52 protein-coding genes, 1 tRNA gene and 1 pseudogene (1 of these 54 cut by a window edge) are annotated in these 56,145 nt (G+C 65.5%); 34 read left to right on the forward strand and 20 right to left on the reverse strand.

Going from position 1 to position 56,145, the window contains the following annotated elements:
* Positions 1-109: 109 nt before the first annotated feature.
* Positions 110-787, reverse strand: coding sequence for a (d)CMP kinase (gene cmk, locus ACIPRS_RS15715; RefSeq protein ID WP_142124762.1), 678 nt, complete (start codon positions 785-787; stop codon positions 110-112).
* A 173-nt stretch (positions 788-960) separates the two neighbouring features.
* Here cmk and ykgO point away from each other — a divergent pair, with 173 nt between their 5' ends.
* From ykgO to ACIPRS_RS15755, 8 genes are all read left to right on the forward strand, one after another.
* Positions 961-1,086, forward strand: a complete 126-nt coding sequence (gene ykgO / locus ACIPRS_RS15720) for a type B 50S ribosomal protein L36 (protein ID WP_010342887.1) — start codon at positions 961-963, stop codon at positions 1,084-1,086.
* Positions 1,087-1,195: 109 nt separating this feature from the next.
* Positions 1,196-1,525, forward strand: a complete 330-nt coding sequence (locus tag ACIPRS_RS15725; RefSeq protein WP_192202582.1) for a hypothetical protein — start codon at positions 1,196-1,198, stop codon at positions 1,523-1,525.
* Between the two features lie 27 nt (positions 1,526-1,552).
* A complete protein-coding gene (locus ACIPRS_RS15730; protein WP_446539226.1) occupies positions 1,553-2,584 on the forward strand; it encodes an agmatine deiminase family protein in 1,032 nt (343 codons plus the stop codon).
* 126 nt (positions 2,585-2,710) lie between these two features.
* Positions 2,711-3,673 carry an aldo/keto reductase gene (locus ACIPRS_RS15735; protein WP_446539227.1) on the forward strand — a complete coding sequence of 321 codons (963 nt, stop codon included), beginning with the start codon at positions 2,711-2,713 and terminating at the stop codon, positions 3,671-3,673.
* 4 nt (positions 3,674-3,677) lie between these two features.
* A complete protein-coding gene (locus ACIPRS_RS15740; RefSeq protein ID WP_446539228.1) occupies positions 3,678-4,991 on the forward strand; it encodes an NTP/NDP exchange transporter in 1,314 nt (437 codons plus the stop codon).
* A gap of 84 nt (positions 4,992-5,075) precedes the next feature.
* Positions 5,076-5,960, forward strand: coding sequence for a carbon-nitrogen hydrolase (locus ACIPRS_RS15745; protein ID WP_446539229.1), 885 nt, complete (start codon positions 5,076-5,078; stop codon positions 5,958-5,960).
* Positions 5,961-5,969: 9 nt separating this feature from the next.
* On the forward strand, positions 5,970-6,500 hold the full coding sequence (locus ACIPRS_RS15750) for an N-acetyltransferase family protein (protein WP_446539230.1): 531 nt from the start codon (positions 5,970-5,972) through the stop codon (positions 6,498-6,500).
* Between the two features lie 4 nt (positions 6,501-6,504).
* Positions 6,505-7,740 carry a TraB/GumN family protein gene (locus ACIPRS_RS15755; RefSeq protein ID WP_337732051.1) on the forward strand — a complete coding sequence of 412 codons (1,236 nt, stop codon included), beginning with the start codon at positions 6,505-6,507 and terminating at the stop codon, positions 7,738-7,740.
* Between the two features lie 59 nt (positions 7,741-7,799).
* On the opposite strand, the gene ACIPRS_RS15760 is transcribed toward ACIPRS_RS15755, so the two are convergent.
* Genes ACIPRS_RS15760 through ACIPRS_RS15770 form a run of 3 tightly spaced genes read right to left on the reverse strand, consistent with a single transcriptional unit; the run spans position 7,800 to position 15,555 of the window.
* Positions 7,800-10,910 (reverse strand): efflux RND transporter permease subunit, encoded by a 3,111-nt coding sequence (locus tag ACIPRS_RS15760; protein ID WP_446539231.1) that lies wholly within the window; start codon positions 10,908-10,910, stop codon positions 7,800-7,802.
* Positions 10,907-14,416 carry an efflux RND transporter permease subunit gene (locus ACIPRS_RS15765; protein WP_446539232.1) on the reverse strand — a complete coding sequence of 1,170 codons (3,510 nt, stop codon included), beginning with the start codon at positions 14,414-14,416 and terminating at the stop codon, positions 10,907-10,909. Before ACIPRS_RS15765 ends, ACIPRS_RS15760 begins: the two co-directional genes overlap by 4 nt.
* Positions 14,413-15,555, reverse strand: a complete 1,143-nt coding sequence (locus ACIPRS_RS15770; protein ID WP_446539233.1) for an efflux RND transporter periplasmic adaptor subunit — start codon at positions 15,553-15,555, stop codon at positions 14,413-14,415. Before ACIPRS_RS15770 ends, ACIPRS_RS15765 begins: the two co-directional genes overlap by 4 nt.
* Positions 15,556-15,925: 370 nt before the next feature.
* Here ACIPRS_RS15770 and ACIPRS_RS15775 point away from each other — a divergent pair, with 370 nt between their 5' ends.
* Positions 15,926-16,324 (forward strand): c-type cytochrome, encoded by a 399-nt coding sequence (locus ACIPRS_RS15775; protein WP_277729986.1) that lies wholly within the window; start codon positions 15,926-15,928, stop codon positions 16,322-16,324.
* A gap of 6 nt (positions 16,325-16,330) precedes the next feature.
* Positions 16,331-16,789, forward strand: a complete 459-nt coding sequence (locus ACIPRS_RS15780) for a c-type cytochrome (protein WP_446539234.1) — start codon at positions 16,331-16,333, stop codon at positions 16,787-16,789.
* Between the two features lie 166 nt (positions 16,790-16,955).
* Here ACIPRS_RS15780 and ACIPRS_RS15785 read toward each other — a convergent pair whose 3' ends face one another.
* Both ACIPRS_RS15785 and ACIPRS_RS15790 read right to left on the reverse strand, forming a co-directional pair.
* Complete coding sequence (locus tag ACIPRS_RS15785; RefSeq protein WP_446539235.1) at positions 16,956-18,611, reverse strand: hypothetical protein; 1,656 nt, start codon at positions 18,609-18,611, stop codon at positions 16,956-16,958.
* A gap of 15 nt (positions 18,612-18,626) precedes the next feature.
* Entirely contained in the window at positions 18,627-19,223 is a 597-nt protein-coding gene (locus tag ACIPRS_RS15790; protein WP_192202594.1) for an NfuA family Fe-S biogenesis protein, read from the reverse strand.
* Positions 19,224-19,316: 93 nt separating this feature from the next.
* On the opposite strand from ACIPRS_RS15790, the gene ACIPRS_RS15795 reads away from it, so the two are divergent.
* The 3 genes from ACIPRS_RS15795 to ACIPRS_RS15805 are packed head-to-tail and all read left to right on the forward strand — an operon-like array spanning position 19,317 to position 20,487.
* The gene (locus ACIPRS_RS15795; protein ID WP_446539236.1) at positions 19,317-19,664 is read left to right on the forward strand and encodes a 4a-hydroxytetrahydrobiopterin dehydratase; all 348 of its coding nucleotides are present in this window, start codon (positions 19,317-19,319) and stop codon (positions 19,662-19,664) included.
* Positions 19,664-20,077 carry an energy transducer TonB gene (locus tag ACIPRS_RS15800; protein ID WP_446539237.1) on the forward strand — a complete coding sequence of 138 codons (414 nt, stop codon included), beginning with the start codon at positions 19,664-19,666 and terminating at the stop codon, positions 20,075-20,077. Before ACIPRS_RS15795 ends, ACIPRS_RS15800 begins: the two co-directional genes overlap by 1 nt.
* 14 nt (positions 20,078-20,091) lie before the next feature.
* Entirely contained in the window at positions 20,092-20,487 is a 396-nt protein-coding gene (locus ACIPRS_RS15805) for a DUF1761 domain-containing protein (protein WP_446539238.1), read from the forward strand.
* A 9-nt stretch (positions 20,488-20,496) separates the two neighbouring features.
* Here the strand turns inward: ACIPRS_RS15805 and ACIPRS_RS15810 are convergent, their stop codons facing one another.
* Complete coding sequence (locus ACIPRS_RS15810) at positions 20,497-21,495, reverse strand: RluA family pseudouridine synthase (protein ID WP_337732059.1); 999 nt, start codon at positions 21,493-21,495, stop codon at positions 20,497-20,499.
* A gap of 382 nt (positions 21,496-21,877) precedes the next feature.
* Between ACIPRS_RS15810 and ACIPRS_RS15815 the strand changes: the two genes are divergently transcribed.
* On the forward strand, positions 21,878-25,048 hold the full coding sequence (locus tag ACIPRS_RS15815) for an Rne/Rng family ribonuclease (RefSeq protein WP_446539239.1): 3,171 nt from the start codon (positions 21,878-21,880) through the stop codon (positions 25,046-25,048).
* Positions 25,049-25,367: 319 nt separating this feature from the next.
* On the opposite strand, the gene ACIPRS_RS15820 is transcribed toward ACIPRS_RS15815, so the two are convergent.
* Positions 25,368-26,015 (reverse strand): response regulator, encoded by a 648-nt coding sequence (locus ACIPRS_RS15820; protein WP_192202600.1) that lies wholly within the window; start codon positions 26,013-26,015, stop codon positions 25,368-25,370.
* A gap of 156 nt (positions 26,016-26,171) precedes the next feature.
* Here ACIPRS_RS15820 and ACIPRS_RS15825 point away from each other — a divergent pair, with 156 nt between their 5' ends.
* From ACIPRS_RS15825 to ACIPRS_RS15835, 3 genes are all read left to right on the forward strand, one after another.
* On the forward strand, positions 26,172-27,044 hold the full coding sequence (locus tag ACIPRS_RS15825) for a M28 family metallopeptidase (protein ID WP_446539240.1): 873 nt from the start codon (positions 26,172-26,174) through the stop codon (positions 27,042-27,044).
* A gap of 429 nt (positions 27,045-27,473) precedes the next feature.
* Positions 27,474-27,695 (forward strand): hypothetical protein, encoded by a 222-nt coding sequence (locus ACIPRS_RS15830; protein WP_446539241.1) that lies wholly within the window; start codon positions 27,474-27,476, stop codon positions 27,693-27,695.
* A gap of 99 nt (positions 27,696-27,794) precedes the next feature.
* Positions 27,795-28,601: an isocitrate lyase/PEP mutase family protein gene (locus ACIPRS_RS15835; protein ID WP_446539242.1), complete on the forward strand. Its 807-nt coding sequence runs from the start codon at positions 27,795-27,797 to the stop codon at positions 28,599-28,601.
* Between the two features lie 427 nt (positions 28,602-29,028).
* Here ACIPRS_RS15835 and ggpS read toward each other — a convergent pair whose 3' ends face one another.
* Both ggpS and ACIPRS_RS15845 read right to left on the reverse strand, forming a co-directional pair.
* Positions 29,029-31,326 carry a glucosylglycerol-phosphate synthase gene (ggpS, locus tag ACIPRS_RS15840; RefSeq protein ID WP_446539243.1) on the reverse strand — a complete coding sequence of 766 codons (2,298 nt, stop codon included), beginning with the start codon at positions 31,324-31,326 and terminating at the stop codon, positions 29,029-29,031.
* 325 nt (positions 31,327-31,651) lie between these two features.
* On the reverse strand, positions 31,652-32,566 hold the full coding sequence (locus ACIPRS_RS15845) for a LysR family transcriptional regulator (protein ID WP_446539244.1): 915 nt from the start codon (positions 32,564-32,566) through the stop codon (positions 31,652-31,654).
* 108 nt (positions 32,567-32,674) lie between these two features.
* Between ACIPRS_RS15845 and ACIPRS_RS15850 the strand changes: the two genes are divergently transcribed.
* On the forward strand, positions 32,675-33,517 hold the full coding sequence (locus ACIPRS_RS15850; protein ID WP_446539245.1) for a type 1 glutamine amidotransferase domain-containing protein: 843 nt from the start codon (positions 32,675-32,677) through the stop codon (positions 33,515-33,517).
* A gap of 339 nt (positions 33,518-33,856) precedes the next feature.
* On the opposite strand, the gene ACIPRS_RS15855 is transcribed toward ACIPRS_RS15850, so the two are convergent.
* Positions 33,857-35,023: a serine hydrolase domain-containing protein gene (locus tag ACIPRS_RS15855; RefSeq protein ID WP_446539246.1), complete on the reverse strand. Its 1,167-nt coding sequence runs from the start codon at positions 35,021-35,023 to the stop codon at positions 33,857-33,859.
* A 97-nt stretch (positions 35,024-35,120) separates the two neighbouring features.
* A complete protein-coding gene (locus ACIPRS_RS15860) occupies positions 35,121-35,402 on the reverse strand; it encodes a hypothetical protein (protein WP_446539247.1) in 282 nt (93 codons plus the stop codon).
* A 137-nt stretch (positions 35,403-35,539) separates the two neighbouring features.
* Between ACIPRS_RS15860 and ACIPRS_RS15865 the strand changes: the two genes are divergently transcribed.
* Both ACIPRS_RS15865 and ACIPRS_RS15870 read left to right on the forward strand, forming a co-directional pair.
* Positions 35,540-36,070 (forward strand): REP-associated tyrosine transposase, encoded by a 531-nt coding sequence (locus ACIPRS_RS15865; protein ID WP_446539248.1) that lies wholly within the window; start codon positions 35,540-35,542, stop codon positions 36,068-36,070.
* Positions 36,071-36,182: 112 nt separating this feature from the next.
* On the forward strand, positions 36,183-36,851 hold the full coding sequence (locus ACIPRS_RS15870) for a hypothetical protein (RefSeq protein ID WP_446539249.1): 669 nt from the start codon (positions 36,183-36,185) through the stop codon (positions 36,849-36,851).
* A gap of 103 nt (positions 36,852-36,954) precedes the next feature.
* On the opposite strand, the gene ACIPRS_RS15875 is transcribed toward ACIPRS_RS15870, so the two are convergent.
* A complete protein-coding gene (locus tag ACIPRS_RS15875) occupies positions 36,955-37,791 on the reverse strand; it encodes a DUF5694 domain-containing protein (protein ID WP_446539250.1) in 837 nt (278 codons plus the stop codon).
* 268 nt (positions 37,792-38,059) lie between these two features.
* Between ACIPRS_RS15875 and ACIPRS_RS15880 the strand changes: the two are divergent.
* The 6 genes and pseudogenes from ACIPRS_RS15880 to ACIPRS_RS15905 form a co-directional block, all read left to right on the forward strand.
* Positions 38,060-38,314: pseudogene (locus ACIPRS_RS15880) on the forward strand (Arm DNA-binding domain-containing protein); the annotation flags it as partial.
* A gap of 36 nt (positions 38,315-38,350) precedes the next feature.
* A complete protein-coding gene (locus ACIPRS_RS15885) occupies positions 38,351-39,241 on the forward strand; it encodes a tyrosine-type recombinase/integrase (RefSeq protein WP_446539289.1) in 891 nt (296 codons plus the stop codon).
* A 121-nt stretch (positions 39,242-39,362) separates the two neighbouring features.
* Positions 39,363-39,563 carry a helix-turn-helix domain-containing protein gene (locus tag ACIPRS_RS15890; RefSeq protein ID WP_446539251.1) on the forward strand — a complete coding sequence of 67 codons (201 nt, stop codon included), beginning with the start codon at positions 39,363-39,365 and terminating at the stop codon, positions 39,561-39,563.
* Entirely contained in the window at positions 39,560-39,901 is a 342-nt protein-coding gene (locus tag ACIPRS_RS15895) for a hypothetical protein (RefSeq protein ID WP_446539252.1), read from the forward strand. The genes ACIPRS_RS15890 and ACIPRS_RS15895 overlap by 4 nt, the downstream gene beginning before the upstream one ends.
* A 450-nt stretch (positions 39,902-40,351) precedes the next feature.
* Positions 40,352-40,606, forward strand: coding sequence for a hypothetical protein (locus tag ACIPRS_RS15900; protein WP_446539253.1), 255 nt, complete (start codon positions 40,352-40,354; stop codon positions 40,604-40,606).
* Positions 40,607-40,823: 217 nt separating this feature from the next.
* The gene (locus ACIPRS_RS15905; RefSeq protein WP_446539254.1) at positions 40,824-43,148 is read left to right on the forward strand and encodes a phage tail tape measure protein; all 2,325 of its coding nucleotides are present in this window, start codon (positions 40,824-40,826) and stop codon (positions 43,146-43,148) included.
* Here ACIPRS_RS15905 and ACIPRS_RS15910 read toward each other — a convergent pair whose 3' ends face one another.
* Positions 43,149-44,201: a DUF3644 domain-containing protein gene (locus ACIPRS_RS15910; protein WP_446539255.1), complete on the reverse strand. Its 1,053-nt coding sequence runs from the start codon at positions 44,199-44,201 to the stop codon at positions 43,149-43,151.
* Positions 44,202-44,454: 253 nt separating this feature from the next.
* Between ACIPRS_RS15910 and ACIPRS_RS15915 the strand changes: the two genes are divergently transcribed.
* The 4 genes from ACIPRS_RS15915 (at position 44,455) to ACIPRS_RS15930 (ending at position 46,800) form a co-directional block, all read left to right on the forward strand.
* The gene (locus tag ACIPRS_RS15915) at positions 44,455-45,573 is read left to right on the forward strand and encodes a hypothetical protein (protein WP_446539256.1); all 1,119 of its coding nucleotides are present in this window, start codon (positions 44,455-44,457) and stop codon (positions 45,571-45,573) included.
* Positions 45,570-45,956, forward strand: coding sequence for a hypothetical protein (locus ACIPRS_RS15920; protein WP_446539257.1), 387 nt, complete (start codon positions 45,570-45,572; stop codon positions 45,954-45,956). Before ACIPRS_RS15915 ends, ACIPRS_RS15920 begins: the two co-directional genes overlap by 4 nt.
* Positions 45,957-46,153: 197 nt before the next feature.
* Positions 46,154-46,435, forward strand: a complete 282-nt coding sequence (locus tag ACIPRS_RS15925; protein WP_446539258.1) for a Mor transcription activator family protein — start codon at positions 46,154-46,156, stop codon at positions 46,433-46,435.
* 146 nt (positions 46,436-46,581) lie between these two features.
* Positions 46,582-46,800, forward strand: coding sequence for a hypothetical protein (locus ACIPRS_RS15930; RefSeq protein ID WP_446539259.1), 219 nt, complete (start codon positions 46,582-46,584; stop codon positions 46,798-46,800).
* Here the strand turns inward: ACIPRS_RS15930 and ACIPRS_RS15935 are convergent.
* The 3 genes from ACIPRS_RS15935 to ACIPRS_RS15945 form a co-directional block, all read right to left on the reverse strand.
* On the reverse strand, positions 46,797-47,780 hold the full coding sequence (locus ACIPRS_RS15935; RefSeq protein ID WP_446539260.1) for a hypothetical protein: 984 nt from the start codon (positions 47,778-47,780) through the stop codon (positions 46,797-46,799). The genes ACIPRS_RS15930 and ACIPRS_RS15935 overlap by 4 nt on opposite strands.
* Positions 47,781-47,928: 148 nt before the next feature.
* Positions 47,929-48,018 (reverse strand) — tRNA-Ser (locus tag ACIPRS_RS15940).
* Positions 48,019-48,131: 113 nt separating this feature from the next.
* Positions 48,132-49,139 carry a LysR family transcriptional regulator gene (locus ACIPRS_RS15945; RefSeq protein WP_225591123.1) on the reverse strand — a complete coding sequence of 336 codons (1,008 nt, stop codon included), beginning with the start codon at positions 49,137-49,139 and terminating at the stop codon, positions 48,132-48,134.
* A gap of 116 nt (positions 49,140-49,255) precedes the next feature.
* Here ACIPRS_RS15945 and ACIPRS_RS15950 point away from each other — a divergent pair, with 116 nt between their 5' ends.
* Both ACIPRS_RS15950 and ACIPRS_RS15955 read left to right on the forward strand, forming a co-directional pair.
* Positions 49,256-49,834, forward strand: coding sequence for an FMN-dependent NADH-azoreductase (locus ACIPRS_RS15950; RefSeq protein ID WP_446539261.1), 579 nt, complete (start codon positions 49,256-49,258; stop codon positions 49,832-49,834).
* Positions 49,835-49,893: 59 nt separating this feature from the next.
* A complete protein-coding gene (locus tag ACIPRS_RS15955; protein ID WP_446539262.1) occupies positions 49,894-50,631 on the forward strand; it encodes a DNA alkylation repair protein in 738 nt (245 codons plus the stop codon).
* Positions 50,632-50,824: 193 nt separating this feature from the next.
* Here ACIPRS_RS15955 and serS read toward each other — a convergent pair whose 3' ends face one another.
* Complete coding sequence (serS, locus tag ACIPRS_RS15960; RefSeq protein ID WP_446539263.1) at positions 50,825-52,105, reverse strand: serine--tRNA ligase; 1,281 nt, start codon at positions 52,103-52,105, stop codon at positions 50,825-50,827.
* Between the two features lie 111 nt (positions 52,106-52,216).
* On the opposite strand from serS, the gene ACIPRS_RS15965 reads away from it, so the two are divergent.
* Both ACIPRS_RS15965 and ACIPRS_RS15970 read left to right on the forward strand, forming a co-directional pair.
* Positions 52,217-52,864: an energy transducer TonB gene (locus ACIPRS_RS15965; RefSeq protein ID WP_192202614.1), complete on the forward strand. Its 648-nt coding sequence runs from the start codon at positions 52,217-52,219 to the stop codon at positions 52,862-52,864.
* A 395-nt stretch (positions 52,865-53,259) separates the two neighbouring features.
* Entirely contained in the window at positions 53,260-53,826 is a 567-nt protein-coding gene (locus tag ACIPRS_RS15970; protein WP_446539264.1) for an energy transducer TonB, read from the forward strand.
* A gap of 230 nt (positions 53,827-54,056) precedes the next feature.
* Here ACIPRS_RS15970 and aroA read toward each other — a convergent pair whose 3' ends face one another.
* Positions 54,057-55,361 (reverse strand): 3-phosphoshikimate 1-carboxyvinyltransferase, encoded by a 1,305-nt coding sequence (aroA, locus tag ACIPRS_RS15975; protein WP_446539265.1) that lies wholly within the window; start codon positions 55,359-55,361, stop codon positions 54,057-54,059.
* A 135-nt stretch (positions 55,362-55,496) separates the two neighbouring features.
* Positions 55,497-56,145: the 3' portion of a prephenate dehydratase gene (gene pheA, locus ACIPRS_RS15980; RefSeq protein WP_446539266.1), read on the reverse strand. 509 nt of this gene lie beyond the right edge of the window; the window shows 649 of its 1,158 coding nt (coding positions 510-1,158); its start codon lies off the right edge, out of view — the gene reads right to left on this strand; its stop codon occupies positions 55,497-55,499.

Here is a 56,145-nt window from a genome sequence, read left to right on the forward strand (position 1 = left end):
CACCGCGATCCACCCGTTGTCGGCCGGCGCGGGATTGCGTGTGGCCGTGAGTGTTGTGGTTGTTGAACCGCACGGAGGATTCCGGGCGGACCTTCTGCTGGGCGGGAGCCTAGTCCGCGCGCGCCGGCACCAAAGCCAGCACGCGTTCGACGACGGCATCGATGCCTAGGCCGGTGGTGTCGATGAGGACGGCGTCTTCGGCCGGCCGCAGGGGCGCCACCGCACGCTGGGCATCACGGGCGTCACGGGCGAGGATCTCGCGCAGCAGACCGTCGATTGTGACGGAAACCCCTTTGTCTTTCAACTGCTTATAGCGCCTTTCCGCCCGTTCGTCGGCACTGGCGGTCAGGAACACCTTGTAAGGAGCATCCGGGAAGATGACGGTCCCCATGTCCCGCCCATCGGCCACCAGGCCGGGCGGGCGGCGAAAAGCCCGCTGGCGCTCCTTCAGAGCGGACCGCACCTCGGGAATGGCCGCAATGGCGGACGCGAGGGCACCCGTGGTTTCCAGGCGCAGTTCGTCCGTGGCGTCCAGGTCATCCACGATGACCCGGAGGCCCTGCTCCGTTTCGCGGAAGCTGACGCTGGTATCGAAGGCACACCGGACCAGGGCGGCAGGATCGGAGATATCCAGATCGGCCCAGCTTGCCGCCACGCCAACCGCGCGGTACAGCGCCCCGGAGTCGAGGTAATGCCAACCGAGTCGGCCGGCCGCGAGCCGGCTCACCGTACCCTTGCCCGCCCCGGAGGGGCCATCGATGGTCAGGACGGGTGAGGTATCGGACATGGGGTCTCCTGAGAGGTTTTGGGCGGCATTATGATGTCGACCATCGCGCGCGGGACACCTTCGGCGCCGTGTTGACGGAAGGCTCAGTGCAACCGCTTGATATGCCAACGGAATTGCCGTTAGAATAGCCGGCTTCGTTCCACCCCATACTCTTTTACGCCGAGGTTCATCTCATGAAGGTCCTGTCCTCCCTGAAGTCGGCGAAGGCCCGTCACCGCGACTGCAAGGTGGTCCGCCGCCGCGGCAAGGTCTTCGTGATCTGCAAATCCAACCCGCGTTTCAAGGCGCGCCAGCGCTGAGGAACGGCACTGCCGGCCACGGCCGGCAATGCATCAAAAGCCGCCTCCGGGCGGTTTTTTGTTGTCCTGCTTTTGTTATAAAAGGCAGATCACCCAGGGGAATCCCACCATGAGCCGTCGCGCCCTCGCACTTCCGTTGATCGCCCTGCTCGGCCTTGCCGGCCCGGCCTTCGCAGATACCCTGCTGATAGAGCGCGCCCAGGAAACGCCCGCGGCGGCGGCCCCGGTGCGTGGACAGACGGCAGCCGACGTCGAAGCCCGCTTCGGCGCTCCGCAACAGAAGCTTGAGCCACGCGGTGGCCAGAAGCGGCAATGGCCGGTGATCCATCGCTGGGTCTATCCCGGTTTCACGGTCTACTTCGAGAAGAGCCGCGTCATCGACGTGGTGCTGAACAAGGCTACCGCCGAAGAAATCGGCCCCAAGCCCCCCATCCGCTGACCGGCGACTTTCGCGCCCCGCAATCCCATGACCGATGCCTATCGCTTCCCCGCGGAGTGGGAGCCCCAGTCCGCGATCCTGATCGCTTGGCCGCACGCCGAGACGGACTGGGCAGACCGCCTTGCCGATGTCGAGGAAACCTACGTCGCCCTGGTGGCCGCCATCACCCGCTTCCAGCCAGTGGTGATCTGCGTCGCCGACGACGACCTGCAGACCTATGCCGAAGCGCGACTGCGCTCGGCGCGGGTGGACATGGAGCGCGTACGCTTCGTTCCCGCCGAGTACGACGACACCTGGCTGCGCGACTCCGGGCCTATCACCCTGCGTGATGGCCACCGGTTCAAATTGCTGGACTTCCGCTTCACAGGGTGGGGCGGCAAGTACGAAGCCACGCGCGACGACCGTCTGGTCGGCGAGCTCTCCGGCATGCAGCTGTTTCACAACTATTTCGTCCAAAGCATTGATTTTGCTTTGGAAGGTGGCGCCATTGAAACCGATGGCGCGGGCACGCTGCTCACCACATGGCAATGCCTGCATGAGCGTCACCCCGACGCCTCGCGTGCGGAACTGACCGAAAAGCTCGCGCGCTGGCTGAAGCAGGACCGCGTGCTGTGGCTGGACCACGGCTACCTGGAGGGCGACGACACCGACGCCCACATCGACACCCTTGCCCGCTTCGCGCCCGGCAACGCCATCGTTTACCAGGCCTGCGACGATGCCACGGACAGCCACTTTGCCGAACTGCAGGCGATGGCCGCCGATATCGCCGCCCTGCGCACCGCCGATGGCCAGCCTTACCGCCCCTTTCCGCTGCCCTGGGCGCAGCCTGTGATGGACAACGGCCGTCGCTTGGCAGCGTCTTACGCGAACTACCTGATCATCAACGGCGCCGTGTTGATGCCGGCCTATGGCGATGCCGCCGACAACCAGGCCGCCGCCGTGCTGGCACAGGCCTACCCGGACCGCGAGATCGTGCAGGTGCCCTGCCGGGCGCTGATCTGGCAGAACGGCAGTCTGCATTGCATCACCATGCAACTGCCGGCAGGGCTGCTCGGCTGAGTCCCGCCAGGGCGTCACGGTTCATGGCACCGTGACGTCAGTTGGGCGCAGATTGAACGCTTCGTTTACATCTCGCCCAACACGATGCCGGATAACCACCGTTTCCCATTGATCGAGGAGACGGCCGTGTATTCACGACGCAAGTTCCTGACGACCACTGCGCTGGCCACGGCCGGCCTTGGCCTGGCCGCCTGCCGGGACGCGGCGCAGGCAGGCGGGGTCGGCGCGGCGCCCGCTGCTCCCTCGTCCGAAGCCGTTTCCGGCGCGTTGAACACCCGCCTCGTCCCGTCGACCGGCGAGCGGGTTCCCGTCATCGGCATGGGCACGTCCGGCAGTTTCGAAGTCGGCCAGAGCGCTGCCGAACTCGATCCACTGCGTGAAGTGCTGAAGCGGTTCTTTGCCGCAGGCGCCACGCTCATCGACACCGCCCCCACCTACAGCGTCGCCGAAGACGTCATGGGTGCGCTGCTGGCCGAACAGGGACTCACCAGCAAGGCCTGGCTGGCCACCAAACTGTCCGGCGTGACCGGACGCGAAGCCGGCATGGCCCAGTTCGAAGACACGCTGCGCCGGCTGAAGACCGACAAGGTGGCGCTGCTGCAGGTCCACAACCTGGGCGACCTGAAGACCCAGATGGCCGTGGCACGCGAACTGAAGGCGCAGGGCAAGGTGAAGTACGTGGGCGTCACGCACTACGTGGAGCGTGCGCAGGACGAACTCGCGGATGTCGTGCAGGCCGAGAAGCCCGACTTCCTGCAGATCAACTATTCGGTCGCCAGCCGCGGTGCGGAGAAGCGCGTATTGCCACTCGCGCAGGATCTCGGCGTGGCGGTGCTGATCAACCGCGCGTTCGAAGACGGCAAGCTGTTCGCGCAGGTGAAGGACAAGCCCGTGCCCGAGGCGCTGGCAGACGCCGGTGTGACCTCGTGGGCGCAGGCGTTCCTCAAGTTCGCATTGAGTCATCCGGCGGTCACGGCGGTGATCCCCGCCACCGGCAAGCCCGACCGCCAGAGCGACAATCTCAAGGCCGGTACAGGTCCGGACCTGACGCCTGCGCAGCGTGACGTCCTGATCGCCGCACTGGCCTGAATCGATGACGCCATCCTCCCCGCCTGCGCCGGGCGCCGCGTCACGGTTCGCCGCCCTGTTCAACGTGCGCCCGCACGAAACGCCGGTCGTGATGGCCGGACTGGTGATGTTCTTCCTGTTGTTCGCAGGCTACTTCATGCTGCGGCCGATCCGCGAAACGATGGGCGTCGCAGGAGGCGTGGACAACCTGCAATGGCTGTTCACCGGTACGTTCGTCGCCACGCTGGCGGTGCTCCCGGCCTATGGCTGGATCGCCTCGAAAGTGTCACGGCGGCGCATCGTGCCCTGGGTGTTCGGCGTGGTCGTGGCCAGCCTGCTCGGCTACGGGGGCGCCATGCTCGCGCGGCCCGACGATGTGTGGCTGGCGCGCACGTTCTACATCTGGGTATCGGTCATCAACCTGCTGATGATCTCGCTGGCATGGAGCGTGCTGGCCGACGTGATGGACAGCCACGAAGCCAAGCGCCTGTTCGCGCTGATCGCCGGTGGCGCCAGCCTGGGCGGCCTGGTGGGCCCCCTGCTGACCACGCTGCTGGTCAAACCATTGGGGCATGGCGGCCTGATGGTGCTGTCGGCCGTACTGATCGGCGCCAGCGCCGCCACCGCCACCTGGCTGCATCGCTGGCGTGATCGCCATCCGCTGCCAGCCGGCGCCATGTCTTCGGACCAGCGACGGCGACCACTGGGAGGAAATCCTTTCGCCGGCGCGACGGCGGTGTTCCGCTCGCCCTACCTGCTGGGCATCGCGTTCTTCGTGCTGCTGCTGGCGACAGTGACCACGTTCCTCTATTTCGAGCAGGCCAAGCTGGTGGCCGAGCGCTTCGCGGACAAGGAAGAGCAGACGCGGGTGTTCGGCCTGATCGACACGGTCGTGCAGACACTGGCGATCCTCAGCCAGTTGTTCATCACCGGCCGGATCGCACAGCGGCTGGGCGTGGGCGTGTTGCTGGTGGCGGTGCCGATGATCGTCGCCGCAGGCTTCCTCTGGCTGGCCTTGGCGCCGGTGTTCGCGGTTTTCGTGGTGGTGATGGTGGTGCGGCGCGCCGGCGAGTACGCCTTCGTGCGTCCGGGTCGCGAGATGCTCTATACCGTGGTGCCCGCGGAACAGAAGTACAAGGCGAAGAACTTCATCGACACCGTGGTCTACCGCGGCGGCGATGCACTCAGCGGCTGGGTCAAGCGTGCGCTGGATGTCCTGGCCGAACACCCGGCCGCAGCGATGTTCATCGGTGCGGGCGTGGCTGTTGCATGGGCGGTGACCGGCGCGGCGCTCGGACGGCGGCAAACGGAGCTGGAATCGTCGCGCGACGCCGCCTGAGCCTCGCGTTCACCGGCGGGCTGCCTGCCGTCACGGTGGACGCGGTACCATGCGCCCCTCCCCGTCCATGCTCCTCGACGCACGATGATCCGCACCACCCTGCCCGTTGCCCTGATCCAGGAAAAGAACCACGGCGACGCCGACGCCAACCTGTCGGTGATCGAGGCGCGCGTGGCCGAGGCCGCCAAGCGTGGTGCGAGACTGGTGCTGCTGCAGGAACTGCACAACGGCGCCTATTTCTGCCAGCACGAGTCGGTGCACGAGTTCGACCTGGCGGAGCCGATCCCCGGCCCGAGTACGGAGCGCCTGGGTGCGCTGGCGAAGCAGCACGGCGTGGTGCTGGTGTCTTCACTCTTCGAGCGCCGCGCCGCCGGGCTGTACCACAACACCGCCGTCGTCTACGAAAAGGACGGCAGCATCGCGGGCAAGTACCGCAAGATGCACATCCCGGACGATCCGGGGTTCTACGAGAAGTTCTACTTCACGCCCGGCGACATCGGCTTCACCCCTATCGACACCTCGGTCGGCCGCCTCGGCGTGCTGGTCTGCTGGGACCAGTGGTACCCCGAAGCCGCGCGCCTGATGGCGCTGGCTGGCGCGGACGTGCTGCTGTACCCGACCGCGATCGGGTGGGATCCGGATGACGGGCAGGCCGAGAAGAACCGCCAGCGCGATGCGTGGGTGTTGAGTCATCGCGGTCATGCCGTCGCCAACGGCCTGCCCGTACTGAGCTGCAATCGCGTCGGCCATGAAGCGTCACCGCTGGGCGCCTCCGGCATCCAGTTCTGGGGCAACAGCCACGTGTTGGGTCCGCAAGGCGAGTTCATCGCCCAAGCCGGCACCGAAGCGACCATCCTGATGGCCGAGGTCGACATGGCGCGCAGCGAGCACGTGCGCCGCATCTGGCCGTTCCTGCGCGACCGCCGCATCGACGCATACGGCGACCTGCTCAAGCGCTACATCGACTGAGGCCCACGCGTGCCGCTGACCGTCCGTGACGCCACGCCGGCCGACGTGCCGGCGATCACCGCCCTGTACGCCGCGGAAGTCCGCGACCACGTCAACACCTACGAATACGACGTCCCCGACGACGCCGAGATGGTGCGCCGCATGCAGGGCGTGCTCGACGCCGGCTATCCCTACCTGGTGGCGGAACTCGACGGCGAATTCGTCGGCTATGCCTACGCCAGCAGCTACCGCGCGCGCGCGGGCTATCGCAAGACCGTCGAGAACTCCGTCTACGTCCTGCCCGGCCGGCAAGGCCAGGGCATCGGTGCCGCGCTGATGCAGGCACTGATCGGGGCCTGCGAGACACGCGGCTACCGGCAGATGATCGCCGTGATCGGCGAACCCACCAACACCGCTTCCATCCGCCTGCACGAGAAATTCGGTTTCACCCTGATCGGCGTCTTCCGTGGCATCGCCTGGAAGCAGGACCGCTGGCTGGATACCGTGCAGATGCAGCGCACCCTAGGCGCGGGTACCACCGCGCCCCCGCAAGACGAATGACACCATGACCGACACCACGACCGCCCTCGCCGACCCGCTGCACGGGCAACCCCACGACATCATCGAACGCGACGGCGTGCGCTTCACCCTGCTCGGCACAGCGCATGTCTCGCGCGCCAGCGTCGATGCGGTGCGCGCGGCGGTGGCCAGCGGCGACTACGACAGCGTGGCGGTGGAACTGGACGCCGGCCGCCTGCAGTCGTTGACCGATCCCGACACGCTGGCGCGGCTGGACCTGGTGAAGGTGGTCCGCGAGGGCAAGACGCACCTGTTCGCCGCGAATCTCGCACTGGCCGCCTACCAGCGGCGCCTGGCCGAACAGCTGGGTGTCGAGCCGGGCGAAGAGCTGAAGGCCGGCGCACTCGACGCACAGGCGCGCGGGCTGCCCGTCCACCTGATCGATCGCGAAGTGGGCCTGACCTTCAAGCGCGCGCTGCAATCGCTGGGCTGGTGGCAGCGCACCAAGGTGGGCGCCGGCATCCTCGCCAGCATGTTCGGTGACGAAGAAGTCGGTGACGACGAAATCGAGAAGCTCAAGCAGGGCGACATGCTGGAGTCGAGCTTCGGCGAGTTCGCCGCCGAAAGCCCTCAGCTGTACCAGGCCATCATCGCGGAGCGCGACCAGTACATGGCCTCCGCATTGCGCCAGGTGGCCGCAGGCAAGCCCGCCGGCGCGGCGGTGCCCTACCGCGTCCTTGCCGTGGTCGGTGCCGGCCACCTGCCCGGCCTGGCCCGCCACCTGAAGGACGACACCGCCGACCCGGCCGAGCTGCGCCGTTCGCTCGAAGTCGTCAAACCCAAGTCGCGCGTACCGTGGATGGAACTGGTGATCGGCGTGTTCCTCGTGGGGGGCTTCGCCTGGGGTTTCTGGCAGGGGGGGGTGGACGTCGGTTCGGATCTGCTGCTGCAGTGGGTGCTGGCCACCGGCGTGCTCGGCGCCATCGGCTGTGCGATTGCAGGCGGGCATCCGCTCAGCATCCTCGCGGCCTTCATTTCATCGCCGCTCACCCCGCTGCATCCCGCGCTTGCGTCGGGTACCGTCAGCGCCTTCGTGGAAGCAACCTTGCGCAAGCCCACCTATGCCGACTTCATGGCGTTGCGCGACGATGTCCAGACGATGCGTGGCTGGTGGAAGAACCGCGTGGCCCGCGTCCTGCTGAACTTCTTCCTCACCAGCCTGGGCACTGCCATCGGCGTGTGGACCGGGGGACTGAGGATGCTCGGCAAACTGGTCGGCTGAGCTGGACTTGAGACAAAAAAAGAGCCGGGCAATGCCCGGCTCTTCGCTTTCCGCTCTCCTCACTCCACGTGCAGGGCTGCCACGCTTGCCGCCGCAGGCGCATCGCCACGACGCTGCTTGGCCCGGCCGATCGCACGCGAGGTGCCACTGCGCATGTCGTCCAGGATCGCGTAGATCGTGGGCAGGAACAGCAGGCTGACCACCGTCGAGAACGCCAGGCCACCGGCGATGGCCCGTGCCATCGGGGCGTAAGCCGGGCCGTCGCCCGCCATCTGGGTGTTCGCCATCGCGATGGGCACCATCGCCAGGATCGCCGTGCCCATCGTCATCAGGATGGGCCGCAGGCGCTCGCGACTGCCTTCCACCAGCGCATCCGTGCGCGACATGCCGCGCCGTCGCAGATTGTTGATGTGCTCGACCATCACGATACCGTTGTTCACCACCACGCCCATCAGCACCAGGATGCCGATGAAGGACATGATGCCGAACGTGGTGCCCGTCAGCGCGAACAGCCAGAACACGCCGAACACGGAGAACAGCACGCCGCTCATGATGGCCGCCGGGAACAGCAGCGATTCGAACACCGCCGCCATGACGATGTAGATCATCACCAGCGCGATCAGCAGGTTGAACATCATCTGCCCCATCGCTTCATCGTCCTCCTGGAAGGCACTGCCATCGAACGAATAGCTGTAGCCCGCGGGGAACGACATGCCCTCCAGCGCCTCTTCCATGGCCTTGCGCGCATCCGGCACGGTGACCTTCTCGGCCAGGTTGGCCTGCACAGTCAGCGTGGTCTGGCGGTTGGTGCGCTGGATCTGCGTGGCCGAGGGCGTGATGCCCACGTCGACCAGGCTCAGCAGCGGCACCGTGCGGCCATCCGGCGAACGCACCATGAAACCGGCCAGGTCTTCGGTGCCGTAGTCTTCGGCACCTGCAAAGCGCACCCACACCGGCACTTCGGTCTCGCCGCGGCGGAACTCGCGCAACGGCGCGCCACGCAGGGCCAGGCCCACGAAACTCGCCACCTGCTGGGATGTGAAGCCGAAAGCCGCGGCGCGCTCGCGATCGACGCGCACGTTCAACTCGCTGTTCTGGTCGCCGACATCGACGCGTACGTCGCGCAGTTCCTTGCGCTTGGCCAGGATCGGAATCAGGTCGTCCGCGATCTCCGCCAGGGTCTGGGTCGAATCGCCGACCAGCTGGAACGACACGCTCTGGCCGGGTTGGCCGCCGCCGCCCTGATTGCCACCGTCGCCACCGATGCCGATGTTGGCGCGGGCCGACTTCGGCAGGTCCTTGCGCAACTGCTCGACGATCGGCTTGGTCTCGCTGGCCTTTTCGGTGTCGAACTTGACCTGGGTTCCACCCCAACCCTGCTCGCTGAAGTACGAATAGATCTGGCTGATCCGGTACTTCTTGCGGTTGGCATCCAGGAACTGTTCGACCTTGAGGATCTCGGCCGACATCTGTTCCTTGGTGTAGGCGCCCTTCCACTGGTAGTAGAGCTCCGCCTCGCCGCCGCCGTCGTTGCCGAACATGTCGAACTTGGTCATCTTCATGGGCACGAAACTGACCACGATGATGAGCAGGATGCCCAGCACGCTCCAGCCACGGTGTTCCAGCGTCCAGCGCAGGAACCCTGCGTAGCGCTTCTGCATGCGCGGGATGATGCCGGTCTCGCTGCGCACCTGGGGGGGCGTCTTCAACCGGGCCGAGATCATCGGGATCAGGCTGACCGCGACCAGCCACGAAGCCAGCAGCGACACCGAGATGGTGATCGCGATCTGGCCCAGGTAGATGCTCAGGAAGTTGCGCTCGCCGAACAGGTTGGGCACGAACACGATGCAGTGGCACAGCGTGCCCGCCGACAGCGCGATCGCCACGTGGCGGGTGCCGATAATCGACGCCCAGATGGGGTTGTCCGGGTACTTCTCGCGTTCCTGGTAGATGCTCTCGACCACGACGACGGCGTTGTCCACCAGCATGCCGATGGCCAGCAGCAGGCCCATCATCGACAGGATGTTGAGCGTCACGCCGGCGAAGTACATGAAGCCCAGCGTCATCACGAAGCAGATCGGAATCGCCAGCGTCACCATCGACACCGAAGGCCAGTGGCGCAGGAAGAACCACAGCACCACGATCGAGAGGACCAGGCCGATTGCGCCGGCTTCCGCCAGTTCCAGCAACGAGGAGGTGACGTTGTCGCCCTGGTTCTCGATGATCTTGACCTGGATGTCGCTCATCTCCGGCTGGGCACGGATCGATTCGACCTCGGCCAGCGCGTTGCTTGACACCTCGACCAGGTTGGCGTTGCGTTCCTTGAAGATGTCCAGGCCGACGGCGGGCTGGCCGTCCAGCCGGCGACCGTAGTCCATCCGGGCCGGCTTCAGGCGCACATCGGCGATGTCGCCCAGGCGCACGTTGCCCGCGCCGACGATCAGGTCGCGCAGCTGCTGCAGGTCGGTCAGCTCGCCGACGGGCTGCACGCGCAGGCGCTGCGGGCCGTCGCTGATGACACCCGCGGAGATGGAGAAATTGACCGCCTGCAGCCGTGTCGTCAGATCATTGAGGCTCAGGTTGTGCGCGGTCAGGCGATCCTGGTTGATCGCGATCTCCACCTCGTTCGGCGGCGCGCCCGACACTTCCACACGGGCTACGCCAGGGATGCGCTCGATGCGACGCTTGAACTCGCGCTCGATCATGTCGTACGCACCGGTCAGGTCGGTCTTGCTGGCCAGGCGCACCCGCAGCACCGGCTGATCGGTGGTCGAGAACTTGAAGACGAAGTAGCGCTGCAGATCGTCCGGCAGGTCGTCGCGGATCGCGTCCAGGCGCTCGCGCGCCTCGGACGCGGCGATGGCGACGTCGCGGTCCCAGTCCGAGAACTGGATGAAGATCTGTGCGCCGTCGGCCTTCGCGTTGGACTCCATCCGCTTGATGCCGGCCATCGTCGACAGCGCTTCCTCGGCCGGTCGCAGCACCGTGCGCTCCACTTCCTCCGGTGTCGAGCCGGTGTACGGCAGCGACACGAAGATGAAGGGCGGCGAGACCTCGGGGAAGGCTTCCAGCGGCAGCCGGATGGCCGCGATCAGGCCGATCACGAACAGCGAGATGAAGAACATCACCGCCGTCACGGGCCGCTTGATGCTGAACTCCGCGACGCTCATGCGGGTTCGCCCTCCCCGACCGGTGGCAGTGCCGCGCCCTTGCGAGCGCGGCGTCCGCGCTCGAGGTAGTAGTCATCGGCGCGGCGGTCCAGCAGGTCGTAGACGACCGGGATCACCAGCAGGGTCAGCAGGGTCGAGATCAGCAGGCCGCCGATCACGGTGATCGCCATCGGCGAGCGCACTTCGGCACCCTCGCCCATCGCGATCGCCAGCGGCAGGAAGCCGAACAGCGTGCACAAGGTCGTCATGATGATCGGCCGCAGTCGCGAACGGGCACCCTCGACCAGCGCCTCGCGCTTGGCCACGCCGGCCTCGCGCAACTGGTTGACCTTGTCGATCAGGATGATGGCGTTCTTGGTCACCAGGCCCACCAGCAGGATCAGGCCGATGAACACCACCACCGAGACCGCCGAGCCGGTCAGGAACAGGGCGCCCACGGCACCGACCAGCGCCAGCGGAATGGTGAACAGGATGACGAAGGGATGCAGCAGCGATTCGAACTGCGACGCCATCACCAGGTAGACCAGGAAGATCGCCAGGCCGAACGCGAACATCAGCGAGTTGACCGATTCGGCCAGTTCTTCGCCCTGGCCGCCGATGTGCATGCCGACGCCGGCGCCCAGCGGATTCTCGGACACCATCTTCTGCACTTCCTGCACCGCGCCGCCCAGGTCGATGTCGCGCAGGTTGGCCGACACGATCGCCACGCGCACCTGGTCGGCGCGGTGGATCTCGCTGGGACCCGTGGTGGCGACAACATCGGCCACGGCCGACAGCGTCACCGGCCGTGCGCTGCCCGGATTGACGATCAGCTGACGGATGCTTTCCAGCGAAGCGCGATCGGTCTCGCGGGCGCGCACCAGCACGTCGATCTTGCGGTCACGGAAGCTGTAGCGCGTGGCCACTTCGCCGCGCACCTTCTTGACCACCACGTCGGCGATCTGGCGCGTGGTCAGGCCCAGCGCACCGGCGCGTTCCTGGTCGAAGCGGATCTGGATTTCCGGGAAGCCCTGCTCCACCGTCGACTTGACGTCGGCGTAGTGCGGATTCGCACGCAGCAACGCGGCGAGCTTCTGGCCTGCCTGTTCGATGCCGGCCAGGTCCTGGCCGCGCAGTTCGACTTCCAGCGGCGCCGAGAAGCTGAGCAGCTCGGGACGGCTGAAATCGACCTGGGCACCGGGATGGTCCTTCATGGACGCACGCAGGGCCTCGGTTTCGCGGCTTTCGACGTCCTCGCTCCCGCCACCGGCCATCACCACGGTCAGCTTGCCGATGTTCTCGCCGCTCTCGGTGGGATTGGCATCAAGACGGGTACCGCTGCCACTCACGCCGTACAGGGCATGGATGCCTTCGTCCTTGCCGTGCTTGAGCTGCAGTTCGCGGACCAGTGCATCGGTGCGCGCCAGTGGCGTGCCCGGCGGCAGCTTGACCGTCATCTCGAAGCGGTCCTGCGCCAGCTGCGGGATCAGGTCCGCACCCAGCAGCGGCACCAGCAGCATCGCGCCGACGAACGCGGCGGCGGCGAAGCCCAGCACCAGCCAGGGACGACGCAACGACGCGGGCAACAGGCGCATGTAGCCGGCTTCGGCACGGTTGTAGGGCGCCATCGCCAGGTCACTGAACTTGCGCATGACCGGGCCGACCACAGCGGCCAGGCCACGCCAGGCGCGGACGACCAGCCAGGCAATGCCGAAGAAGCCGCCGCGGATCGCAGCGCCCACGCCACGGCCGGTGGCTGCCAGCGGCTTCTGCCAGCGCGAATCGGGGCGCCACTGCGGATGCGCCGCTTCGTCGGGGAACGCCAGCGGGGGGCGACCCTTCAACGAACTCAGCATCGGGATCAGCGTCATCGACACCACCAGCGAGATGCCGATGGCGATCGCCACCGTCAATGCCTGGTCGCGGAACAGCTGGCCGGCGATGCCCTGCACGAACACCAGCGGCAGGAACACGGCGATCGTGGTCAGCGTGGACGCCACCACCGCCATGCTGACTTCGCGGGTGCCGACCATCGCGGCCTCGAGGATGCCCAGGCCACGCTCGCGCGCCTTGGCGATGCTCTCCAGCACCACGATCGAGTCGTCGACCACCAGGCCTGTCGCCAACGCCAGGCCGCCGAGCGACATCACGTTGAGGCTGAGGTCCAGCTCGCCCATGAAGAAGAACGTGGTGATGATGGAGACCGGCAGCGACAGGCTGATCACGAACGTGCTCCAGCCATCGCGCAGGAACAGGAAGATGATCAGGATCGCCAGCACGCCGCCGATCATGGCGTCCTTCTGCACGTCCCAGATCGCGTGTTCGATGAACAGCGACTGGTCGTCGATGACGGTCAGCTCGACATCCGGCGGGGTCTGGTTCTTGATCTGCTCCAGCTTGGCTTTCAGCGCCTGCGCCGTCGCCACGGTATTGGCGTCGCCTTCCTTGTAGATCGCCAGCTCGACGGCTTCGCGGCCGCCCAGACGGATGATCGCTTCGCGCTCCTTGAAGCCCTGGCGCACGTCGGCGACGTCCTTCAGGCGGACCGGCATGCCGCCGGCCACCGTCGAACTGCCGCCTGACGATGCACTCTGCACGGAGGCGGCCGCGGCCATCGCTTCGGCCGAGCCGGTCGAGGCCGCGATGGCGGCCATCTGTGCCGCCGCCGACGCCGCGGCGTTGTCGCCACCACTCTGGGTGGTGACCAGCATTTCGCGGATTTCGTTGACCGTGGCGAACTGGTTGACGGTGCGCACCAGGTAGCGCTGCGAACCTTCTTCCAGCCGGCCGCCGGAGATGTTGATGTTCTCCTGCTGCAGGCGCTGGATGACGGTATCGATCGGCAGGTTCAGCTGGGCGAGTTTCTGCTGGTCGATGTCGACCTGGATCTCGTCCTCGAGACCGCCGCCGACCTTGACCGCCGCCACGCCGTCGACGGGCTCGAGCTTCTTCTTCAGGTCGTCGTCCGCGTAGCGGCGCAGCTCGGTGAGCAGGCGCACGGCGTCCGCGTCGTTCTTCGGATCCTGCTTGTTGGCCAGGGCCAGGCGCAGTATCGGCTCGGTCGACGGATTGAAGCGCAGCAGCACCGGTGCCTTCGCTTCCAGCGGCAGCTGCAGCACTTCCATCTTGTCGCGGACTTCCAGGCTGGCCTGGTCCATGTCCGTGCCCCAGGCGAACTCCAGCACCACGTCGCTCTGGCCGGTACGCGAGACCGACTTCAGCTTGCGCAGGTTCTTCACCACGCCGACGGCTTCTTCCACCGGCTCGCTGATGAGGGTTTCGATTTCGGAAGGTGCGGCACCGGTGTACTCGGTGCGCACGGTCAGGGTGGGATAGCTCAGGTCGGGCAGCAGGTTGACCTTCAGCGAGAACAACGCGATCACGCCGAACAGGAACATCGTGATCCAGAACATCGCCACGGTGACGCGGCGGCGGGTGGAGAACTCGACCAGTCCGCCACCCATGCTGCCATCGCCGCCCGCCGCGTGGGGTTCGTGCTCCCCGGGAACGTGGCCGGGCCCGCTCATTGCTTGGTTCCGGCAGTCTTGGCGTCCTCGGCCTTGGCCGCCACCTTGGCGGGCTCGGCGCCGATCACCTGCACCGCGCTGCCTTCACGCAACGCCACCTTGCCGGCGGTCACCACCTGGTCGCCGGGCTTCAAGCCTTCGCGCACCTCGATCCACTCACCGTCCACGTAGCCGACCTTGACCGGCACGCGTACCGCCTTGCCATCGCGCACTGCGAACACGGCCGGATCGCCGTCGTCGAGCAGCGCGACGCGCGGCACCACCAGCGCATCGGCACGCTGGTCGTAGTCGATCTTGATGCGGCCGAACATGCCGGGCTGCAGCACGCCGTCACTGCCGAACGAGCAGACCACGCGGAACGTACCGCTACCGGAGTCGACGACCGGCGAAATGCGGTCCACCGTGCCCTGGAACACCTTGCCCGGCATCGCATCGACGGCCAGCGCCACCGGCAGGCCTGCCTTCAATTTGGAGAGCTCGCGTTCGGAGACGTTCAAAGTGGCTTCCAGACGCGATTCGTCCACGATGCGGATGATCGGCGTGTTGATCTGCACGAAGTTGCCGGTCTTGATGGAGCGCGAGGCCACCACGCCGGAAATCGGCGCGGTCACCGTGGTGTAGGACAGCTCCAGCGCGGCCATGCGGTACATGGCGCGGGCGTTGTCCAGGTCGTACTTGATCTGGTCGACGTCGTTGGCGCTGATCATCTGCTGGCCCACCAGCTGCTGCGCACGACGGTAGTTGTTCTCCAGCTTGCGCATCTGCGCTTCGGCCTGGGCCACCTGCAGGCGCAGGCGGTCCGGGTCCAGCCGGACCAGCGCCTGGCCGGCGCGGACCACCTGGCCCTCCTCCACCATCACCGCCAGCGCGACACCGGAAGTCTTGGCGACCACCTGCGACTCGCCCAGCGCTTCCAGCGCCGCCGTGCCACTGTAGCTGGCGGCCACCGGCCGGTGGCTGACCTTGGCGATCTCCACGGGGACGGCGTCGGGCTCCTTCGGTGCCTCGCCGTTCTTGGCCTGCGCCTCGGGCGTGGGGCCGCCCCCCTTGCAGGCGGACAGGACCAGCAGGCTGCAGAGGATAGGCACCAGCGCCAGGCGCAGGTAGGAATGACCGGAATTGGGGCGGGGTCGGGACATGGGGCGGTACCGTGGTGGTCGTGTTGTGGTGGTGTTGTATCAAGGTATATCACCCCTGAACGACTTCCATGCGCCGAAGGTCATGGTGACTTGCGTCCGGGCCTGTGCTCGGGAAATGACACTTGCCTCTGGACGAAGCGGCGTGCGGAAGTGCGCATCCCCCTCCGTCGAGGTTGCTGGCCGCGCGCGCCCTCTCTGGCGAACGCGGGAACGTAGGCATCGGCGGCAACCATTCGGCGGCACGCGACTTCACGCCACCCACGCGGAAGCACCGTGCCTGTGCGCGACATTCGGTCGCAGGCTATACTTGCGTTCAGCCAAGCGCTGCGGTGGTACGTGGCGCGCGCAACCTGAGAGTTTCCCGAGAATGATGCGACTGCTGCCGCTCGCCGCTTGCCTTGCCTTGGCCGCCCTCCCGCTGGCCGCCCTGACCGCCCAACAGGACACACCGGCCACACCGGCCCCGGTCGAAGCCGCGGCGCCTGCCGCCGCTCCCGCTGCCGCGCCCGCACCGCTGGTCGGCAATGCCGACACCGGCCGCACGCTTACCTACACCTGCCAGGGTTGCCACGGCATCGTGGGTTACAAGAACGCCTACCCGAACTTCCATGTGCCCCGCATCGGTGGCCAGTCGGCCGACTATCTGGCCAATGCGCTGACCGAATACCGCAACGGCAACCGCAAGCACCCCACGATGCAGGCCCAGTCGCAGAGTTTCTCCGACCAGGACATCGCCGACATCGCCGCTTTCCTTTCCACCGTCAAGTAAGCCCACATGCCCAACGCCAAGCACGCCCAGCGTCTAGCCATCGCCCTGTTCGCTGCCCTAGCCCTGGTGGCATGTTCGAAGGTGGAAACGACGGAAACCGCCGCCGAGAATCCCGGCCACGCCAGTGGCGAGCATGGCTCCAGCTCCTCTGCCGGCCTGCCCAAGGGCCACATCGCCAAGGGCGAAGCACTGTCCAAGGCCAAGGGCCAGGCCACCGGCCAGAGCTGCGTGGACTGCCACGGCGCCGAAGGCAACGCGCCGATCGACGACACCTATCCCAAGCTGGGTGGCCAGTACGCGGATTACCTGGCGCACGCGCTGCAGGCGTACCGCAGTGGCGACCGCCAGCATGCGCTGATGACCCCACAGGCTGCCGGCCTGAGCGACCAGGACATCTCCGACCTCGCCGCCTACTTCGGTTCGCGCCCCTCGCAGCTGCGTGACCTGCACGGCGTGCACGAGTAAGTCTTCGCTCCCTCGTCGGGAATGCAGAAACGGAGCCGCAAGGCTCCGTTTTCTTTTGCGACATAAGAAAAAGATCAGGTGCGGGAGCGACGCAAGTCGCGGTGGCAGGTCGCAACGCCTCTTCGCGACTTGCGTCGCTCCGACACCCCCCGACTCCTCCGCACTCTCAACTGTCGGTCGGGATCGGCGTGCGCTTGACCGGAATCTCCGGCGGCGGTCGCGCCTTCGGTGGTTCGGGGAACAGGCTGCCCAGGCCGCAACCACCGCCCAACTGCAGCACCGACACCGTGCACTTGAGCTTCATGTTCGTGCCGGGGATCGAGATTTCCATTTCGCGCACGTTGCGGCGCACCCATTCGGCCAGGAGGGATTCGTTCGGCACCCAGTACTTGTCGAAGGTGGTCGGTTCGTAGTCGTAAGGGGGACGCTGCAACCATGTGCCCGCCTCCGCCAGCTGCTCGCGTGTCCACTGATCGTTCTCGCCACCGGGGGCACCGCGCTGAGCGGTGGCATCGCCCGCGCCGCCCGGCACCCGCAGGCTGCCGTCGGCGTTGTAGAGGCCTGGCGCATCGCGACCGTCCGCCGCGCTGTCGCCTGCTGCATTGCGGGTCGAGTTCCCCCAGTCGTCGGTGCGTGCAGGCGTGTTCCATCCGCCGGATTTCGTGGCGGCCGCCGGGCCGGGCGTGGTGGATGCGCGGGAGGGCGTGCCGCGAGACGTAGCAGGCGAAGCAGACGGGTTCGGCGCCGTTGTCCTCGCCGTTGTCGATACGGTCGTCGCGGAGCCCGTCGTGGCAGGAACCGGTGCGGCGGTGGCAGGGGCAGGTCTCGGTGCCGGCTCGCGGATCTCGGCTTGCCGCACACTGCGTTCCCGCGCGGCGATGGGGACAGGCGCCACGTCGCGTGCAGGCACCGGCACGCTGCGGACCTGGGGTGCGGGTGCCATTACCTCGCGCTCGCGTACCTGCACGTCACGCGCTGCCACGACAGGCACGTCCACGCTGCGCACAGGCGTGTCCCGGCGCACGACCGGCGCCGCGACCGGTGTGGGGATCTCGCGCACCGGTACGCCCGCCTCGCGCAGGGCCGGCAGGGTGACATCGGGCTGCCGCGGTGTCGGTGGTGGCAGCACGAACGCGCGGGTGGGTTCCGGCACCTCGGTGACCTGCAAGGGCTGGTGCGCAAGTTCGGGCTGTGGAACATCGCGAGACTGGATCTGCGGCATCTCCACCGCAACGTCGGGCAGCGCCGCTTCGGACGGTGGCGGCGAAGCCTCGGACGGCGCGGGCCGTGCCTGGGCCGCCGTGGCCGCCGCCTGCGCCGCAGGGTCGGCCTGCGCCGCCTGCTGCGAACCCGGTTCAGCCGCCTGCGCCTCGCCTCCCGCTTCCTCCGGACTGCCGTCGCCGATGATCTCCAGCCGCACGCGACTGGTGTCGCCGGCTTCCTGTGGCGGTGGCGGAATCTGGACCAGCGCCACCCACATCAGGAACAGGAAGAACAGCAGGTGCACGGCACTGCTGGTGAAGCCTGCGAACCAGCGCATCCAGCGCTCTTCGCGTGGCGGAGGTCCCCAGCCCTGGTAGAACAGCGAGCGGAACGCACGCCACCGGCCCAATGCGGCGGGCACGGCATCGGGAGGACGGGGTGTGCGGGCCAGCAGCAGCGTGACGACCGCGTCGGCCTTCTCCCGCGTGATGCGGCCCAGCTTCTCGGGTAGCGCCCGCAACCACAGGCCCCAGCCGAACGGCAGGCCGGTGTGGCGTTCAACGATGGGGGCTGCCTTGCGCGACAGCAGCTGCGCGATGACGTCGGTGGCGTTCGTCACCGGCGCTCGGCTCCGTCAGGCGGCGTTGCCGCGGGGGATATACGGCGCTTCGCCGGTCCCGTGATCGGTCGCGTCGCGCACCGCGGTCACACCGGGCACACGGGCCATCAGCGTCTTCTCGATGCCCTGCTTGAGGGTGACATCGGCCATGCCGCAACCGTGGCAGCCACCGCCGAAGCGCAGCCAGACCACGCCATCGCCGCCTACTTCCTCCACCGCCACACGCCCCTTGTGGGACGCCAGCTGCGGGTTGATCTCGTTGTCCACCACCCAGCGCACGCGCTCGACCATCGAAGCGGAATCGCCGGGCGCCTCACCCTTGATGCGCGGCGCCTTGATGGTCAGCTGCGTGCTTGCGCCCTTCATCACGTAGTCGATCTCGGCGCCGTCCAGCCAGTGCACGCTGCCCGCATCGACATAGAGCGTGAAGCCATCGCAGTCGATGGCCCATTCATCACCGGCCAGGTCGCGCGGCTCGGAGAACTCCAACCGTGCGTCGGCCTGCGCCGTGCCGGGATGGACCGCACTCAGGCGCACGCCAAGGCCGGGCAGCGCCTCGCGTTCGATCAGCTTGCGGAAGTGCGCCTGCGCGCTGTCGGAAATCTGGATCATGCGGGTATTCTAGCCCCCTGCCCGACAGGCATTCACGTTCACCGGCCCGTCGTCGGTTTTTGTTCAGACTGGCCGCAACGCAGGAGAGTCCCCATGTCCGACCTTGTCCCTCTCGCCCGCGCGCACTGCGTGCCGTTGCGTGGCAGCGAGCACCGCCTGCCGCCTGCCCGCGTCGCCGAACTGCTGCCCCAGGTGCCGGGCTGGGAACTGGTGGAAGAAGGCCACGCACTGCTGCGGACGTTTCCGTTCGACAACTACTACGAAACCATGGCGTTCGTGAATGCGCTCGCCTTCATCGCTCATGCCGAGGACCATCATCCAGACCTGGGCGTGCATTACAACCGCGCCCTCGTGCGCTACTCCACGCATGACGTCGGCGGCCTGAGCGAGAACGACTTCATCTGCGCGGCCAAGGCCAGCGCCCTGTTGGGAGAATCCTGATGAACCTGCGCAACGCCCGCCTCTGCTTCCTGGTTCCGCTCACCGCGCTCGTGCTGACGGCATGCACGAAACAGGAAGAAGCGCCTGTACCTGTTATCCCGCCCACCGAACTGGCGGCGACCGACACCCCGCCCCCCGTGTATCCGCCCGAAGCCGAATGCAACAGCGAGGGCGGCACCACCGTGCTGCGCGTGACCATCGAGAAAGATGGCGTGCCATCGCGCGTTTCGCAGGCACAGGGCAGCGGCAACGCCGCCCTCGACAAGGCGGCGCTCGAAGCCGTGCAGACCTGGAAGTTCCGCGCCGCCACGCGCAACGGAAAGCCGGTGAGCCACACCATCACCGTGCCGGTGACGTTCCCGCCCGTGCTGGAAAAGCCGACCCGTTGCTTCGCCCAGGGCAGCCCGGGCTGACGCAGGCCGAGGTCATGACGATGGAAGGGATCAACGTCTGGGCGGTGCTGGTGGCAGCGGCCTGCAGTTTCCTGTTGGGCGGCATCTGGTACGGACCGCTGTTCGGCAAGGCGTGGAACAAGGCCGCGGGCATGGACCCGCAGAAGCAGGGGCATCCGGCGAAGATCTTTGGCGGCGCGTTCCTGTTCTCCCTGCTCGCAGCCGGCGTGTTTGCATCCTGGATCGGACCGCAGCCAGCGCTGACAACCGCACTCTGCCGCGGCGCGCTGGTCGGTTTCTGCTTCGTGGCGGCCAGTTTCGGCATCAACTATCTGTTCGCGCAGCGTGGTGCGCGGCTCTGGTTGATCGACGCCGGCTACCACACGCTGCAGTTCACCCTGTTCGGCCTCGTCCTCGGCCTCTGGCACTGACGCGGTCGGTCAGCCAAGCCGTTCCAGTGCTTCGGCAAGATCGTCGGACAACGGGGCGCTGAGCACGTACGGCGTCCTGCCGCCGTCCAGCGCGAACTGCAACGACGCGGCATGCAGGAACAGGCGCTTCAGGCCTGCCTGCTCGCGCAGGCGCTTGTTGACGGCCGGGTCGCCGTACTTGTCGTCGCCCGCCACCGGATGACCGATGTGCTGCGCGTGCACGCGGATCTGGTGGGTGCGGCCGGTCTCGATGCGTACCTCGCAGAACGAATGCCCACCCCGCCTTTCCAGCACGCGGAAGTGGCTCAACGACGCCTTGCCGTCGCGATGCACCTGCACGTGCCGCTCACCGCCCTGGCGCAGGCCGATGTGCAGCGGCGCGTCCACGCTCATCACACCGTCTGGCATGCGGCCGACCAGCAACGTCAGGTAGCGCTTCTCGATGGCACGGGTGCCGTCCTCGCTGTCCTCGCGCAGCAGCGCCTGCAATTCCGACAGGGCCGAGCGCTTCTTCGCGATCACCAGCAGGCCGGAGGTATCCCGGTCCAGCCGGTGCACCAGCTCCAGGGACTGGTGAGGCCGCAGCGCGCGCATGGTTTCGATGGCGCCGTGGCTGATGCCGCTACCTCCGTGGCTGGCCACGCCGGTGGGCTTGTTGATGACCAGCAGCCGCTCATCCTCGAACACGATGGCCGCCTCCATCCGCTTCAGGAAGCCCACGGGGGGCGCGGATTTGTCTCCCGCGTCCACGAGACTGACCGGCGGGATCCGTACCTCGTCCCCACCCTCCAGCTTCCGCTCGGCCTTCGCCCGGCCTCCGTTCACCCGCACCTGGCCGCTCCGCACCAGCTTGTAGACCAGGCTGCGTGGAGCGCCCTTCAGCTGGCCGAGCAGGAAGTTGTCCAGCCGCTGCCCGCCCCGGTCCTCCGGCACCGTGACCGTCCGCACGGCGCTCTTGGCACCCGCTGCCGGCTTGTCGGATGGGGGGGTGGGGTTGGAAGCATTCATTCTGTTACACTCGGCGGGCGAGATAAGGGTTTGATTTCGCAGGGAGTTGCAGTTGGGCCAGAAGCCCGTCTCCCCGCGATTCCGGCAAGTGCGCGGCCACCGCCCCAGGGGCGGCCATGTTAGCGGCTGATCGGCAGGCCCGGATACCGCCGGGTACGTGACGGTACCTGTAGCTGAACATGTCCCGCGCGGCGCCACCTCACCAGGGAAGCTGCCGCCGGTCCCGCAACACCTATTAGAAGAAGCGCTCCCGCGGCCTGCCGTGGTGTCGTAGCGCTGGAAACCCGATCTGCCCCGCTGCGCCTGCGCAAGGGGCGGTGCAATGTTCCAGAGGCGAAACTCCATGGCGTTCCGCGCGGTAGCAGCGCGCGAGGAACGCACAATGAAACGCATGTTGATCAACGCCACGCAGGCTGAAGAACTGCGCGTGGCCATCGTCGACGGTCAGACCCTGTACGACATCGATATCGAACAGCCGTCGAAGGAACAGAAGAAGTCCAACATCTACAAGGGCCGCATCACCCGGCTCGAGCCCTCCCTGGAAGCCGCCTTCGTCGATTACGGCGCCGATCGCCATGGCTTCCTGCCGCTGAAGGAAATCTCCCGCGATTACTTCCAGGCCGGCGTCGACCACAACAAGGCCGGCATCCGCGAGCTGCTGAAGGAAGGCCAGGAAGTCGTCGTCCAGGTGGACAAGGACGAGCGTGGCAACAAGGGCGCCGCCCTGACCACGTTCATCTCGCTGGCCGGCCGCTACATGGTGCTGATGCCCAACTCGCCCACCGCCGGTGGCGTGTCGCGCCGCATCGAGGGCGACGACCGCGCCGAGCTGAAGAAGGCGATGGACGCCCTGGCCATCCCCGACGACATGGGCGTGATCATCCGCACCGCCGGCGTCGGCCGCGACGCCGAAGAGCTGCAGTGGGACCTGGACTACCTGCTAAGCGTGTGGAAGGCCATCGCCGAAGCCGCGCTGACCAAGCCGGCCCCGTTCCTGATCTACCAAGAAAGCCGCCTGATCGTGCGCGCCCTGCGCGACTACCTGCGCAGCGACGTGGGCGAGATCCTGGTCGACACCGACGAACTGTACGAAACCGCCCGCGAGTTCATGCAGCAGGTCATGCCGCACAACCTGCGCAAGCTGAAGGCGTACAAGGACGACATCCCGCTGTTCAACCGCTTCCAGATCGAATCGCAGATCGAAGGCGCGTATGAGCGCAACGTGCGCCTGCCCTCCGGCGGCTCCATCGTGGTCGACCAGACCGAGGCGCTGACCGCCATCGACGTCAACTCGGCGCGCGCCACCAAGGGCGGCGACATCGAGGAAACCGCGTTCCACACCAACATGGAAGCGGCCGAGGAAGTGGCCCGCCAGCTGCGCCTGCGCGATCTGGGCGGCCTGGTGGTGATCGACTTCATCGACATGTCGAGCAACAAGCACCAGCGCGAAGTCGAGAACAAGCTGCAGAACGCGCTCAAGTACGACCGCGCCCGGGTGCAGATCGGCCGCATCTCGCGTTTCGGCCTGCTCGAAATGAGCCGCCAGCGCCTGCGCCCGTCGCTGGGCGAATCCAGCCAGATCGTCTGCCCGCGCTGCGAAGGCCATGGCCGCATGCGCAGCGTCGAGTCGCTGTCGCTGTCGATCATCCGCGTGGCCGAAGAGCACGCGATGAAGGACAACACCGGGCAGGTGCTGATCCAGGCCCCGCTGGAGATCGCCAACTTCCTGCTCAACGAGAAGCGCAGCGCGCTGCGCGAGATCGAACAGCGCCACGACGCGCCCGTCATCATCGTGGCCGACGAAGCGCTGCACACGCCGCATTACGAAGTCACCCGCATCCGCGAAAACGAGCTCGGCGAAGAAAGCAGCAAGCCCAGCTACCACCGCGGCACCCAGCGCAAGCTGCCAGTGCATGCGCTGACCAAGGCCCAGCTCAACATCCCCGCCGCGCCCGCCGTCACGCACGTGAAGCACGCGCAGCCGGCGCCGGTACGCGAAGAGCGCGAAGCCCCCGTGGCGGCCCCCGCACCGGCTCCGGTCGCCACGCCCGTCGCGGTGGCCGCACCCGCCAGCGGCGGCGTGATCGGCTGGTTCAAGCGACTGATCGGCGGCAGTGAAGCCACCACGCCCGCACCGCAGGCGCGGCCGCAGCAGGACAACCGCCAGCGCACCGATCGCAACAACGGTCGTCGTGAAAACCGCGACACCCGCGGCCAGCAGAACCAGGGCCGTGGCGGCAAGCAGGACGGTGGCCGCCGCGACGAGCGCGGCAACAAGAGCCAGAACGCGCAGAACGGCAATGCCCAGCAGCAGAAGCCGCGCAACGAGCAGCAGGCCCCGAAGCCGCAGAAAGCACAGGGCAGCCAGCAGAACGCGCAGGGCAACGCTCCGCAGCAGAAGGCACCCAGGCAGGCGCAGCCCGGCAAGCAGGAAGGACCGCGCCAGCCCAACGCGCCACGCACGCCCCAGCAGGAGACGGCCAAATCGGCTGCCCCGGGCGCTGACGATGCCGTGATCGCAACGGCGGCCGTGGCAGCCGTGGTCGAAACTACCCGCGTGGCAGCTGTCGTCGAGCCCGCCTTGGTCTCGTCGATCGACGCACCGGCCCTGGACACCGACGTGACGGATAGCCTGGCAACCCCGGCCAACCCGGACGCCGCTGCGGATGCCGGTGATGGTGGCGAAGGTGGCAGCCGCCGCCGTCGCGGCCGTCGTGGCGGTCGCCGCCGCCGTCGTGGCAATGGCGAAGGCGCCGCCGCCGGCGAAGAAGGCCTGTCGGTCGACGACCTCGGCAGCGATGACGAAGCCCCGGTGGCCGACCGTTCGCAGCCCGAGTTCGATTTCGATGACGAAGAGCCGGCCGTCGCCGCTCCCCGTCAGCCGAAGCCCCAAGCCATCGATGCACCGGTACGTGAGCGCACCACGCCGGCTGCCATTGCGCCGGTCGCGGCCGTGGCTGTCATGGCAGACGTCCCGGCGGCCGAGGTGCCCCAGGCGTCGACGCCCGTCCACGTGCCCGCCCCCGTCGTGGTCGAAGCTGCGCAGGCGGCCGATGTCATCGAGGACGTGAAAGCCCAGGCCGTGCTCACCCAGCCCGAGGTGACGGCCACGGTGCAGGAAGAAGCACCGGCAGCCGTCGCCATCGTCGAGACGGTGAAGGCCGAGATCGCCGCCGAACCCGTGCCGGCGCTCGAAGCGCCGGTCGTGGTGGCGGAAGCCATCGCAGCGCCCCCCGCCGCAGCCGAGGTCTCGGTGACGGACGTGCGCAGTGAGCCCGTGCAGATCGATCTGGTCGACGCCGTGAATGAAGCCGCCAGCGAACCTGCCGCGCCGGCAGAGGTGGCCGTTGCCGCCCCCGCGCCGCAGCAGGCACCGAAACCGGCCAGTGTGCCGGCAACGGGTTCGCTGTTCTTCGTCGCCGACGCCGACACACCGCCGTCGGTGACGCGCAGCCTGTTCGAGCCGGTGGTGACGCCGGTCAAGCCGGCAGCGGATGACATCGCCCGCGATGACAAGCAGGACGACGAAACCTCGGAAGAACGCAGCGTCTGACGCGCTGCACGCTCCCGATGAGGTGAAAGCACACTGGTCGCGCAAGCGGCCAGTGTCGTTTCAGGCTCCGCCACGTCGCGTCATCGCAGCCTGGCCTCGAATAAACCACCCGATCCGGCGCGGACCGACCCACCTGATGTCGTCTTCGGCGACCACCCACCGTCGTCCCGGCGCACGCTGGGACCCATCCTGACGTTGCTGTGGATGCCGCGGCGTGCACAGGCAATGGATTCCAGCGTTCGCTGGAATGACGTGGAGAGACAGCGAGGAGTTCCGTCAGCGGTCCGGTTCGTCGGGTTGGGCGTTCCCGGTGGGTCGGTCAGAGCGCGCGCGACGGATCCATCAGTCCCCACTGCGCCGCCAGGCGCGCCAGGGCGATGTTGTCCTGCACGCCGGTCTTCTCGAACAGCCGCGTCTTGTGCGTGTTCACCGTCTTCGCACTCAGGCTCAGGCGCTTGGCGATCTCTTCCTGGCGCAGGCCCTGTGTCAGCAGCATGGCGACCTCAAGTTCGCGCGGCGACAGCGCATCGAATGGCGACGCATCGCCGCCCACCGTATGCAGGGCGAGGTTCTGCGCCACGTTGCTGCCCAGGTAGCGCTTGCCGCGCGACACGTCGCGCACGGCACGGATCAGTTCGGCCGCATCGCCCGCCTTGCCGAGGTAACCCGACGCACCGGCTTCCAGCAATCGCTTGGGCAGCGGACCATCTTCCAGCACCGACACGATGATCACCCGCACACCCATGTCGGCGCGCACGATGCGTTCGGTCACTTCAAGCCCGCTGTAGCCCGGCAGATGCAGGTCGCACAGCACCACGTCCGGTTTCAGCTGGCGCACCATCGGCAACGCGGCCTCGCCGGTGTCCGCTTCGCCCACCACCTCGATGTCGGTTTCCGTACCGAGGATGAGGCGCATGCCGGTGCGTACGAGCGCATGGTCGTCGATGAGGAAAACGCGGATCGTCATGGGAAACGGTTGCCTTGAAGTACGGATCGAGCGTAGGTGGCCGTCCATCGCCGCGCAATTAACATTCTATCGGTTGTCGGGTCCCTGCATGCAGGAAGCCACATCCGGCACACGCATCCGCTGCGGCATACTCCGGCTTTCCCAAAGGAATCCGACATGTCCGGCATCCGTCCGTATCTCCGCGCCGCCCTGCTGCTCTCCCTTGCCGCCATCATGCCCGCCTGGGCCGATGACGGTGTCTCCGATCGCTGGCACACGCAGGTCGGCGATGTCAGCACGCACGCCGACACCACGGCACGAGGCGATGCGATCAGCCGACGGCTCGACGCACTGGGCATCGCGTGGAAGCGCGAGGCGTTCGAGCAGGACGGCCAGTCCGGCCACAACCTGGTCGCCGACCTCGGGGGCCCCGACGGCGCGCCGCTGCTGCTGATCGGCGCGCATTACGACCAGGTTGAAGTGGGCCACGGCGCGACCGACAACGCCTCGGGCGTGGCGGCCGTGCTGGAACTGGCGCAGGCCCTGAAGGCCAAACCCCTTGCCGGCCATCGCGTGCAGGTCGCGTTCTGGGATCTCGAAGAGAAGGGCCTGCTGGGCTCGCGCGCATGGGTCGCCACGCCCGACCGCGAAAAGCCCGCGCTGTACGTCAACTTCGATGTGTTCGGATGGGGCGACACCTTGTGGATGATGGCGCCGGACGCCGGCACGCCGCTGGTGGCCGCCCTGCGTGCCGCCAGCCAGCACGAGAAGCTCGGTTTCCAGCCCGGCGACAAATACCCGCCCACCGACCACCTGGCCTTCCTCAAGGCGGGCTGGCCGGCGGTGTCGTTCTCGCTGGTCGGCGGCGTCGAGATCGACCCGATCCTCGCGGTCTTCGGCGGCGCCAAGCCGGACCGGATGCCGAAGGTGATGCAGGTGATCCACAGCCCGCGCGATACCACGGCCGAGCTGGACCGTGCCCGCGTCGACGATGCCTTGCGCGTGGTGGAAGCGGGGCTGCGCGCCTGGGATGCCGCTCCGGCGCCCTGAACGCGACTGCCTCAACACACATGCAAACGGGCCCTGCGGGGCCCGTTTGCATATGGACGAGAACACGCCTGGCTCTTCGGGCGGCGACGGTGTCGGACTCGCGGTCCACCGCCAGGCGCAGCAAGGAACAGGGGGTGTCCGGTGCGCTGCGTTCGGTTCTCTCGTGGCGCCCTGGGTGCCAGCCTTGCGGCTCGGAAGCAGGGTTGCGCGGGGGACGGAGGGGGTGGTTCCGCCTGCCCGACCACTGCCGCCGTTTTACGTTGGCATTTGCGAAGACGGCGTGTACGGCATTCAGCTGCAGCGCACGGTTTGATGACGCCGGCTCGACATCGATGAACCCGCGCGAACGGCCCCGGGCACGGATTCGCATCCACCTCACGGATCGCTGCGTAGTTTCGTGTCAGGCACGCGCACTTCCCCACAGCCGCCATGATGACTTTCGACCTGTTCCACGACGCCGCCGATGACGGCAGTTACGCGCTTTCCATCAACGAGTCCGCACCCCTGCACTTTGCCAGCCGCGGCGCGGCACTGGGCTACGCCATCAAGCTGGCCAACCAGCGCCACCAGCAAGGGCTCGATTACGCCATCAACATCGAGGGCGGCGACGGCCGCTGGCGCCTGTTCAATGGCTGGCGGCTCTGCGCCTGACGTCGCGGACCCGATGACGGCATTGACGACCGCATCCGGCGAGTAGCCGGCGCGGCGGCATGGCACCCTGTATGCCCGTTCCAATGCCGGCCGCCGCCCATGACCGCCCCCTCTGACGCCGTCACCCGTTTCCGCCAGCTCCATCAGCAGGGCCTGCTGCGCCTCGCCAACGCGTGGGATGCCGGCACCGCGCGCCTGATCGAACACCTTGGCGCCCCCGCCGTGGCCACCACCAGCGCCGGCCTGGCATGGGCGCTGGGGTACCCGGATGGCGACCGCCTGCAGCCCGATGCACTGCTGCACGCCGTGCGCGGCATCGTGCGGGTCCTCCATGTGCCGTTGACCGTCGATGTGGAAGGCGGCTACTCCGACGACCCCGCCACCGCTGCCGACACGGTGATGCGCGTGGTGCAGGCCGGCGCTGCCGGCATCAACCTGGAAGACGGCGCAGGCGAGCCCGCACTCCTCGCCGCCAAGATCCGCGCGATCCGGACCGCCTGCGGCGCGCAGGGGCTGGACGTCTTCATCAACGCGCGCACCGACGTCTACCTGCGCGGACTGGTCGCGGAAACCGCGCGCATCGACGAAACCCTCGCACGCGCCGGGGCCTACCGCGAAGCCGGGGCCGACGGCCTGTTCGTGCCGGGGCTGGTCGACACCGATGCCATCGCCACCCTGGCCGCACGCTGCGGCATGCCGCTCAACGTGATGCTGCGCCCGCAGCTGCAGGATCTCGCCGCGCTGGAACGTCTCGGTGTGCGCCGCGTCAGCACCGGCTCGGCGCTGGCCGAGTCGATGTACGGACGCCTGGGGGCGCAGGTTGAGCAATTCCTGCGCGACGACCACACCAGCCTGCCCGATCCCCGGGCCATGGGCTATGGCGCGATCAACGGACTGTTCGCCTGACAACGCAGCTGGGAGAGCGGGTAGGATTTTTCCTACAGCACATCGGGGCGACGACCGACGGCGAATGTGACGGCTTTCGACGACGATGCTCGCGTCCCCGGCAGCACGCCCTGCGCAGGCCACGAAAGGCCGCTCTGCAAAGGAAACGGGCGCTGCCTTGAGCAAGCAGCACTGCCGGAGCCGGGGACTCCCCCTTCAGACCCGACCCTCTTTGGTCGGGTTTTCTTTTGGTGGCAGCAGGATCAGCCGTTGCCGCCGCCCAGCCAGAGCTCGGGCATCTGCAGCAGGCCGAACAGCACCAGCGCCGTCGCAGCGATCAGCATCCAGGCCATGCTCCGCACCAGCAGGTTGCGCATGTAAGGGTTTCCCTGTCCCGTGTGTGACACGACTATCGATGCAGGCGCGCGACGAGTCAAAGGTAAATGCATTAAGCCGCGACGGCCGTCCGCGTTTCCGCATTTACCTCACCCTCCACGCCCCTCGCCGCGGCGAGGAACTCCCTGCCCCAGCGCGACAGATCGTGGTGGCGGACGATGTCGTACAGCCTGCGCTGGCGGTCTTCGCGCTCACCCGGTGTCATCGCCAGCGCGTGCCGCAATGCGCGCGCGAGATCCGCAGGATCGTGCGGATTGGTCAGCACCGCGCCCTTCAGTTCCGCCGCCGCGCCGGCGAATTCCGACAACACCAGCACGCCATCGCCACTCTCCAGGCCCTGCACGGCGACGAACTCCTTCGCCACCAGGTTCAGGCCATCGCGCAGCGGCGTGATCCACATGACATCGGCGGCGGCGTAGTGCGCCACCACGTCGGCGAACGGCAGCACGCGTGCGAAGAAGCGCACCGGCGTCCAGTCCAGCTGCGACAGCCGCCCGTTGATCCGCCCCACCGCCTGTTCGATCTGTTGCTGCAGTGGGCGGTATACCGTCATCTCCTTCGCGGCCGGCACGCATACCAGTACCAGCGTCACTTCGCCCTGCAGTTCCGGAGACTCGTCCAGCAGGCGCTCGAACGCATGCAGCTTCTGCAGGATGCCCTTGGTGTAGTCCAGCCGCTCGATCGACAGCACCAGCTTGCGCCGGCCGATCTCGTCGCGGATGCGCACGATGTCCTCGGCCACCTGCTCCGTTTCCAGGCACGCCTGGATGCGGCCCACGTCGGTCCCGATGGGATGCGCGCCGATGCGCACGGTGCGCCCGTCGATGCGCAGTTCGGTGGCCATGTCCTCCACCCCCACCGCGCAGCCGAAGGTCAGGAAGCGCGGCGCGCACTGGGCCCGCGCGGTGACTTCCACCGGGAACGTGCTGCGCACCGCGTCGGTGAAGTTCTCCGCATGGCGCGGGATGTGGAAGCCCACGTAGTCGCACGCCAGCAGGCTGCCGAGGATCTCGCGGCGCCACGGCAGGATCGCGAAGATGTCGGCTGAGGGGAACTGGGTGTGGTGGAAGAAGGCGATCTTCACGTCCGGACGCAGCTCGCGCAGCACCGACGGCACCATCCACAGGTTGTAGTCGTGCAGCCACACCGTCGCGCCCGGGGCGGCCTCGGCGGCGGCGGCTTCGGCGAAGCGGCGGTTGACGCGCTTGAATAGCGCCCAGTCGTCCTCGTTGAAGCGCGCGCGCTCCCAGAAACTGTTGATGACCGGCCAGAACGCTTCTTTCGAGAAGCGTTTGTAGAACACGTCCACCTCGTGCTTGCTCAACGGCACGTGGGTCGCAGTGAGGCCGGGGTAGCGCGCCGCATCCACGGGCGTGTGCACTTCCACCGGCGGTCCCTTCGGATCGTCCACCGTCCAGGCCACCCACGAGCCGGGCTGGCCCTCGCCGAAGAAGCTCAACAGGCTGGGAATGATGCCGTTGGGCGAACTGTGCGGGCGACGCACGCGCTTGCCATCGACGATGTGTTCCTCGTACGGCAGGCGGTGATAGACCATCACCAGTTCGGCCTTGCCGGTGGCATGCGACGGGCGCGCGTACTCGTCCGCCTGCAGCAGCTTGAAGTGCGCCATCGCCTGCAGGATGCCGCCGCAGCCCGGCGCCTCCGCATGCAGCACCTGGTCCATGCCGGCGGTGGCGGCGAGCAGCGCGGGCTCGGAATCGCCCACGCACACGCCGGGGAAACCTTCGCCGTACATCGACAGGTCGTTGAGCGTGTCGCCGGCCACCAGCACGCGGCCGTGTTCCAGATCGAGTTCGTCCACCAGCGCTGTCAGCGTGCTGCCCTTGCGGGTGTCGCGCGGCAGGATGTCCAGGTAACGGTCGGCCGAATACAGCACCTCGCACCCCAGCGATGCCGCCACGGCGTCCACCTCGGCCTGGATGATCGACAGCTGCTCCGGATGGCAGTAGTACGAGCAGCGGCGTTCCTGCGGCACTTCCTGCCGTACCAGCATCGGGAAGCGGCGCATCGCATCGGCGACCACGTGCTCACCCGGCCAACGCGCCTCGATCGCCGACTGCAGCGGCTGGATCGGCTGCATGTCCGCAGTGCGCAGCACGGTGGCGCCCACGTCGCAGATCAGGTAGTCCGGCGTGGGCAGGCCGGGATCGGCCAGCAGCGGCAGGATCGCCTCGCGCCCGCGCCCGGTGACCCACGCCAGCTTCACGCCAGGATGCGCGTCGACCAGGTGGTACAGCTGCTTGCGCGCGACCGGATCGCCGGCCAGGAACGTACCGTCCAGGTCGGTGGCCAGCAGCAATGGATCGGGGGTTTTCTTCAACAGGCTCATGCAGGTGCACTCCCAGTGGGTGGTGTGCCGCGCACGGAGGCACGACGCGACGCGTCAACGGACGCAGGCGGGGATTGATCGCATCGGAAAGGCGCTGCAAGGCAGGCGCAGGAAGAGGGTTGCCGCGTGCGGAACACGCTGCGCGCAAGCGCGCTGCAGATGCGCGTCCTTCCCCGGATGTGGACGCGAACATCGACTGATGCGATGCAGCATTGTAGTCCGCATCGCTCACGCGAAGGTCAACGCGATGTTAAGAACGTTGAATTTCGCCGGGAAATCCGCGTTTTTCCCGCATCACTGCGCATGCATCACATGCGAACCACGCTCACGCACGCGTCGTTGTCGCCGACACCAGCGCATCGATCAATGCGCGCGATGCCGCGGAGAGACGACGATGCGGCGCGTAGATCAGCGAGAACGGACGCGTGCGTCCCGACAGCTCCGGCAACACACGCACCAGGTCCGCACCGCGACGCGTGCAGGCATCGATGATGAAGTCGTACGTCTGGCAGATGCCCACGCCGGCCTGCGCCAGCGACACCACGCCCAGCACGTCATCGGACACCTCGATGCGCGAGCACGGCACCCAGTCCACGTCACCGCCGTCCACGCGGAACAGCCACGGCGCCACGCGTCCGCTGCTGGGCAGCACGAACGGCAGGCAGGCATGCGTCGCCAGGTCGTCCAGCGTCTGCGGCGTGCCGTGCGCAGCCAGGTAGTCCGGCGAGGCCACCACGCTGAGCGTCGCGTCCTCCAGCGTCCTGCCCACCAGCCCGCTGTCGGGCAGCGCGCCGAGCCGGATGGCCAGGTCGTAGCCCTCGGCCACCAGATCCACGTTGCGATTGGCGATGTTCACCTCCAGCCGCACCTGCGGGTGCTGCCGCACGAAGTCCCGCAGCAGCCACGGCAGCCGGTAGTGGCCGTAGGTGGTCGGCACGCTGAGCCGCACCTGCCCGCTGAGGGTGCCGGCCTCGCCCTGCACCGCGCGCTCGGCGTCGTCGATCAGGTGGAACGCGGCACGCGCCTGCTCCACGTACAGGCGGCCGGCCTCGGTCAGGCTGGTCCGGCGCGTGGTCCGCCGCAGCAATTGGTTGCCCAGCCGCGTCTCCAGCCGGGCGACCGCGCGGCTGATCACCGACGGCGTGGTGGACAGCGCCACCGCTGCGGCCGTCAGCGAACCGTGATCCACCACCGCCACCAGCGCCTCGACATCGGCCAGGTGATCGAACCGTCGCGCCATTCTTGCCTCCGGAGAACAGATGAATCCCTCTCAGGCCAATTTATCGCCTCACGCGCCGGGAATACAGTGCGCGCCATCCCGGGCTTCCCGCCCGCACCGGAGACCCCCATGAAGCTGCTCGCCCCCCTCGCCGCCGCCGTGCTGCTCGCCGTCGCCTCGACCCACGCCCAGGCCGCCCACGTACTGGTGGTGCTGTCCGATGCCGACCACCTCGACCTGCGCGACGGCCAGGTCTACCCCACCGGTTTCTACCTCAACGAACTGATGCAGCCGGTCAAGGCGCTGCGCGACGCCGGCCACGAGATCACCTTCGCCACACCGGAAGGCCGCGCACCGACGGTGGACCGCACCTCGGTGGACAAGGCCTACTTCGGCAACGACGCTGCCAGCCTGCAATCGCACGCCGACCTGCTGACGCAGTTGAAGCTGACGTCCGCCACCCAGTCGCCGGTGCTCAGCCTGGCCCGGGTGGAGCAGATCGGCTACGGCGAATTCGACGCCGTCTACATACCCGGCGGCCACGCGCCCATGCAGGACCTGCTGGCCAGCCCGGCGCTGGGCCGCCTGCTGACCGACTTCCACCAGCAGCGCAAGCCCACCGCCCTGGTCTGCCACGGCCCCATCGCCCTGCTGTCCACGCTGCCGGGCAACGCTGCCTTCGTGCAGCGGATGGAACGCGACAACCGCGCCCCGGCGCCGACCGACTGGATCTACGCCGGCTACCAGGTCACGGTGATCAGCAACGATGAGGAAGAACAGGCCAAGGCCGCGCTCAACGGCGGCCGCATGAAGTTCTACCCGCAGACCGCGCTGCAACAGGCCGGCGTGCAGTACCGCAGCAATGCCCAGCCTTGGCAGTCGAACGTGGTGGTCGATCGGGAGCTGATCACCGGCCAGAACCCGGCCTCGGCGCTCGACGTGGCGAAGGTGTTGCTGGAGCGGCTGGACTGACGCTCACCGACCGGCACCTGCCCTGCGCCTGCCTTTCCGGCGGGCGCAGGCGGCGCCCTATGTCTCTTCTCACACAAAGAGTGTCGCGACACCCTGAAAGGTCCGGTCTTCTCACAGTAGGGGTATCGCGACACCCGAAAAGATCCGTTCTTCTCACAGTAAGGGTGTCGCGAGACCGGAAAAGATCCGCGCGACACTGAAAAAGATCCATGCGAGACCGAAAAAGCGTCTCTCTTCTCACAGTCCGGGTATCGCGAGACCAGAAAAGACCCACGCGGCACCGGAAAAGAGTGGCGCGTGACTCAAAAAGGTCTAACGACCTTCGCGACACGCTCGGCGTCAGTCGACGAACGCCTTCTTGCCGTATTCCCAGTTCCACGGCACGCCGGTTTCCCCCAGCACGAAGGCCACCAGCCGCGGGAATGCGCGCTCGGCGCGCACGTCGTTGCCCAGGATCACCACGCAGCGCCTGCGCTGCTTCACGCACACCCAGGTGTTGCCGGTGGAATCGTTGTGCCCGCCCTTGTAGAAGCCGGGGCCCTGCGGTCCCTCGAACACCACCACGCCCAGCCCGGCGGCCAGGTCCTTGCGGCGCTGCGCGGGCGGGAGTTCGTCCTGCAACGTGGGGAACTGGGAGGGCGTGGTGATCGGCAGCTGTGCGGCAGTCATCGCGGCGGTGCTGGTCGCCGAAAGGCCTTCGCCGTCGATGAAAGCCGCGGCGAAGGTCGCCAGGTCGGCGATGGTGGTGTCCATCGAACCGGCGGCGCGCACGCGGCTACGTTCGTCGTGCGGTTCGGGGCTGCCGTCTTCTGTCCAGCCATCGGCGAGGTTGGCGGCGAAATCTTCGCGCCAGATCATGCTGGTATTGGGCATGCCGAAGCGGTCGAATACGCGGCGCTGCATTTCGGCACCCAGGTCCAGGCCCAGCCCGCGCTCGATCACGTACTGCAGCAGGATCAGGCCCTCGCCCGAGTACGCGTAGCGGGTGCCGGGATCGAAGTGGAAGCGCAGCTTACCGTCCGGTTCGAGGTAGGCGAAGTTGGCGAAGCCGCTGCTGTGGGTCAGCAGGTGGCGCGCGGTGATCGTCTTCCAGCGCGGATCGCCGGCCAGATCGGGCCATGGGCCGTAGGCGTCTTCGGCGGGATAGTCGGTCAGCGGTTTGGGGAAGTACTCACCGACAGGGCGGTCAAGGTCGAGCGTGCCTTCGTCGACCAGCTGCATGACGGTCCAGGCGAACACGGCCTTGGTCAGCGAGGCGCCGTACATGACGGTGTCGGTCTGCAACGGGTCGCCTTTCGCATTGCGCTGGCCATAGGCGGCCACGTGGACGACCTTGCCGTCGTCAATCACGGCAATGGCCAGGCCGTTGGCCTGGGCGGCCTTCATCGCATCGGCGACTTCGGCATCCAGCGCGGCGCGGGTGGGAATGGGATGCGGCGCTGGTTCTTCCGCAGACGCGGTGAACGGCAGCATGGCGAGCAGGCAGATTCCGAGCAGTGGACGCATGACCCCTCCTGTTTCAGCCCGATGATACGGACTGCGGGGAGCGCGTTAAGCGTCGGAAGTCATGCGGTTGGCAGCACCCGATGCGTCGGCCCGTCGGTTACGCCAACAGGATCTTCATCAGCGCGACCGTCGCCACGGCCGCCACCAGCCAGATCGTCACGCGCTTGAGCAACGCGGCATCCAGCGCCCCGACCGCCCGCGCTTCGCGTGACGAAGTGAAACCCACGACCAGCACATGCACCGGCAGCGCGACCACCAGCAGGAACGCGAACACCCAGTTCAACGTTTCGTCACCCAGCCGGGGCCAGATCAACGGCATCACGATGCCGGCGAACAGGCCGGCGATGGCGGCGGTGATGGGGGTGGGGGTGAGTTTCATGCGGGGTGGTGTCCGATAGAGCCCATGGCCAAGTCTAACGGCTGGACGCAACGTGCAACTCTGCGAAAAGCTAGCGGATAGTCGTAGGATGGGTTGAGCGAAGCGATACCCATCAACGCCATCCCCGAGGTCAAGGAATGACCGACTACCGACGCGCTTTCGTCCCCGGCGCCACCTACTTCTTCACGGTCAATCTCGCCAACCGTCGCAAGACGCTTCTGATAGATCACATCGACCTGTTGCGCGACGCGATCCGGTACACACGCCAACGGCATCCCTTTCTCATCGATGCGATGGTCATACTGCCCGATCACCTGCACGCCATCTGGACCCTACCATGGGACGATGCCGACTTCCCTTTGCGCTGGCGCCTCATCAAGACCTGGTTCTCTCGCAATCTGCCGCTTGGCGAACATCGACGCGCCAGCCGCGTCGACAAGGGCGAACGCGGCATCTGGCAACGACGGTATTGGGAGCATCTGATACGCGACGAGATCGACTTCGCCCGGCATGTGGATTACATCCACTGGAATCCGGTGAAGCATGGGCACGTGGCGCGTGCTGTGGATTGGCCTTACTCCACATTCCATCGGTTTGTGCAGGATGGGGTGTTGACGGAGAATTGGGCTTGCGCTGAAAACGACGCTGGCTTCGGAGAGCGCCACTGATGGGTATCGCTGCGCTCAACCCATCCTACGGGCTGGCAGCCTGTATCCTGCGACCAGAGGCCGTCATCGCAAGACGATAGGAGGCAAAGATGTTTGCCCATAGGAGATGAGCTTGCCATCACTCTATAAGTATCTCTCCAAGCCGGAGTATGCCGACAGCTTCATCCGCGGCGAACTTAGATTCAACTCTCTCGCGTACTTCCGAGACTATGAGGCAGACGAGGGGGTGCGCGCTGACGCACTCGAAGGAACACGCATCTATAGACCTGAAGGTGGTCTTCGCGGAAATAATCTGACGACGGGAGAGAAATTCTTACTTGCAGATACCGCTTTCACATCTTCCGCCAACCACGAATCAATCTTCGTTCTCTGTCTATCGACAGAGCTATCCATACAGATCGCGCAACGGTTCTCCGCAACGGTATGCGTTGAGATTAAAGACCCAGGGGCATTTCTAGCTTCTGTTCGTAGTCACTTGCAACTTCGAAAGAGCGTTGACCCATGCTTCTATCATGGGAAAGTAACTTACTACGATGCCGCGGTAGCACCCATCATCGATTGGGCGCTACCGGAAATAGTTGCTCGCTCAAAAAGCAACTCCTTTGAGTGGCAACAAGAGTATCGAATTGCTTTTGCAGAGGCAGGAGCGTTCCGCATTGAGAACGTCCAGCTCAGCTTGCAGACCAAGTTCACGCCATTTCCTCAAGCCAAAAATCATGCGTTGCGCAAGATCCGAATCGGAAGCATAAGGCGATTTTGTCGTCTGCACAGGCTTCTTTAGCACGTAGGATGGGTTGAGCGCAGCGATACCCATCATCGCGGACCATCCGACACAACGAACCGATGGGTATCGCTGCGCTCAACCCATCCTACCTTTCTTGCGGTCAAGAGGCCGGAAGAAACGCCCCCGCCTCGACAAGCTCGACGCCTGGCGCAGACCGCAAACAGGCTGCTAGCTGAGGAACGTGTCCCTGCCCGTAGAACACCACCGCGCGGTCGCCGGGCTTGAGTGCTTGCAGCAGTCGCGCACAGATCGCGAAATTGCGCTTCGCCCAGGCGGCATTGAGTTCGACACCGGGCTGTTGCTCGCCGCTTCCGTAGCGCAGGAATTCCGCGTAGAAGCTCGCGGCTTCGTCGAGGGCCTGCGGCGTATTCATCTCGCGCAACACGCCGCCGATGCTGTGGGTGGTCTGCAGTGCGGTAATGCGCGCCGTGATGCCCTCGGCCTGCGCCATCAGTGCTTGCAGATCGCCTGACTTGCCATTGGCCTGCGCCCACGCGCTCAACGGTTCGAATGGGAAGTCACCCGGGACATCCAGCCCGTGAACGCGTTCGAGCCCCACCTGCTTGGCCAAGCGGAATCCCAACTGCACGACCTCATTGCGGGAGGCCGGCAGCGTGCCGTCGAGATAGCGCGCGTAGTTGTCGCGCGCCGCTTCAGCCGGCCACTCGACGCCGACGAATGTCGGCTGGAACCTGGCCAGGGCATCGGTCACCGCCTGCAGTTCTGCTTGGCGCCGGGGCACCGTGACGTCCACCGACTCCACGTTGGCCTGGTCCTGACCCGGATTGCTGAAGTGGTAGGTACCGATGACGATGACGCGGGCCGGCGGCCCCGCCGCCCATGCGGCACCGTGCAGAAGGAGCAATGCCAGCACAAGGAGACGACGCATGACCGGTTCCTCCAACACGTAGGATGGGTTGAGCGTAGCGATACCCATCGTCGCGGACGATCAGACACACCGAAGCGATGGGTATCGCTACGCTCAACCCATCCTACATTTCATGGTGGCTGGAGTGGCGGAGAGAGTGTCCCTCAAGCGCAAACTTGTCAATGACATCATTGGACAGCTATGTACGTCATTGGAACGCGTTTAAACGCTATAAAACAGGCTTTTTTGTCGTTCTGCAACCCTCGATTTGTCCAAGCTTATCCACTGATGTCTGATACAATTCAGACCTAAAACATGGGTAGAGGCATGGGTCAGGATGGCGCGAGCGCTTCAGCGGTTGTCGGCTCTTTCGGTGAAAAACGCTAGCCGCCCTGGCTACTACTGTGATGGCGGCGGCCTGTACCTTCAGGTATCTAAGGCTGGCGCGAAATCCTGGGTGTTCCGCTACCGTCGAGATGGGCGGACCCGAGAGCTTGGGCTCGGCGCCCTACTGCTTACCCCCCTCTCGACAGCCCGAAAGAAAGCCGAAGCGATGCGGCTCACGCTCGGCCAGGGTCAAGAGCCCGTGCCAACTCGCGAAGCTGCCAGGCGCGCAGCTGCCAACCGCATGACCTTCTCTGAATGCGCAACCGCCTACATCACCGCGCACCGTCGGGGTTGGTCGAACCCTAAGCACGCGGAACAATGGCGGTCGACCCTGGACACCTACGCGGCACCGGCATTCGGATCGATTGATGTCTCCCAGGTCGACACGCACCAGGTCATCCGAGCCCTGGAACCTATTTGGCAAACAAAGACCGAAACGGCTTCACGCCTACGCGGGCGGATAGAGCGCGTTCTCGCCTGGGCGACCACGCGCGGCTATCGGGCCGGCGAAAACCCCGCGCGCTGGCGCGGGCACCTGGATACGCTTCTACCCAAGCCTGGCGCAATCAAGGACATTTCTCACCACTCTGCACTGCCCTACTCCCAAGCCAACGAATTCATGGCGGCGCTCAGCCAGGAGGACGGCAAAGCGCCAAAGGCCTTGCAGTTCGCGATCCTGACGGCTTGCCGCACGAATGAAGTCATTGGCGCCACCTGGGCAGAGATCGATCTAGTTAGCTCCGTGTGGACTATCCCAGCGCAACGCATGAAAGCCGGGAAGGAGCATCGCGTCCCTCTATCACCTGCTGCCATCAACGTTCTGGCAGGCATGGCGCCAGCGCAGGCAGGTGATTACGTCTTTGAGGGCGCCAAAGCCGGCAAGCCGCTATCCAACATGGCAATGCTCAACGTGCTGAAGCGCATGGAGCGAACCGACCTAACCGTTCACGGCTTCCGTTCCACATTCCGGGACTGGGCCGCCGAAGCGACAAATTTCCCACGAGAGCTGGCGGAAAAGGCCTTGGCGCACACTGTCCGCAGCGAGGTGGAGGCAGCCTATCAGCGCGGGGACCTGCTGGAAAAGCGTCGAGACATGATGGTCCAGTGGGCGGCTCACTGCGGCCGCCAGTAAGTTGCTCCGCAGCGTTTAAACGCTTCAAGGTTTCGGACATTCCGCCAATGGGACGGGGCGACCGTCCATCGGAATCTATGGGTACACACCTGAACACAGGTGGACACTCAGGGACTACCGAATGCAATCACAGCAACAGATCGCTACACCCCTCGCAAGCTCCATCCGCACCGTCGCCGACCGCCTGGATATCAGCAGGGCAGGCGTGTACGGCTTGCTTTCGACCGGCAAGCTACGCTCCTTTAAGTTGGGAAGTCGCACGCTAGTTGCCGAGGCCGAACTACAGCGCTTCATTGCTTCGCTCTCAGGGGGTGACGCATGAACAACGCAGATATTGTTGCCGACATGAAGCGAGCCGACCTAATCAAGTCCATGGCGCCGGACTCTGGCGTTTCCGTGGACGCGATCTTCCATAGGCTGGCAACACCAGTCGTCAAACGTACTAAGGCGTACACGAGCAGGGGTGGGTATCCCGCGCCAGATTGGTTCAATGAAGCCTTAGAAGCCCACAAAGGGCAGCGCGTGTCGATTCGACGCTTCATGATCCTTTGCGGACGACCGGACGCCAGCTTCTCAGAACGGCGCGACGTCGGCGCATGGCTTCGCGCCTCAGGAAGATTCCCAGCCAGCCATGGGGGCGAGCTGAGGTTCCGCATCTAATCGAATGAAGCCCGGCATATGCCGGGCTCTTTTTTTAACGCCATCAGGACATCGATGTCCCCGTTGTCCTGGCAAATCGCCGGAAATCGTAGTTTCGACCCTAGTTGTACCCCACTTGTACCCCACCTTGTACCCGCCTTGTGCCCTACCCAATCAGCCCGAAACCCTTGTCATTACTGAGGGTGGGTACAAGGGGCACAACTATATAGGCAGAAAGAAACAAATGAGGGATTGGGGACATCGATATCCTGATGCGGGGAGAAAGAATAGGAAAAGTTGTGCTCCTTGTGCCCCCAATCAAAACAATCTTTCCCGATCAATGACTTAGGGCGGGTACTGCGTGCTTGAGATGTACCCCACCCGTTTTGGACATTCCGCCAATGGAAGCCTCGCCACTTGACCGCGACCATGCCGGGCATACACCCGAACCCCGGCACGGATCATCCAAGCATGGCAACCATCGAAAAGTCGAAAACCGTCGTCACGAAGCGGCGCCACCTGAAGGTAACGGGCGGGCGCGGCCGCTTCGCCTTGAATGGCAACATCGTTCCCATCGAAGCGATTGTCGAAGTGAGCTTGCATGAAGCCGCCGATCTAGTGGCGCGCGGCATGGCAGTAGAAGCAAGCGCCGAAGAGGTCGCAACGGCTGGCGAAGCGGTAATCGCAAGCTCCACGCGCTTCGATAGCTGGGCGGACGCGGCATGACGATTTCCACGGACGATAAAGCACTAGTCCTTAGGGCCTGGGCGTATTTCTTGGAGACGGGCAAAGCCAGAGACCGGAGGATCGCTCAGATCCTAACCGACAGCGCCTTAGAGGGAAGCATTGTCGGGAGCACTTTCCCAACATGCGATGAGGACTACGCGGCCATTCTGCGCGCACTCTATATCGAGCCAGATCCTACCAACGGGGTTGAAGCCTGATGGCGACACGCACGCTCAAAGCATCTGTCATCATCGGTGGCAGTATCAGCGGGGCGTTCAAAAGCGCGCTTGGCATCACGAAGAATGGCCTTAGATCCATCGGCGACGAGATCGTGCGGGTCGAGCGAAAGCAGCGTCTTATGGCGCACAGCATTGAAACGTTCGGTCGCATGGGAAAGAGTGTCGACAGTCTGCGAGCCGACTACGCCCAGCTGACGACCGAAGCCGAACGCCTACGCAACGCGCAGTCCCGCCTTGCGAATGTGCAAGCACGTATCGATGGGAACAATGCGCGTCGCCGAGAGATTGGCGGCCAGCTTGCCGGCGCGTCTGCGACGTTCGGCGTCGTGGCCGCATCGGCGTTCGCCCCGGTGCGCCAGGCGGTCGCGTTCGAATCGGCGATGTTGGGTGTCGCGAAGCAAGTCGAAGGTGCTCGCGATGCGAACGGCCGGCTGACGCCGACTTACTTCGCTATGGCGAAGCAGATTCAGCGCCTTGGCCGGGAAATCCCCCTGGCAACTACCGAAATCGCGGACATGGTCGCAGCTGGCGCCAGAATGGGCGTCGCGAAGGATCAGCTAATCGACTTCACGCGGACCGCCGCGATGATGGCCGACGCCTTCGAATTGCCCGCAGGCCAGCTTGCCGACGATATGGGCAAGGTTGCGGGCCTGTTCGGTATCCCGATTCCGCGCATAGGCGAACTGGCCGACGCAATCAATCACCTGGACGACAACGCCAAATCCAGCGGCGGCGACATCATCGAAGTCCTGCGGCGAACTGGCGGCATGGCGCAAGCGCTGAAGATGCCGGCGAAGGAAGCGGCGGCCCTGGGGTCCACGTTCCTCACGATGGGCAGCAGCGCCGAAGTGGCCGGCACCGCGACAAATGCTGTCCTGCGCATTCTCGGTGCCGCGACTGCGCAGTCCAAGAGCGTGCGCGCCGGCCTGGAATCCATCGGCATGACACCTACCGACGTGCAGGCCAGCATGTCGAAAGACCCGACGGGCACGATTCTTCGCCTGCTAGATACGCTGAACAGGCTGTCCGACGAACAGCGCATGGTGGCCGCGACGCGAATTTTCGGCGCGGAGTACGGCGACGACATCGCCAAGCTGGCGACGGGCGCGGGCGAATACCGCCGGCAATTGGAGCTGGTCAACGGCGAGGCGCAGCGCGGCAGCATGTCGCGCGAATTCCAGGCGCGGCTAGGCACGACCGCTGCGCAATGGCAGCTCACGAAGAATCGCGTTTCCGAGGTGGCAGTAGTAATTGGCGATGCCTTGCTTCCAGCCGTGAACCGCATGCTTGGAACAGCGGCCCCGCTGATTGAGGGCATGTCCGAATGGTCGCGGCAGAATCCGGGGCTTGTGAAAGGCATCATCGGCGCCGCCCTTGCCGTGTCCGGCTTGCGCGTGGTGACCCTGGGGGCTGCCTACGCCTGGACCGCGATCAAGGGGCCGGCGTTGTCGGTGATGGGATTCATTGCCCGCTGGCGCGCGACAAGCGCGCTTGCTGCAATGGGCCGCTTCGGCCCCCTGGCGATGCGTGTCGCTGGCGCAGTGCGCACCGTAGGCGCGGCCGTGGCTGCGATTGGTGGTGGTCCTGTCACTGCGGCCGCTGCGGCCCTCACGGCTGGCGCCTTGGTGGTCCGCAAATACTGGCAGCCGATCAAGACGTTTCTCGGCGGCATGTTCGACGGCATGCGCGAAGCTTTCGGCCCCGTGCTGTCCGAGCTGGGCGCCGCCGTGGCGCCGCTGAAACCCGTATGGGATTCGGTGTCGACATCCATCGGTAAGGCATGGGATTGGGTCGTGAAGCTGCTGGCCCCGGTGAACCTGACATCGCAACAGCTGTCGACCGCCGCCAACATCGGCCGCGTGTTCGGGCATGTGCTATCAAATTCCCTCACGACCACGATTCGCCTTTTCTCGGCGGTGTCGCGGGCCATCTTCGCCACCGGCCAGGCAATCGGCAGCGTTATTGCCTGGATCATGAAGCGCATGGAGCCCGTGCTGGCCGCCGTGAAGACGGTCGGCGGCACAGTGTCGGCCGCTGCCGGCATGCTGGGCCTGGGGACAAGCGCCGACGTCAAGGCCGAAGGCGGAAGCGTGCCGCGCGCGAAGGTCGCGCCGGTCGCTGCTGCGGTGTCTGCCGCCGGTCGCGGCGGACGCGGCGGCACCGTAGTTCACCAGCAAAACGCCTATCACATCACCCAGCAGCCCGGCGAGTCGAGCGAAGCGCTTGCGAAGCGGATCGCTGCGCAGAATCGGAATGAGGACAACGCCACGAAGCGCGGAAGCCTGGTCGACGGGACAACTTAATCAAAAATCATTTCTGAGCTTCGGTTCACGCCCGGTGATTTCTCGAAACGTTTCAGCTCGCGAGAACGCCTCAATACATCGACTCACCCATGCTTGCGTGTACAAGTAGTCCTTGTGAGCCTCGTCGTAAACGCAATACGCAGCATCGCAGAGCTCTGGCTTCTTTGACCCAGTCTTAGGCCTAACTTTGTAATGTCGCCAGGCGTCTGAGTGCGCCGTCTGGGTGACAATGAATGGCGTCTTCTCATTTATCCTAGTTACGACATCCCCGGGCTTTAGTAGCTCCAAGTTCGCAATTGGAATCTTCTTTTCCTTGATAAGCACATTCAATCGCTCCAAGCGCTGCAACTCTTCTTCACTCGCCTCGTCGACTTTGACAAATTCCACAGATGCGTCGGCCGCATTCTGTCGATTCGCCACCTTGGGAACCAGATAGACGTTATATGAATACTTCATGCTGTTGAGAACAGTTGAAGGAAGACTTCCCCGAAATGTCTCAACATATTCCTTGACAGACCTCGCATTACTAACCGCAAGCGCCCTCGCCGCCTTCTTCTTTTCCGGGGGAAGCACAGTAGAGAACTGAAGGGATACTGCAAGCTGTTCTTGAAGTGCGTACTTCTGTCCAAACGTTTGAACTATCAGTTCCTCAAGATTCAAGAGTGAAGCTTGACACTCGCCGTACAAGGAAGGATCGAGCTCCGGAAGGTGTCTATGTTCGATCTTGTTACGCAACCCGATTAAGAATTCAATATTTCGCCTCTCAGCAGGATGGTTAGCGCCGTAGTATTTTTTGGCGCACTCAGCAAGATCCCAATGCTTTGGATCTCCGTCAATCCGTTCGAAGCGGCCGTTTTTCTTGTACCAAGGCTTTACGTTCCGCCTGTAATAAATAGCGTGAAACAGAGCGGTCCACGCTATTACAATCATCACCAAGAACTGCGCCGTCCTGAAGCTGCGTCCTGGCCGGTTGTACGCTTCCACTGCGGCTATCGCCGCGACCTGACATTTCTCCAGATTGTCTTTTACAGCCTGTGGTAGTCCTCTAGGCATTGCTGTCTCCCCCGCTCAGGCGTACTTGCCAGATCTTGTACGCCTTCAGGAGGCCGGTCAAATCGATGGGTCCTCCCTGACGCCCCGCCCCCTGCGGGGTCCGAGACACCGCAGATATCGCGGCGTGCGTGACCCTTCAAATCCAAGTTGTTGTTTCTCTTGGACCTTAGATGGCCCCAGTTTCTAGCCCTTTCGGCATACCCCAGAAGCAAAGGCCAATAAAACGCCGCCCACATCTGCGGACATTCCGCCAATGGAACCGCGCTACTTGACAGTTGAGAATCTCAGTCATTCAACGACTGAGAGTCACCGCAAGATGCGCCCCGAAAGCCTACCTGTTGACGAAGTCATCGCCAATAAACTGCGCGATCCAGAGCACTATCGAAAGAACTCTCCGAGCGATGTCAACGCTCGTGAATCGGGCGGTATGCGCTCCCTTGTCGCAGCCGTAAAGCACACCATGGCGCAAGCTTCTACCGCGGCGCCCTACCGCGCCATCATTCCGGCGGGGTTCCAGGAACCGACTAGCGTCGTACCCGTCGATGCATCGCGCTCGGTTGTTGCATGCCTTTCTGGCGACAACCTGACGACGCTCTTCGACGCAAAGGGACGGCTCCGACGTACGCCTCTCGCCGCGCCATCTACTAATGAAATCAAGATGGATGCGGTTTTGATTGAGAATAGCCGAGTCGCACGCGCTGGCGCCGGCATCATGATCATGCCGGAGACTCACCAACCGCGCCCTGTCGGCCGCGATGGGTCAATCGTTCTTGAACGGCTTCCGGCATACATCCGGCATGTCGAAGCCGGCGCTTGGTCGACTGTCGATGTCGCGTCGTTGGGTGAAGTTCCGCAAAGCTCACTCCCCATCAATTCGACAGAGATCGAATGGGACAATGCGATTGCAAAAGCAATTCGCTTTGAGATCCCTAGGGTCGACCGAAGGGCCTATGCCGATCAAGACCAGCTTTGCGCGCATATTGTCGCGGGCATCGCGCTTGGCCTGGCGCGGACAGCGGATGCGGTATTGCTGGATGCAGTGAAGGCAAGCAATCCCCAAGCTTTTTCAATTGCAGCCATAGCCGCACAGGACTTGCAGATCGAGGACATTCGGGCCATCGCAGGCACCAATGCAGCCGGCGTTGCCGTGGGGGTGGATGGCGTGCTGCGCGCGGCTGGGGTTCCTGCTCAGCTAACGCCCGATATGTCAGGAACGATTGTTGGCGCGTGGGACCGCTGCGTGGTCGCTATCCGGGACGATATTTCGATCAACTTCCTGCGCATAGGAACCGCTGGCGACATGATGGTCACTGCCTGGGCATCCATGCTGCCGCTCATCGCCGCGCCACAGAATTTTTGGGAGGTCGCATGAAGCGGCTTCTCTCCCGCATAACTGGCGGACGCATGTTGTTCCCGTGGTTTTCCTTGGGCCACGGTCACGCGTCGGGGCGTCCGCCAGTTACCTTTTCTCTTGAGCTAGATGCGGCCATTGGTGCTGCGCAGATCGTTGTTCGCAGTCCTGACGACGAAGGCCCGCGCGTGGCGATCATCTCGAAAACCCTTGGCGGGTCTTTCGTCTACAGCCGAGCGGAAGCACAGAAGCGAATTGCTAGCGCTTTCCCGGAAGTCGACCAGGCTGGCGTCCAGCGTGCAGTGCTCTACTTGGAGAATCGCGCTGTCATCGCATGTGCGCCACCGGAAGATGTGGCGAAACGTGGCAGCTGGGTGGAAAAATGGAGACATGAAACGCGATGACGATTACAAGCCCGCCGGGTTTGACGGAGACTACATACTGGGATCGAAGTCCGGAGCGATTCAATCTTCCTAGCTCTTATCACGTGATCGCGCCTATAGTTGGATGGGATAGAGCCGTCGAGATCGGCATGAGGGTTTGGGAGGTCTGCGCACCGCCAAGCCGCTCGGGTGGACTAGGCCGTCGCTCGCGCGGGCGCATGGGCAGCCTGTACGTTCCCCATCGGATCAACCCGGAAACTCCCAACCGCATCGTACAGATTGCCGGCCTGGAAGATGCCGCGAAGCTAGTCGCCGCGATGCCAGGCGAACAGCTCTTCTTTCCTTGTATTGAGAGCGCATCCCTCTCGCGACGAAATCGCGCTATCGCTGAGCAGGTCGCCGACGGCTGGCCGACCGCAGCGGTCGCTCGGGGCTTCGGAATCACGCCGCGCCAGGTACGCCGCATCTGTTCGGCGCTCGCTTGCGCCAAAGCAGGATGATAGGGACACGTTAGATAGCCAGGCAGGATGATATGCCTTGCCTATTGTCCGCTGTCCATGATCCGAACAATCGATTTCACTCGCGAAGCGCTTACACACATGCTTTCTCTGCACCGCAGGGGTGTGCATCTTCAAGTAGGAAAGCAATGCGATACAGCGCTTTGATCGATAGCGAAACTCTAGTCATCACCGATAGCAAGACGCAGGAGACTGCTGAGGCCATTGCTGTGATTCCGCATCACATGCCCGACCTAGAAGCATTTGTGATGCATGTGCCCGTCGAGATGGCGGGCGAACTAGCGAGAATGGCTGCCTGGCGCAGCCTTGGCCAAGCTGCACCAGCGCCGGGAGATTTCCAAGTCTAGCTAGCCGAAGGCTCAGAATTCCCCTTAATGATCTCGACGATCCTTGAGGGGTTGTCTGGCGCACCGTCCGCCTTGAGATATCCGGTCTGACTGTGGCTAAAGATAGCTCGCGTTGTCTCCATCAACACCGCATCTTTCACGACCGGATTCTCTGTAGCCTGCACGAACGCCTGAAATGTTCGCAGGGAATGAGCCTTGTGACGACTAACAACGGCTTGATGCTTGTTTGCTTTGTAGTTGCCAGCACACCAAGCGCTGATCGCAATAAGCATCGCAAGAATTACAATTTTCGACGTAGAGAACTGGATCACTGCATACTGATTCTCAGGCGCTCTAATCCAGAAGAAGGCTATGGCTGTCAGCACAGTGACGACAGCTGAAATTGTCGCTCTATCTAGCCAGCTTTTAGCCTCATTCTCGCGAGCCGTCGCGTCGTTGAGGAACTCGTCGGTGAAAACGCCGACACCGGCCTTTGCTGATGCCTCACGCGTCACACGAACGATTTCATCGATATCTTTTGACCTCTGGTCCGAGAACTTCTTAAAGTCATCGAACTGGCTGCTTGCGGCACTGACAGATGACGTGATGCTGCGAAGCTGCGCAGGAATGTCCCCTTTCAGATACGCCAGGAACGGCACCCACTGTTGGGTGTTGATGTAAAGTTCCTGCTGTTGAATAGCGAGGTTGTTAACGATTTCGTCGCGCTTAGAACCTGGCGACCCCTCAAGATCGAACTTGTTGATTTTCTCGACCCATTGCCAGCAATTCTCAAGACTGTTGGCGATGGATTGAATTGCGTTTGCTGGAAGTCGGTCGAGGGGCAGATCATCCAGCAAATGGACGATCTCGTAGATTGAACCTATATCGCCTTCCGCAGCCCTGAAATCGATGGTTCCCCATTCGACCCTGTGCATCAGGCTCTTGGGATCAATACTCGTGAAGTAAGCCAGCTTCGTACGAAGCGTAGTCGCGTCTGCCATGTCGCCCCCCATGAGCCCCTGTCACGACTACTCTAAAGACGTTACTGGTCCCCGCAAGCCCCAGCCCTACGGAAGGATGGGTAGGGACATGGGCTAGCAAAGATATCGCTAATAAATATCAATAAAATCAGCAACTTATAATATGTTTTGGCGGAGAGAGTGGGATTCGAACCCACGGTAGGCTTGCACCTACGGCAGTTTTCAAGACTGCTGCCTTAAACCGCTCGGCCATCTCTCCGTTGTCTGGAACTGCCCGCGACCCCGTCGCGGTGCATCGCCACCCTGCCCCGGCGGCGCGCCCGGCCCCTTGCAGGCCGGACGGCATTTTCGCATGAACACCCTGCCCGTGGCTTACGACGCCTTCTTCACCTTGCCGGCCTTGGTGTTGTCGATGGCCATCGCGATGGCCTTCTCCTTCTCCTCCGAACACTTGCCGCCGCAATCCAGCCGCGAGGATTCGATCTGCTGCGGCAGGTGCTCGGCCAGGAAATCGATGAATACCCGCACCGCCGGCAACATGCCCCGGCGCGAGGCGAACACCGCATGGCAGATGCCCTGCGGCAGGCTCCATTCCGGCAGCACCACCTCCAGCTCGCCCTTGCGCACTGCGTCCGCGCACACCGTCTCCGGCAACAGCGTGATGCCGTAACCGTCCTTCGCCATCGACTGCAGCAGCGGGAAATCGAAACCCGCCAGGCGCGGATTCAACTCGATGCGGCGCACCTCGCCATTGGGCCCATGCAGCTCCCAGCGCTGGCGTGCCTCGTCCTCGCTGATGCTCAGGGTGACGTGCTCGGCCAGGTCTTCCGGCACCTTCGGGCGGCCGGCACGGTTGAGGTACTTCGGGCTGGCCACCAGCAACTCCTGGATCTGGCCGAAGCTGCGCATCACCAGGCTGCCGTCGTCGTCGAGCTTGGCGCGCACGCGCAGCGCCACGTCGTAGCCCTCGTTGATGATGTCCACGCGGCGGTTGTTGACGTGCAGCTGCAACCGCACCTTCGGGTACTTGTCGAGGAAGGCCGGCAGGATCTTCGGCAACTGCATCTGCGCCACCGCCACCGGCACGCTGACGCGCACCACGCCGCGCGGCTCGGCGCTCAGGCGATCGACCACCTCGCGCGCGGCCTGGGCTTCGGCCAGCATCGTCTGCGCATGGCGGTGCACGCTCATGCCCACGTCCGTCACCGCGAAGCGGCGGGTGGAGCGCTGCAGCAGGCGCACGCCCAGGTCGGTCTCCAACTGGCTGATGCGCCGGCTCAGGCGGGACTTGGGGATGCCCAGCGCCCGTTCCGCCGCGGCGAAGCCGCCGTGGTCCACCACCATCGCGAAGTAATAGAGGTCGTTGAGGTCGTGCTGCATGAATTAGTCTCGCCTTTAGAACGATCAGTGACGTTTAACCACGTTTATCCCACCAATGCAACGACCTACAGTGTTCTCCAACGCGGTTGAGGCCGCATCCCGACCGGAGAACCACCATGAAACTATTGCATATCGACAGCAGCGCCCTGGCCGCCAATTCGGTCAGCCGACAACTGACCGCCGCCATCGTAGCCCGTTGGCAGGACAGTGTGCCCGGGCTGGAGGTCACCTACCGCGACCTTGACGCCAACCCGCTTCCGCACCTGACCAACGCCGTACTGGGTGGGGGCGATGCCGCCGCCGCACAAGCCGCCGAGCAGGCGATGCAGGAGTTCCTGGCCGCCGATGTCATCGTGGTCGGCGTGCCGCGCTACAACTTCGGCGTACCGTCCACGCTGAAAGCCTGGATCGACCGCGTGGCGGTGGCCGGCCGTACCTTCAAGTACACCGAGAACGGCCCCGTCGGCCTGGCCGGCGGCAAGCAGGTGATCGTGGCCGAGGCCAGCGGTGGCGAATACGCCGGTACGGCGATCGACTTCGTGGCGCCGTACCTGAAGCAGGTGTTCGGCTTCCTCGGCATCACCGATGTGGAGTTCATCCGCGCCGAGCGCGTGGCGTATTCGCCGCAGCACAAGGCCGAAGCCATCGAAACCGCGCTGGCCAGCATCCCCGCACCGCTGCGCAAGGCCGCCTGAGCCTTCGGGTCGCGGGACGGGGCCGGTATGCTGCCGGCACCCGTTTCCGCCACCCGCCGATGCCCGCCCGGAACACCACGCCCGACGCGATCGATGCCCCAGAGGCGCTGGCCCTGCTGAAGGCCGCCGCCCGCCCGGACCATCGCGCCGGGCTGGCGCGCTACGGCATTCCCGACACGCATGCGCTGGGCGTGCCGATGCGCGAGATCCAGGCGCTGGGCAAGCGCATCGGCCGTCGTCACGCCATGGCCCAACCCCTCTGGGACAGCGGCATCTACGAAGCCCGCCTGCTGGTGGCCTTCATCGCCGATCCCACGCACCTCACCCCCACGCAGATGGACCGCTGGTGCCGCCAGTTCGACAACTGGGCGGTCTGCGACACGCTGTGCCTGCACCTGTTCGACCGCAGTCCGCATGCGTGGGGACGGATCGATGCATGGGCGCGCAAGCGCGGCGAGTTCGAAAAACGCGCGGCGTTCGCGCTGCTGGCCGGGCTGGCGGTGCACGACCGCCACACGCCGGATGCACCCTTCCTCGCCGGGCTGGCCCACGTGGACGCGGCGGCGGGCGATGCGCGCAACTTCGTCAGCAAGGGCGTGAGCTGGGCGCTGCGTGCCATCGGCCACCGCAATGCGGCGCTGCATGCCGAAGCGATCGACCGCGCCACCGCGCTGGCGGCGACCGACGATCCGACGCGACGCTGGGTCGGCAAGGATGCGTTGCGCGACCTGGGCCGCGCGGCGGTGCGCGCCAAGGTGTCGAAGGCGACGAAGGGACGCGCGAAGAAGAAGACGTGAAGCTCCCCTCTCCCCGCAAAGCGGGGAGAGGGTGCCGAAGGCGGGTGAGGGGCGAGCGGAGAGGTAGGCCTTCCACCGCGATCAACGCTCAACGCGCGTCTGCGACCGGAATGCGGAGAGTTCTGTGCCAAGAGCGCCCCTCATCCGCCCTCCGGGCACCTTCTCCCCGCTCGCGGGGAGAAGGGATACAACGTCAGGCGATGCGGTCCGCGCCACCCATGTACGGCCGCAGCACCTCGGGCACGGTGATCGAGCCGTCGGCGTTCTGGTAGTTCTCCATCACCGCGATCAGCGCGCGACCCACGGCGGTGCCGGAGCCGTTGAGCGTATGCACGGGCTCGGGCTTGCCGGTGGCGGGATTGCGCCAGCGGGCCTGCATGCGGCGGGCCTGGAAGTCTTCGCAGTTGGAGCACGAGGAGATCTCGCGGTACATGTCCTGCGACGGCAGCCAGACTTCCAGGTCGAAGGTCTTGGTGGCGCCGAAGCCCATGTCGCCGGTGCACAGCAGCATGCGGCGGTACGGCAGGCCAAGCTTCTCCAGCACGGTTTCCGCGGCGCGCGTCATGCGTTCCTGCTCGTCGTAGCTTTCCGACGGGCGCGCGATGGAGACCAGTTCCACCTTCTCGAACTGGTGCTGGCGGATCATGCCGCGCACGTCGCGACCACCGCTGCCGGCTTCGGAACGGAAGCACATCGAATGCGCGGTCATGCGCAGCGGCAGGCGGGCATCGTCGAGGATTTCGTCGCGGACGATATTGGTCAGCGGCACTTCCGAGGTCGGGATCAGGTAGCGCTTGTGTTCGCCCAGGTGGGTGGCGAACAGGTCTTCCTCGAATTTCGGCAGCTGGCCGGTGCCACGCATCGAATCGGCGTTGACGATCACCGGCACGCTGGTCTCTTCGTAGCCGTGTTCGTTGGTGTGCAGGTCGAGCATGAACTGCGCCAGCGCGCGGTGCAGGCGCGCCAGTTGGCCACGCAGCACGGTGAAGCGCGCGCCGGACAGCTTCGCGGCGGTGTCGGCGTCCAGCCAGCCGTGGCGGGCGCCGAGTTCCACGTGGTCCTTCACCGGGAAGTCGAACGCGCGCGGCGTGCCCCAGCGGTGCTGTTCGACGTTGTCGGCTTCGTCCTGGCCCACCGGCACGCTGGCGTGCGGCAGGTTGGGGATGCCCAGGGCGATGGCCTCGATCTCGGCGCGGATCTCGTCCAGCTTCACTTCCGAGGCCTTCAGCTCGTCGCCGAAGCCGGCCACTTCCGCCATCAGCGCGGACACGTCCTCGCCCTTGGCCTTGGCCTGGCCGATGGCCTTGGAGCGGGTGTTGCGCAGGTTCTGCAGTTCCTCGGTGCGCTTCTGGATCTGCTTGCGGGCGGCTTCCAGGTCGGCGATGCGGGACACGTCCAGGTCGAAACCGCGGGCCTCCTTGAGGCGCTGGGCGAGTTCGGCGGGCTGGGTGCGGAGCAGGACGGGATCGAGCATGGAAACAGCAGTCTGGCGTGGGAAGCCGGCATTATCGCCCATCTGCGACCGGTTGCCCGCGCGGTTAACGGCGGCTGTGCAAGAATCGGCGCGACTTCACCGGTGATCCCCATGTCGGCCCAGCAACCGCACGAACCGCACTTCACCTTCCGCCTGCCCCGCACCGCCCTGCGCAACGCCGCCATCGCCTTCGGCATCGGCCTGCTGCTGTTCGTGATCGTCTGGTGGGCGGGCCGCGACGACGGTTTCTACACGCCGGAAGCCACGGTGCCGGGCAAATCGCTGCCGGTCGAGGCGCTGCCCGAACCCCTTTCCACCGGCGATGGCGCCAGCGGCATGGAAGAACCCGCACCACGACCGGCCGCCGAGGAGCGCCCGCAGCTGGTGGAAGAAAAGCCGATGCCCGCGCCCGTGTCGGAAACACCGATGCCTGTGGCACCGGCCGATGCCACGCCGTCGGCGGCGGGTGTTCCGCTCGCCCCCGGCGATGTGCCCGTGCCGATCCCCGGCCAGACACCCGCGCCCGAGTACCCGCCGTCTGCCATGCGCAATGGCGCGGAAGGCACGGTGATGGTGCGGGTGGAAGTGGGCGCGGACGGCGTGCCGACCGCTGTCGATGTGGCCCAGCGCAGTGGCTCCCGTGATCTGGATCGCGCTGCGGTGGACGCCGTGCGCCGCTGGCGCTTCCAGCCCGCCCAGCGCGATGGCCAGGCGGTGAGCGGTGCGGTGACGGTGCCGATCGACTTCAAGATGCGGTGATCGCGGTGCCGGTATCGGGCACGATGCCACTAGGGCGCATGCAAAACCCCGCCTGAAAATCGAGACCGCTTGAGTGTCGTTCGTGGTGAGCCTGTCGAACCACGCTCTTCGCGGGACATCGAAAAGCCAAGACAGCGCGCCTTGGTTCTAGAAGCGTGGTTCGACAGGCTCACCACGAACGGAGCACGTCTTTGGAGCTTGTCATGCGCCACGAGTCTTGGCGCGATCCCGAAGCGCTTGCCGTATGCACGCGACCTGCACACACGTGAACGCGGGTTCCAGTACCTGAACTCAAACCGGCCCGTTTCATCGCGACATCACGCATCGCAAACATCGCCCCGCCAAGACTCGGCCCCGTTCCAACGCGGAACCCACAACGCGAAACGGAGGTTCACATGTCGATGCCCACAAACAACGAGTACCGCACCCCGGATACCGTGGAAGACACCACGGTGGAACCGCGCCGCACCACCTCGCCCGTACTGCTGATGCTGCTGGCCCTCGCGGTCACGGCTGCAGGCCTGGTGTGGTGGACGCAGTCGCGACATGCCGGCACCGAAACGCCGGTCGCCGCGCTGCCTGCCCCGGTGGCGGATGATGCCGTCAATGCACCGGCCAATGAGCGCGCGGCCGCCACGGCCGACCGCAAGCGCGCCGAGCGCACGGCAGCCACCCGTCCGGCTTCGATCAGCCGCGATGCCCGTCCGCTGGCCAGCAACGCCGAGCCGAAGTATCCGGCCTCGATGCTGCGCGCCGGTGTCGGCGGTACCGTCGTGGTGTTGGCCGAGGTCGATGCGCAGGGCCATCCGATCGACGTGCGCGTGGTCGAGCGCAGCGGTGAACGCGACCTGGATCGCGCCGCGCTGACCGCCGTGCGCCAGTGGCGCTTCGAGCCGGCCATGCGCAATGGCAAGGCGATCGCCACCAGCGTGAAGGTGCCGGTGGACTTCAAGCCAATCTAAGCGCTGCACCGCTCCGCACAGGGAGCTGACGAGGAAAGAAAAAGGGGGACGCGCGCACGCGTCCCCTTTCTCATGCTTGGCCTCTTGCAGGAGCGACGCAAGTCGCGACCGTGATCCTTGTGCAATAGATCACGGCAAGCGACCGCGGGACAGGTGCGGAACGGGAGAGCCACACAGGAATCGGGGGTCTGCGGTCGCGACTTACGTCGCTCCTACAGAAAGCGAAAGCGTCACGCCTTCCGCAACGCAAACCCCGCGCCGGTCGCCAGGCCGTCGTAGTTCGGGAACGAGGTCGCCACGTTGGCGACATCGCCGATGCGCACCTCGCCGGTTGCGACCTGCCCGGCGATGGAGAACGCCATCGCGATGCGGTGGTCGCCGTGGGAATCCACGGTGCCGCCGTGCAGCGGGCCCGGAAAGATCGTCGCGCCGTCGGGCGTCTCATCCACGCGCAGGCCGAGCACACGCAGGCCGTTGGCCATGCTGGCCAGGCGGTCGGATTCCTTCACCCGCAGTTCCGCAGCGCCGCGCACAACCGTGGGGCCGTTCGCCGCTGCCGCCGCGACGAACAGCGCGGGGAACTCATCGATCATGTCCGGCACCAGCGCTTCCGGCACCTCGATGCCGTGCAGTGGCGCGTGACGCACCACCAGATCGGCCACCGGCTCGCCGCCGTGCTCGCTGGCATTCTCTTCGCTGATGTCCGCGCCCATCAGGCGCAGCGCCTGCAGCAGGCCGGTGCGGCGCGGATTCAGGCCGACGGCGCGCAGGCGCAGTTCGGAGCCGGGAACGACACTGGCCGCGACCAGGAAGAACGCGGCCGACGAAAAATCCGCAGGCACGGCGATGTCGGTCGCCTTCAGGCGCTGCCCGCCGCGCAGGCGCGCGAAGCCGGGCGAGAAGTCGATGTCCACGCCGAACGCCTTCAGCATGCGCTCGGTGTAGTCGCGGGTGGGATGCGGCTCGCGCACGACGGTTTCGCCATCGGCATACAGGCCCGCCAGCAGTACGGCGGACTTCACCTGGGCACTGGCGACTTCCAGCGTGTAGTCGATGCCCGCCAACGGCTGGCCGCCCTGGATGCGCAGCGGTGGCAGGCCGCCAGCTTCGGTGTCGATGCGCGCGCCCATCGAGGACAGCGGCCCGGTGACGCGGCGCATGGGGCGCTTGGACAAGGATTCGTCGCCGACCAGCACGCTGTCGAACGGCTGCGCAGCCAGCAGGCCCGCAAGCAGGCGCATGCCGGTGCCGGCGTTGCCGCAGTCCAGCGCGCCCTCCGCAGGCTTCAGGCCATCCACGCCCACGCCGTGCACGATGCGCCGCGACGGCGACGGGGTCTCCACGCGTACGCCGAGCCGCGAGAAGATCGCGGCGGTGGCGCGGGTGTCCTCGCCTTCCAGGAAACCGTCGATCGTCGAGGTGCCGTCCGCCAGCGCGGCGAACATCACCGCGCGATGGGACACCGACTTGTCACCGGGAATGTCGAGGGTGCCGCTCAGGGGTTTGCCGGTGGAGGCGATCCAGTCTTGTTTCATCGGAGTTCGTTGCGGGCTTGGGAAGTGAGGGAAGGGAGTACGGGATTCAGAATGACTGAGGACTTCCCGTCATCCCGGCGAAAGCCGGGATGACGAGCGAGGTGAGACCGGCGCTGGATGAGGCTCATGACCGGCTCAAGGCACCGCGACCGGGTACGACCCCAGCACCTTGATCTGCGCCGAATGCTGTTTCAGTTCGGCCAGCGCCTGCTTCATCGCCTCATCGTCGATGTGGCCGGCCAGGTCGATGAAGAAGCCGTACTCCCACTTGGCATGGTGCGAGGGCCGCGACTCGATGCGGTTCATGCTGATGCCGTGGCGCGCGAACGGGCTGAGCACGTCGAACAGCGCGCCAGGCTTGTCGTGGATGAAGACCAGCACGGAGGTGCGGTCGTGGCCCGACGGCGGGAAGATGCTGCGGCCGATCACCAGGAAGCGCGTGGTGTTGTCCTTGTCGTCCTGGATCGGGCTCATGACGACCTTCTTCAGGCCGTACACGTGGGCGGCGCTTTCGCCGCCGATGGCGGCTGCGTCGTCGTTGCCGCGCGCGCGGCGCGCGCCTTCGGCATTGCTCGACACCGGCACCTTCTCCACCTTCGGCAGGTTGGCGCGCAGCCAGCCCGCCGTCTGCGCGAAGGACTGCGGGTGCGCGTAGATGCGCTCGATGTCGTCGATGCGGCCCGTGCGCGACATCAGGAACTGGTGCACGCGCAGTTCGACTTCGCCGCAGATCTTCAGGTCCGAGGTCAGGAACATGTCCAGGGTGATCTGGATAGTGCCCTGC

It is taken from the genome of Pseudoxanthomonas sp. LARHCG66, assembly GCF_052871755.1.

Coding starts and splice junctions, on each gene's coding strand:
- ACIPRS_RS15855 (WP_446539246.1), bottom strand. CDS start 35,023: ATGCGTCCACTGCTCGGAATCTGCCTGCTCGCCATGCTGCCGTTCACC.
- ACIPRS_RS15885 (WP_446539289.1), top strand. CDS start 38,351: ATGACCTTCTCTGAATGCGCAACCGCCTACATCACCGCGCACCGTCGG.
- ACIPRS_RS15825 (WP_446539240.1), top strand. CDS start 26,172: ATGTCCGGCATCCGTCCGTATCTCCGCGCCGCCCTGCTGCTCTCCCTT.
- ACIPRS_RS15860 (WP_446539247.1), bottom strand. CDS start 35,402: ATGAAACTCACCCCCACCCCCATCACCGCCGCCATCGCCGGCCTGTTC.
- ggpS (WP_446539243.1), bottom strand. CDS start 31,326: ATGAGCCTGTTGAAGAAAACCCCCGATCCATTGCTGCTGGCCACCGAC.
- ACIPRS_RS15805 (WP_446539238.1), top strand. CDS start 20,092: ATGACGATGGAAGGGATCAACGTCTGGGCGGTGCTGGTGGCAGCGGCC.
- ACIPRS_RS15955 (WP_446539262.1), top strand. CDS start 49,894: ATGCCCGCCCGGAACACCACGCCCGACGCGATCGATGCCCCAGAGGCG.
- ACIPRS_RS15895 (WP_446539252.1), top strand. CDS start 39,560: ATGAACAACGCAGATATTGTTGCCGACATGAAGCGAGCCGACCTAATC.
- ACIPRS_RS15760 (WP_446539231.1), bottom strand. CDS start 10,910: ATGAGCGTCGCGGAGTTCAGCATCAAGCGGCCCGTGACGGCGGTGATG.
- ACIPRS_RS15725 (WP_192202582.1), top strand. CDS start 1,196: ATGAGCCGTCGCGCCCTCGCACTTCCGTTGATCGCCCTGCTCGGCCTT.
- ACIPRS_RS15780 (WP_446539234.1), top strand. CDS start 16,331: ATGCCCAACGCCAAGCACGCCCAGCGTCTAGCCATCGCCCTGTTCGCT.
- ACIPRS_RS15945 (WP_225591123.1), bottom strand. CDS start 49,139: ATGCAGCACGACCTCAACGACCTCTATTACTTCGCGATGGTGGTGGAC.
- ACIPRS_RS15835 (WP_446539242.1), top strand. CDS start 27,795: ATGACCGCCCCCTCTGACGCCGTCACCCGTTTCCGCCAGCTCCATCAG.
- ACIPRS_RS15745 (WP_446539229.1), top strand. CDS start 5,076: ATGATCCGCACCACCCTGCCCGTTGCCCTGATCCAGGAAAAGAACCAC.
- cmk (WP_142124762.1), bottom strand. CDS start 787: ATGTCCGATACCTCACCCGTCCTGACCATCGATGGCCCCTCCGGGGCG.
- ACIPRS_RS15775 (WP_277729986.1), top strand. CDS start 15,926: ATGCGACTGCTGCCGCTCGCCGCTTGCCTTGCCTTGGCCGCCCTCCCG.
- ACIPRS_RS15965 (WP_192202614.1), top strand. CDS start 52,217: ATGTCGGCCCAGCAACCGCACGAACCGCACTTCACCTTCCGCCTGCCC.
- ACIPRS_RS15900 (WP_446539253.1), top strand. CDS start 40,352: ATGGCAACCATCGAAAAGTCGAAAACCGTCGTCACGAAGCGGCGCCAC.
- ACIPRS_RS15790 (WP_192202594.1), bottom strand. CDS start 19,223: ATGATCCAGATTTCCGACAGCGCGCAGGCGCACTTCCGCAAGCTGATC.
- ACIPRS_RS15740 (WP_446539228.1), top strand. CDS start 3,678: ATGACGCCATCCTCCCCGCCTGCGCCGGGCGCCGCGTCACGGTTCGCC.
- ACIPRS_RS15935 (WP_446539260.1), bottom strand. CDS start 47,780: ATGGCAGACGCGACTACGCTTCGTACGAAGCTGGCTTACTTCACGAGT.
- ACIPRS_RS15770 (WP_446539233.1), bottom strand. CDS start 15,555: ATGTCCCGACCCCGCCCCAATTCCGGTCATTCCTACCTGCGCCTGGCG.
- ACIPRS_RS15830 (WP_446539241.1), top strand. CDS start 27,474: ATGATGACTTTCGACCTGTTCCACGACGCCGCCGATGACGGCAGTTAC.
- ACIPRS_RS15970 (WP_446539264.1), top strand. CDS start 53,260: ATGTCGATGCCCACAAACAACGAGTACCGCACCCCGGATACCGTGGAA.
- ykgO (WP_010342887.1), top strand. CDS start 961: ATGAAGGTCCTGTCCTCCCTGAAGTCGGCGAAGGCCCGTCACCGCGAC.
- ACIPRS_RS15865 (WP_446539248.1), top strand. CDS start 35,540: ATGACCGACTACCGACGCGCTTTCGTCCCCGGCGCCACCTACTTCTTC.
- ACIPRS_RS15755 (WP_337732051.1), top strand. CDS start 6,505: ATGACCGACACCACGACCGCCCTCGCCGACCCGCTGCACGGGCAACCC.
- ACIPRS_RS15800 (WP_446539237.1), top strand. CDS start 19,664: ATGAACCTGCGCAACGCCCGCCTCTGCTTCCTGGTTCCGCTCACCGCG.
- ACIPRS_RS15815 (WP_446539239.1), top strand. CDS start 21,878: ATGAAACGCATGTTGATCAACGCCACGCAGGCTGAAGAACTGCGCGTG.
- ACIPRS_RS15875 (WP_446539250.1), bottom strand. CDS start 37,791: ATGGGTATCGCTACGCTCAACCCATCCTACGTGTTGGAGGAACCGGTC.
- ACIPRS_RS15795 (WP_446539236.1), top strand. CDS start 19,317: ATGTCCGACCTTGTCCCTCTCGCCCGCGCGCACTGCGTGCCGTTGCGT.
- serS (WP_446539263.1), bottom strand. CDS start 52,105: ATGCTCGATCCCGTCCTGCTCCGCACCCAGCCCGCCGAACTCGCCCAG.
- ACIPRS_RS15905 (WP_446539254.1), top strand. CDS start 40,824: ATGGCGACACGCACGCTCAAAGCATCTGTCATCATCGGTGGCAGTATC.
- ACIPRS_RS15820 (WP_192202600.1), bottom strand. CDS start 26,015: ATGACGATCCGCGTTTTCCTCATCGACGACCATGCGCTCGTACGCACC.
- ACIPRS_RS15850 (WP_446539245.1), top strand. CDS start 32,675: ATGAAGCTGCTCGCCCCCCTCGCCGCCGCCGTGCTGCTCGCCGTCGCC.
- ACIPRS_RS15920 (WP_446539257.1), top strand. CDS start 45,570: ATGAAGCGGCTTCTCTCCCGCATAACTGGCGGACGCATGTTGTTCCCG.
- ACIPRS_RS15765 (WP_446539232.1), bottom strand. CDS start 14,416: ATGAGCGGGCCCGGCCACGTTCCCGGGGAGCACGAACCCCACGCGGCG.
- ACIPRS_RS15950 (WP_446539261.1), top strand. CDS start 49,256: ATGAAACTATTGCATATCGACAGCAGCGCCCTGGCCGCCAATTCGGTC.
- ACIPRS_RS15730 (WP_446539226.1), top strand. CDS start 1,553: ATGACCGATGCCTATCGCTTCCCCGCGGAGTGGGAGCCCCAGTCCGCG.
- ACIPRS_RS15845 (WP_446539244.1), bottom strand. CDS start 32,566: ATGGCGCGACGGTTCGATCACCTGGCCGATGTCGAGGCGCTGGTGGCG.
- ACIPRS_RS15915 (WP_446539256.1), top strand. CDS start 44,455: ATGGAACCGCGCTACTTGACAGTTGAGAATCTCAGTCATTCAACGACT.
- aroA (WP_446539265.1), bottom strand. CDS start 55,361: ATGAAACAAGACTGGATCGCCTCCACCGGCAAACCCCTGAGCGGCACC.
- ACIPRS_RS15925 (WP_446539258.1), top strand. CDS start 46,154: ATGGGCAGCCTGTACGTTCCCCATCGGATCAACCCGGAAACTCCCAAC.
- ACIPRS_RS15890 (WP_446539251.1), top strand. CDS start 39,363: ATGCAATCACAGCAACAGATCGCTACACCCCTCGCAAGCTCCATCCGC.
- ACIPRS_RS15810 (WP_337732059.1), bottom strand. CDS start 21,495: ATGAATGCTTCCAACCCCACCCCCCCATCCGACAAGCCGGCAGCGGGT.
- ACIPRS_RS15930 (WP_446539259.1), top strand. CDS start 46,582: ATGCGATACAGCGCTTTGATCGATAGCGAAACTCTAGTCATCACCGAT.
- ACIPRS_RS15910 (WP_446539255.1), bottom strand. CDS start 44,201: ATGCCTAGAGGACTACCACAGGCTGTAAAAGACAATCTGGAGAAATGT.